Annotated in this window: 47 protein-coding genes; 27 read left to right on the plus strand and 20 right to left on the minus strand. The window is 48.6% G+C overall.

The genetic code is table 11. The features are described from left to right. Nucleotides 1-171: 171 nt before the first annotated feature. Together NOG12_RS10645 and NOG12_RS10650 are read left to right on the plus strand one after the other, a co-directional pair. Nucleotides 172-603 carry a YqaA family protein gene (locus NOG12_RS10645; RefSeq protein WP_110076762.1) on the plus strand — a complete coding sequence of 144 codons (432 nt, stop codon included), beginning with the start codon at nt 172-174 and terminating at the stop codon, nt 601-603. 107 nt (nt 604-710) lie between these two features. Next, a complete protein-coding gene (locus tag NOG12_RS10650; RefSeq protein ID WP_110076721.1) occupies nt 711-1,214 on the plus strand; it encodes a TIGR00645 family protein in 504 nt (167 codons plus the stop codon). Between the two features lie 102 nt (nt 1,215-1,316). Here the strand turns inward: NOG12_RS10650 and cydB are convergent, their stop codons facing one another. Next, on the minus strand, nt 1,317-2,318 hold the full coding sequence (gene cydB / locus NOG12_RS10655) for a cytochrome d ubiquinol oxidase subunit II (RefSeq protein WP_313933261.1): 1,002 nt from the start codon (nt 2,316-2,318) through the stop codon (nt 1,317-1,319). A 3-nt stretch (nt 2,319-2,321) separates the two neighbouring features. Continuing rightward, entirely contained in the window at nt 2,322-3,716 is a 1,395-nt protein-coding gene (locus NOG12_RS10660; protein ID WP_153827045.1) for a cytochrome ubiquinol oxidase subunit I, read from the minus strand. 226 nt (nt 3,717-3,942) lie between these two features. On the opposite strand from NOG12_RS10660, the gene NOG12_RS10665 reads away from it, so the two are divergent. Next, complete coding sequence (locus NOG12_RS10665; protein ID WP_313933262.1) at nt 3,943-6,015, plus strand: S9 family peptidase; 2,073 nt, start codon at nt 3,943-3,945, stop codon at nt 6,013-6,015. On the opposite strand, the gene alr is transcribed toward NOG12_RS10665, so the two are convergent. Both alr and NOG12_RS10675 read right to left on the minus strand, forming a co-directional pair. Continuing rightward, nucleotides 6,016-7,119 carry an alanine racemase gene (gene alr, locus NOG12_RS10670; RefSeq protein WP_153827046.1) on the minus strand — a complete coding sequence of 368 codons (1,104 nt, stop codon included), beginning with the start codon at nt 7,117-7,119 and terminating at the stop codon, nt 6,016-6,018. It lies immediately after the preceding gene. Between the two features lie 51 nt (nt 7,120-7,170). After that, the gene (locus NOG12_RS10675; RefSeq protein ID WP_153827047.1) at nt 7,171-8,544 is read right to left on the minus strand and encodes a Na+/H+ antiporter NhaC family protein; all 1,374 of its coding nucleotides are present in this window, start codon (nt 8,542-8,544) and stop codon (nt 7,171-7,173) included. Nucleotides 8,545-8,699: 155 nt separating this feature from the next. Here NOG12_RS10675 and NOG12_RS10680 point away from each other — a divergent pair, with 155 nt between their 5' ends. Continuing rightward, entirely contained in the window at nt 8,700-9,569 is an 870-nt protein-coding gene (locus NOG12_RS10680; protein ID WP_153827048.1) for a prephenate dehydratase, read from the plus strand. A gap of 10 nt (nt 9,570-9,579) precedes the next feature. Here NOG12_RS10680 and dinB read toward each other — a convergent pair whose 3' ends face one another. Then, the gene (dinB, locus tag NOG12_RS10685) at nt 9,580-10,662 is read right to left on the minus strand and encodes a DNA polymerase IV (protein WP_313933263.1); all 1,083 of its coding nucleotides are present in this window, start codon (nt 10,660-10,662) and stop codon (nt 9,580-9,582) included. A gap of 140 nt (nt 10,663-10,802) precedes the next feature. Here dinB and NOG12_RS10690 point away from each other — a divergent pair, with 140 nt between their 5' ends. Both NOG12_RS10690 and NOG12_RS10695 read left to right on the plus strand, forming a co-directional pair. Beyond that, the gene (locus NOG12_RS10690) at nt 10,803-11,180 is read left to right on the plus strand and encodes a c-type cytochrome (protein WP_313933282.1); all 378 of its coding nucleotides are present in this window, start codon (nt 10,803-10,805) and stop codon (nt 11,178-11,180) included. Between the two features lie 184 nt (nt 11,181-11,364). After that, entirely contained in the window at nt 11,365-13,995 is a 2,631-nt protein-coding gene (locus NOG12_RS10695) for a sensor domain-containing phosphodiesterase (RefSeq protein WP_313933264.1), read from the plus strand. Here the strand turns inward: NOG12_RS10695 and rep are convergent. After that, nucleotides 13,992-16,004 carry a DNA helicase Rep gene (rep, locus tag NOG12_RS10700; RefSeq protein WP_194928201.1) on the minus strand — a complete coding sequence of 671 codons (2,013 nt, stop codon included), beginning with the start codon at nt 16,002-16,004 and terminating at the stop codon, nt 13,992-13,994. The two genes, NOG12_RS10695 and rep, sit on opposite strands and share 4 nt — an antisense overlap. A gap of 134 nt (nt 16,005-16,138) precedes the next feature. On the opposite strand from rep, the gene NOG12_RS10705 reads away from it, so the two are divergent. From NOG12_RS10705 to NOG12_RS10715, 3 genes are all read left to right on the plus strand, one after another. Next, nucleotides 16,139-16,378, plus strand: a complete 240-nt coding sequence (locus tag NOG12_RS10705; protein WP_110076729.1) for an accessory factor UbiK family protein — start codon at nt 16,139-16,141, stop codon at nt 16,376-16,378. Nucleotides 16,379-16,384: 6 nt separating this feature from the next. Then, nucleotides 16,385-17,125, plus strand: coding sequence for a ferredoxin--NADP reductase (locus tag NOG12_RS10710; RefSeq protein WP_313933265.1), 741 nt, complete (start codon nt 16,385-16,387; stop codon nt 17,123-17,125). 119 nt (nt 17,126-17,244) lie between these two features. Beyond that, on the plus strand, nt 17,245-18,771 hold the full coding sequence (locus NOG12_RS10715; protein ID WP_313933283.1) for a YifB family Mg chelatase-like AAA ATPase: 1,527 nt from the start codon (nt 17,245-17,247) through the stop codon (nt 18,769-18,771). Here NOG12_RS10715 and ltaE read toward each other — a convergent pair. Beyond that, nucleotides 18,757-19,779: a low-specificity L-threonine aldolase gene (ltaE, locus tag NOG12_RS10720; RefSeq protein WP_313933266.1), complete on the minus strand. Its 1,023-nt coding sequence runs from the start codon at nt 19,777-19,779 to the stop codon at nt 18,757-18,759. The two genes, NOG12_RS10715 and ltaE, sit on opposite strands and share 15 nt — an antisense overlap. 4 nt (nt 19,780-19,783) lie before the next feature. Next, nucleotides 19,784-20,449 (minus strand): hypothetical protein, encoded by a 666-nt coding sequence (locus tag NOG12_RS10725; RefSeq protein WP_110076732.1) that lies wholly within the window; start codon nt 20,447-20,449, stop codon nt 19,784-19,786. 126 nt (nt 20,450-20,575) lie between these two features. Between NOG12_RS10725 and NOG12_RS10730 the strand changes: the two genes are divergently transcribed. The 4 genes from NOG12_RS10730 (at nt 20,576) to NOG12_RS10745 (ending at nt 23,468) form a co-directional block, all read left to right on the plus strand. Then, nucleotides 20,576-21,547, plus strand: a complete 972-nt coding sequence (locus NOG12_RS10730; RefSeq protein ID WP_110076733.1) for a PLP-dependent cysteine synthase family protein — start codon at nt 20,576-20,578, stop codon at nt 21,545-21,547. Nucleotides 21,548-21,549: 2 nt separating this feature from the next. Beyond that, the gene (locus tag NOG12_RS10735) at nt 21,550-22,713 is read left to right on the plus strand and encodes a cystathionine gamma-synthase (protein ID WP_313933267.1); all 1,164 of its coding nucleotides are present in this window, start codon (nt 21,550-21,552) and stop codon (nt 22,711-22,713) included. Nucleotides 22,714-22,802: 89 nt separating this feature from the next. Then, nucleotides 22,803-23,012 (plus strand): hypothetical protein, encoded by a 210-nt coding sequence (locus NOG12_RS10740; protein WP_313933268.1) that lies wholly within the window; start codon nt 22,803-22,805, stop codon nt 23,010-23,012. Between the two features lie 36 nt (nt 23,013-23,048). Next, entirely contained in the window at nt 23,049-23,468 is a 420-nt protein-coding gene (locus NOG12_RS10745; protein ID WP_110076736.1) for a VOC family protein, read from the plus strand. On the opposite strand, the gene NOG12_RS10750 is transcribed toward NOG12_RS10745, so the two are convergent. Then, nucleotides 23,450-24,391: a threonine ammonia-lyase gene (locus NOG12_RS10750; RefSeq protein ID WP_110076737.1), complete on the minus strand. Its 942-nt coding sequence runs from the start codon at nt 24,389-24,391 to the stop codon at nt 23,450-23,452. The two genes, NOG12_RS10745 and NOG12_RS10750, sit on opposite strands and share 19 nt — an antisense overlap. A 35-nt stretch (nt 24,392-24,426) precedes the next feature. Between NOG12_RS10750 and NOG12_RS10755 the strand changes: the two genes are divergently transcribed. Further along, on the plus strand, nt 24,427-25,041 hold the full coding sequence (locus NOG12_RS10755; protein ID WP_110076738.1) for a YjaG family protein: 615 nt from the start codon (nt 24,427-24,429) through the stop codon (nt 25,039-25,041). Between the two features lie 5 nt (nt 25,042-25,046). On the opposite strand, the gene NOG12_RS10760 is transcribed toward NOG12_RS10755, so the two are convergent. Then, nucleotides 25,047-25,325, minus strand: coding sequence for a DUF1145 domain-containing protein (locus NOG12_RS10760; protein ID WP_313933269.1), 279 nt, complete (start codon nt 25,323-25,325; stop codon nt 25,047-25,049). Nucleotides 25,326-25,346: 21 nt separating this feature from the next. Further along, the gene (gene rsmD / locus NOG12_RS10765) at nt 25,347-25,997 is read right to left on the minus strand and encodes a 16S rRNA (guanine(966)-N(2))-methyltransferase RsmD (protein ID WP_313933270.1); all 651 of its coding nucleotides are present in this window, start codon (nt 25,995-25,997) and stop codon (nt 25,347-25,349) included. 86 nt (nt 25,998-26,083) lie between these two features. On the opposite strand from rsmD, the gene ftsY reads away from it, so the two are divergent. The 4 genes from ftsY to rpoH all read left to right on the plus strand — a co-directional run bounded on the left by ftsY (nt 26,084) and on the right by rpoH (nt 30,094). Then, nucleotides 26,084-27,418 (plus strand): signal recognition particle-docking protein FtsY, encoded by a 1,335-nt coding sequence (ftsY, locus tag NOG12_RS10770; RefSeq protein ID WP_313933271.1) that lies wholly within the window; start codon nt 26,084-26,086, stop codon nt 27,416-27,418. Next, a complete protein-coding gene (gene ftsE, locus NOG12_RS10775; RefSeq protein WP_153827059.1) occupies nt 27,415-28,086 on the plus strand; it encodes a cell division ATP-binding protein FtsE in 672 nt (223 codons plus the stop codon). Before ftsY ends, ftsE begins: the two co-directional genes overlap by 4 nt. Nucleotides 28,087-28,089: 3 nt before the next feature. Next, nucleotides 28,090-29,070: a permease-like cell division protein FtsX gene (gene ftsX, locus NOG12_RS10780; RefSeq protein WP_153827060.1), complete on the plus strand. Its 981-nt coding sequence runs from the start codon at nt 28,090-28,092 to the stop codon at nt 29,068-29,070. A 157-nt stretch (nt 29,071-29,227) separates the two neighbouring features. Next, a complete protein-coding gene (gene rpoH, locus NOG12_RS10785) occupies nt 29,228-30,094 on the plus strand; it encodes an RNA polymerase sigma factor RpoH (RefSeq protein WP_313933272.1) in 867 nt (288 codons plus the stop codon). Here rpoH and NOG12_RS10790 read toward each other — a convergent pair. Genes NOG12_RS10790 through gpmM form a run of 3 tightly spaced genes read right to left on the minus strand, consistent with a single transcriptional unit; the run spans nt 30,091 to nt 33,548 of the window. After that, entirely contained in the window at nt 30,091-30,861 is a 771-nt protein-coding gene (locus NOG12_RS10790; protein WP_313933273.1) for a divergent polysaccharide deacetylase family protein, read from the minus strand. The two genes, rpoH and NOG12_RS10790, sit on opposite strands and share 4 nt — an antisense overlap. Then, entirely contained in the window at nt 30,862-32,007 is a 1,146-nt protein-coding gene (locus NOG12_RS10795; RefSeq protein WP_313933274.1) for a murein hydrolase activator EnvC family protein, read from the minus strand. After that, nucleotides 32,007-33,548 carry a 2,3-bisphosphoglycerate-independent phosphoglycerate mutase gene (gene gpmM / locus NOG12_RS10800; RefSeq protein WP_313933275.1) on the minus strand — a complete coding sequence of 514 codons (1,542 nt, stop codon included), beginning with the start codon at nt 33,546-33,548 and terminating at the stop codon, nt 32,007-32,009. Before gpmM ends, NOG12_RS10795 begins: the two co-directional genes overlap by 1 nt. Nucleotides 33,549-33,683: 135 nt before the next feature. Here gpmM and NOG12_RS10805 point away from each other — a divergent pair, with 135 nt between their 5' ends. From NOG12_RS10805 to gpsA, 3 genes are read left to right on the plus strand one after another with little or no spacing between them, the layout of a single operon-like run. After that, nucleotides 33,684-34,145, plus strand: coding sequence for a rhodanese-like domain-containing protein (locus NOG12_RS10805; RefSeq protein ID WP_313933276.1), 462 nt, complete (start codon nt 33,684-33,686; stop codon nt 34,143-34,145). A 30-nt stretch (nt 34,146-34,175) separates the two neighbouring features. Then, nucleotides 34,176-34,673, plus strand: a complete 498-nt coding sequence (gene secB, locus NOG12_RS10810) for a protein-export chaperone SecB (RefSeq protein WP_110076749.1) — start codon at nt 34,176-34,178, stop codon at nt 34,671-34,673. A gap of 17 nt (nt 34,674-34,690) precedes the next feature. Further along, nucleotides 34,691-35,725, plus strand: coding sequence for an NAD(P)H-dependent glycerol-3-phosphate dehydrogenase (gpsA, locus tag NOG12_RS10815; protein WP_110076750.1), 1,035 nt, complete (start codon nt 34,691-34,693; stop codon nt 35,723-35,725). 68 nt (nt 35,726-35,793) lie between these two features. On the opposite strand, the gene slmA is transcribed toward gpsA, so the two are convergent. Genes slmA through coaBC form a run of 3 tightly spaced genes read right to left on the minus strand, consistent with a single transcriptional unit; the run spans nt 35,794 to nt 38,200 of the window. After that, nucleotides 35,794-36,378: a nucleoid occlusion factor SlmA gene (slmA, locus tag NOG12_RS10820; protein ID WP_162014607.1), complete on the minus strand. Its 585-nt coding sequence runs from the start codon at nt 36,376-36,378 to the stop codon at nt 35,794-35,796. Between the two features lie 52 nt (nt 36,379-36,430). Beyond that, nucleotides 36,431-36,886, minus strand: coding sequence for a dUTP diphosphatase (dut, locus tag NOG12_RS10825; RefSeq protein WP_153827065.1), 456 nt, complete (start codon nt 36,884-36,886; stop codon nt 36,431-36,433). 21 nt (nt 36,887-36,907) lie between these two features. Beyond that, entirely contained in the window at nt 36,908-38,200 is a 1,293-nt protein-coding gene (gene coaBC / locus NOG12_RS10830) for a bifunctional phosphopantothenoylcysteine decarboxylase/phosphopantothenate--cysteine ligase CoaBC (protein WP_313933277.1), read from the minus strand. Between the two features lie 258 nt (nt 38,201-38,458). On the opposite strand from coaBC, the gene radC reads away from it, so the two are divergent. The 3 genes from radC to rpmG all read left to right on the plus strand — a co-directional run bounded on the left by radC (nt 38,459) and on the right by rpmG (nt 39,696). Continuing rightward, nucleotides 38,459-39,136, plus strand: a complete 678-nt coding sequence (gene radC / locus NOG12_RS10835; protein ID WP_110076754.1) for a RadC family protein — start codon at nt 38,459-38,461, stop codon at nt 39,134-39,136. A gap of 156 nt (nt 39,137-39,292) precedes the next feature. After that, nucleotides 39,293-39,529, plus strand: coding sequence for a 50S ribosomal protein L28 (rpmB, locus tag NOG12_RS10840; protein WP_110076755.1), 237 nt, complete (start codon nt 39,293-39,295; stop codon nt 39,527-39,529). An 11-nt stretch (nt 39,530-39,540) separates the two neighbouring features. Then, a complete protein-coding gene (gene rpmG, locus NOG12_RS10845) occupies nt 39,541-39,696 on the plus strand; it encodes a 50S ribosomal protein L33 (protein WP_092857736.1) in 156 nt (51 codons plus the stop codon). A 76-nt stretch (nt 39,697-39,772) separates the two neighbouring features. Here the strand turns inward: rpmG and NOG12_RS10850 are convergent, their stop codons facing one another. After that, the gene (locus NOG12_RS10850; RefSeq protein ID WP_313933278.1) at nt 39,773-40,426 is read right to left on the minus strand and encodes a 2OG-Fe(II) oxygenase; all 654 of its coding nucleotides are present in this window, start codon (nt 40,424-40,426) and stop codon (nt 39,773-39,775) included. A gap of 111 nt (nt 40,427-40,537) precedes the next feature. On the opposite strand from NOG12_RS10850, the gene mutM reads away from it, so the two are divergent. After that, nucleotides 40,538-41,353: a bifunctional DNA-formamidopyrimidine glycosylase/DNA-(apurinic or apyrimidinic site) lyase gene (gene mutM / locus NOG12_RS10855; RefSeq protein WP_153827068.1), complete on the plus strand. Its 816-nt coding sequence runs from the start codon at nt 40,538-40,540 to the stop codon at nt 41,351-41,353. Here mutM and bioH read toward each other — a convergent pair. Then, a complete protein-coding gene (gene bioH, locus NOG12_RS10860; RefSeq protein ID WP_313933279.1) occupies nt 41,350-42,147 on the minus strand; it encodes a pimeloyl-ACP methyl ester esterase BioH in 798 nt (265 codons plus the stop codon). The genes mutM and bioH overlap by 4 nt on opposite strands. Before the next feature lie 204 nt (nt 42,148-42,351). Between bioH and NOG12_RS10865 the strand changes: the two genes are divergently transcribed. After that, nucleotides 42,352-42,852, plus strand: a complete 501-nt coding sequence (locus NOG12_RS10865; protein ID WP_313933280.1) for a ComF family protein — start codon at nt 42,352-42,354, stop codon at nt 42,850-42,852. A gap of 16 nt (nt 42,853-42,868) precedes the next feature. Here the strand turns inward: NOG12_RS10865 and NOG12_RS10870 are convergent, their stop codons facing one another. Then, nucleotides 42,869-45,493 (minus strand): M14 family zinc carboxypeptidase, encoded by a 2,625-nt coding sequence (locus NOG12_RS10870; RefSeq protein WP_313933281.1) that lies wholly within the window; start codon nt 45,491-45,493, stop codon nt 42,869-42,871. A gap of 198 nt (nt 45,494-45,691) precedes the next feature. Between NOG12_RS10870 and nfuA the strand changes: the two genes are divergently transcribed. Further along, nucleotides 45,692-46,270, plus strand: a complete 579-nt coding sequence (gene nfuA / locus NOG12_RS10875) for a Fe-S biogenesis protein NfuA (protein WP_110076761.1) — start codon at nt 45,692-45,694, stop codon at nt 46,268-46,270. Nucleotides 46,271-46,358: the final 88 nt, after the last annotated feature.

Raw genomic sequence — 46,358 nt, forward strand, 5'->3', positions numbered from 1 at the left:
CGCTCTATCCAGCTGAGCTACGGGTGCGTATTGGAATGTACTGTTGGTAAAACAGCGAGCGTGGATTTTAGGGAATTATTACTCCCATGTCCAGTAACGTAACAGGTAAACTAGTTGCAATGATAGATTTTCGTGTCCACCTGTTTGAATTTTGTACAGGGAGGGTTGTGGATTGTGTTCTTGAGTCTTTTTATTTCAGCATTTCTATCAGCGACCTTATTGCCAGGTTCGTCAGAAGTGCTTCTGATGCTTTTGCTCAATCAGACAGACTCGATCGGAACACTGTGGGCAGTCGCTACTTTAGGGAATGTACTTGGGTCTTGTGTGAATTACAGCTTAGGCAGGTATTTTCTTCATTGGCAAAACCAGCGCTGGTTTCCGGTGAGTAAAATTCGTCTAGCACAGGGTCAGGCTTGGTTTAATCGCTATGGTAAGTGGAGTTTATTATTGTCTTGGCTACCTATTTTGGGCGATCCATTAACTATGTTTGCGGGAATGCTTAGGCTACGTTTCGGTTGGTTTTTATTGCTTGTAAGTCTGGGTAAAGGAGCGCGTTACGTTTTGATTATTGGCTTGAATTATACTTGGCTTCAGCTGGTCTAACGGCAGTCTTGATGGTCGAGGTCATCGGTAGATTAAAAAAATTGAGCGGTGAATGCTAACCTTGGTATGATGTTCCTCTTGTTGAACCCTTACTTTCTGAGATATTCATGGAACGTTTTTTAGAAAATTTAATGTATAGCTTACGTTGGTTGCTGGCACCTATTTATCTTGGTTTGAGCTTGGCGGTGTTGCTGCTGGGGATTAAGTTCTTTCAGGAGCTTATACATGTTTTTCCAGACATTCTAACGATCAAAGAAGTTGACCTTATTTTGTTAACGCTAACCTTAATCGATATTGCATTGGTTGGAGGATTGCTAGTGATGGTGATGTTGAGTGGTTACGAAAACTTCGTTTCGACACTCAATATTAATAACGACACTGAGAAGTTAGCCTGGTTAGGAAAAATTGATTCTGGTGGTTTAAAGAATAAAGTAGCTGCATCTATCGTTGCGATTTCCTCTATTCATTTATTGAAAGTGTTTATGAACGCGCAAAACATGGATGAGCCAACCATCAAGTGGTACGTGTTGATGCACTTAACTTTTGTTGGCTCTGCTTTTGCCATGGGTTATTTAGATAGATTAACTCGAAAAGAGAAAGACTCCGATTAAAGAATTGCCGCTCTAATCAGAAGACCTACCAGGGTGATAGTGATCACCCCGGCAGCCCAAAGACCAATAAACCAGAGCCACTGTCGTAACTTAGTTGGTGGTTTATTCATGATATCCAGAATCCTCACTGGTTTTTCCTCTGAATACCCAATAGGTATAACCAGTGTAGGCAAAAATAATAGGAATTAGAATGGCTGCGCCTACGAGCAGGAACGAGAGGCTATTATCTGGTCCTGCGGCTTCCCATAAGGTGATTTCAAAGGGGATAAGATAGGGGAAGATGCTCACCGCAAAACCAATAAAAGCAATTAAAAATACTCCTAAAGCCCAGAGGTATGGAGCTCCCTCACGTTTCTTGTTAAGTGCTGTTAGGAGTCCGCCGCCGACTATAGCTAAGGCAAAAGGTAACAACCACAAACCAGCGGAGGTCGGCCACGTTAACCATCTATCAGCGACTTGCCCATAAGTTGATACCAGATAAATACTTGCGGCTGCTATTGCAAGAATCATGAGTGACGATAAGTTACGAGCTAATGAAAAACTTCGGCCTTGTAATTGGCCATCGGTTTTCATAATTAACCAAGTGGCGCCAAGCAGCATATAGCCAATACATACCGCAATGCCTGCAAAAATAGTAAATGGGCTTAGCCAGTCAAACCATCCGCCTGAGTAGGCTCGATCGGTGACATCAATACCTTGTAGCATGGCGCCTAACATCACTCCTTGGCTAAACGCAGCAACTGCGGACCCAAGCATAAAAGAGCGGTCCCACCAATGTTTGTTATTGCGGCTCTTAAATCTAAACTCAAAGGCAACGCCACGAAAAATCAAGCCTAGGAGCATGGCAATAACGGGCATGTAAAGTGCTGGTAACAGCACCGAATAAGCCAGCGGGAAAACCGCGAGTAGGCCACCACCACCAAGGACCAGCCAAGTTTCATTGCCATCCCATACCGGCGCAACAGTATTGACCATACGGTCACGATGTTGCTCGTTTGTAAACCATGGAAACAAGAGCCCAATACCCAAATCAAAACCATCAAGAGCTACATATGCGAATACCGCGATCGAGATAAGTGCAGCCCAAATTAATGCGTAATCCATTGCTTATTTCTCCTCGTGGTAGAGACGTTCTGCAGCCATTGGGATACGAGCATAATCAGGTATGTGGGTATGCTCGGGATCGCCGGCCATCTTTCTTAAGATATAAACGGTACCAGCACCGAAGACTAAAAAGTACACGATAATAAAAGCTAGCAAGCTAGCGCCGACTCCAACCGCATCGACAGGAGAGACAGCCTCAGATGTTCTTAAGAGGCCTTGAATGACCCAAGGTTGTCGGCCTACTTCGGTGACAACCCAGCCGGCAATAACAGCTACAAACCCTAGTGGCCCCATCAAGACAGCACTGCGATGCAGCATTTTGCTCTGGTAAAGGCCGCCACGTAGACGCTGGAACCCAGACCAGAGACCGATAAGCATCATTAACACACCGATGCCGACCATGATTCTAAAGGCCCAAAACACGATTGCTACTGGTGGCCACTCGTCTCGAGGGAATTGGTCCAAACCGGTAACTTCAGCATTAATATCGTGCTGTAATATGAGGCTAGCTAGGCCCGGTATTTTTACCGCGTAATCCACTTCAGCTGTGGTCTGATTAGGAAGTCCAAACAGGTACAGAGGGGCGTTACTTTGGGTTTCAAAGTGGCCTTCCATAGCGGCTACTTTGGCCGGTTGGTGCTCTTGCGTATTAAGGCCGTGCAAGTCGCCAACAAACACTTGTAGTGGTGCCACAATTAATGCCATCCACATAGCCATCGAGAACATTTTTCTAGCGCTGGCCGAGGTACTATCTTTGAGTAAGTGCCAAGCACCAACTGCGCCTACCACAAAGGCTGTGGTTAAATAGGCGGCAAGTAACATGTGCGCTAAACGGTATGGAAATGAAGGATTAAAAATAGCTTCAAACCAACTTGTAACAATAAATTGGCCTTGTTCATTCATAGCAAATCCAGCAGGTGTTTGCATCCAGCTGTTTACTGACAAAATCCAGAATGCGCTAATGGCAGTTCCAACGGCTACCATCAAGGTGGCAAAAAAGTGCAGCCGCTCTCCTACTTTGTTCATGCCAAATAGCATCACCCCTAAAAACCCAGCTTCAAGGAAGAAAGCGGTGAGTACCTCGTAGCCCATGAGTGGGCCAATAACTGGTCCTGCTTTATCTGAGAATACGGCCCAGTTGGTACCAAATTGATAGCTCATCACAATGCCAGAAACCACGCCCATACCGAAGGCTACGGCAAAGATCTTCACCCAATATCGAAAGAGCTTCTGGTAGACCGGATTGCGAGTTTTAAGGTAAAGCCCTTCTAGCACGGCAAGAAAACTTGCAAGACCAATCGTAAAGGCGGGGAATATGATGTGGAATGCCACTGTAAAGGCAAACTGAAAGCGAGCTAATAAGACTGCATCAGCTTGCGAGAACCAACTTTCTAGCATGTTCTTGACCTCGTTATGTTTTCTGTTGAGTCAAACGCTACTCACATGGTGTTACAACAAGATGAGTATAGTATTAATTTAGGCATATGCGAAATAAAAACCCTGGATTTACTAGGACTATTTCTAATGCCAGCCATACAAAAAGTAGGCCAAAGACTAGGTTCTTGATAAAGAAAGGGGTACATTAATTACTAATAAAAACAAAACGTTTAGTTTGGAGAATGTCATGATTAAGAGCTTATTACGCTGGAGCGGACCGCTGGCGGTGCTACTAAATGTCGCAGTTGTAAGTGCAGAGCCAGCAGTTGAAACCTTCATGCCAGAAGATATCTTTGCACTTGAGCATGCAGCAGGTCCCCAAATTTCTCCTGACGGGAAGTGGGTAATCTATAGCCGTAACAGCTTTGACATGATTAAGGATAATAGCAAGCGCCACTTGTGGTTGATCAATACCCAAAGTGGCGAGCATACTCCATTGCTAACCATGGCTCATGGTTATGCGAATCCTACCTGGTCGCCGGATGGTAAACGCTTGGCTTTTACCACCAGTCATGAAGGCCGTAATCAGATTCATGTCTATTATGTAGCGCAGAAAACCATGTCAGTTGTGACTGCGGTAGACCAGAGTCCAAGTCAGTTGAGCTGGTCTCATGATGGACGCTGGCTAGCTTTTATGATGAACGTTGATGCGCCTAAATCGGAGTTTGCTCGCTCGGTTTACCGCCCGCAACAGCCCGCTTCTGCAAACTGGGCAAAAGCGCCTACCATCGTGGAGAGAACTTATTATCAGCGCGATGGTGCCGGCATTTTGGCCAATCAATACAGTCAAGTTTTTGTTGTTCCAGCTGAAGGAGGGCATGCACGCCAGCTAACGGAAGGTCCTTACAGCCATTCGGGCCCCCTAGTTTGGAGTGCAGATAATAGCCACCTTATTTTTTCAGCGAACCGTTCTACCGATTGGGAATATCAAGTGGCAGAAGCTGATTTATGGCAAGTAAGAGTGAAAGATAAGGAGCTGAGCCAGTTAACTACGTTGCCTGGACGTGAGTTTGCTCCAACCTTGTCACCGAATGGCAGGCTGTTGGCGTTCTTGCATCGAGGAAACGAACCCATTGCTTATCATCATAATCGACTCCAAGTTTTAGATTTAGGTAAGAATCAGCAGCAGGCGTTGTTAGCGGACTGGGACCGCTCGGTAGAAAACCCACAATGGATTAATAATAGTGCGTTGGCCATTCAATTTACCGACCGCGGCCTCGTTAAGTTGGGGCAAGTAAGATTAAATGGGCGGTTAACCGAGGGGGTCAGTGATGTTGGCGGTGAATATATTTCGCGACCTTACACCAGCGGTAGTTATTCTATTGCTACTAATACGGGGCAGGTCGTCTATACGCGAGCTAGTTCATACCGACCAGCAGATGTTGCTTTGTTAGACTCGGTAACTAGCACGAAGGCGCGCCAATTAACCAAGCTCAATGAAGATTTACTTGCGCATAAAACACTTGGAGAAGTGCACGAGATCACTTACAAATCGAGTTTTGACGACACGGAGATTCATGGTTGGTATATCACTCCACCCAATTTTGACCCCAATAAAAAGTACCCACTATTGCTAGAAATTCATGGTGGCCCGCATTTAGCCTACAGCCCCATGTTTGCAGCTGAACATCAGCGCTATGCTGCGGCTGGCTACGTAGTCTTCTACAACAACTATCGGGGTAGCACCAGTTACGGTGCTGAACATGCGTTAAAGCTTGACGGTTACTATGCGTCAGAACGTGACTTTGCAGACCACATGTCGGGTATCGATGCGCTGTTAGCAAAAGGCTTTGTTGACGGTAATAATTTATTCATTGCTGGTGGCTCTGCTGGTGGTATCGCAACCACCTATGCGGTGGGGTTAACCGATCGTTTTAACGCTGCCGCTGCAACCAACCCGGTCATTAACTGGATCAGCAAAACGCTTACGGCAGATAGCTACTTGGGTCAGATTGCGAATCAATTTCCGGCATTGCCATGGCAAGATGTGGATCACTACTGGCAGCGCTCACCACTTTCGTTGGTTGAAAATGTAACAACCCCAGTATTGCTCTTTAGCGGTGAAAACGACCGTCGAGTGCCGATGTCTGAAATAGAGCAATATTATCAAGCATTGCAATTGCGCAAGGTAGATACGGTGATGGTGAGGGTGCCAGACGCCTCTCATTCGGTCAGCGCAAGACCATCGAATATGATCGCAAAAATTGAACATACGCTAGCGTGGTTTAAGTTGTATCAGAAGCCCACGCCAGCCGAGTAATTAAACTTCGAGTCTAGGAACACGTTGACTAACCCCAGTAAACAAATCGTAACTGATGGTGTTGGCGTGTTCCGCAACGATATTAACACTTAGATTAGGCCCCCACAGCTCAACCTCATCGCCAATGGCGACCTGCTCTAGGTCGGTTACATCAAGCGTAATCATATCCATAGATACAGTACCGGCTAAGGGCACCTGTTTACCGTGAAGCCAAACTGGAGTGCCGTTGGCTGCACTGCGTGGGTAACCATCAGCATAGCCGATGGCAACGGTTGCAATTTTACTCGGACGCGTTGCTCGCCAAGTACCACCGTAACCGACCGTATCGCCCTGAGGAATATCACGTAAGGCGATGATCGGAGCGAGAAGGCGCATCACCGGTTGCAATGGAGGGAGTTCAACTCCTTCTAAAATAGGAGCGACACCGTACATGGCAATACCGCTGCGAACCCAATGAGCATAACCATTGCTGATATCCTTAGTGGCACTTAATAATGCTGGACTATTGATGACACTCATCTGAGCTGAGGGCTTGGTTTGGGCACAAAGATCAGTAAAGGCCTCTAGCTGTTGTTGGGTGAATTGATGGCGTGTATCTCCAATCGCTAGGTGCGACATCAGCGTGATAGAAGCAACTTGCGTAGACTGATCGAGTTGTTGATAAACGGCGGGTAATTGCTCTGGACGCCAGCCTAATCGGTGTAATCCTGTATCAGCCTTTAGCCAGACCCCAACAGGACGAGCCAAGCGTGTAGTGAGCACGGCATCGAGTTGGTGTTGCTGATGAATCACCGGGAGTAAATTGTAATGTGCACAGATAGGAAGCTCGGCAGCGCTGAAACAGCCTTCGAGTAATACAATGGGCTGGGTTAAGCCAGCTTCGCGTAAGGCTAGAGCTTCGTCAATGTAAGCCACTGCGTAAGCATCAACGTTAGCTGCTATAGCCTGTGCCGTGCTGATCATCCCGTGTCCATAAGCGTCAGCCTTAACTACGCCGATAAGGTAATTATTGCCCAACTTTTCTTTGATGAGTTGCACATTGTGGGTAAGCGCTTGGCGTGATATTTCGGCGCGAGTAGAGCGAAAGTGCAAACCGTGTGTCATGTTTGATGATTATCCAAATAGTTGGTAGCAAAAACAAATCAGCTGGCGAGCTTAAAGCATCAGCCAGCTTGCCACTGTATATAAAATTACCGTAAGCCCACCAGCAACCAGTGCATAAGGTAACTGGGTGCGAACATGGTCAAGCAAATCGCTGCCTGACGCCAGCGCAGATACAGCTGTGGTATCTGAAATGGGTGAGCAATGGTCACCGAAAACCCCTCCGCCAAGCACCGCGGCCAAAAGTAGGGGAGCTGGCAAATCTAGTGCTATTATTAAGGGTGCCGCAATCGGGATTAGAATAGCAAAAGTGCCCCACGAGGTGCCGGTGGTAAAGCTAATCAGGGCACCAGCAATAAATAGCATCGGGGCTATCAGTACCAACGGTAGATAGTCACCGACTAACCCGGCCAAAAAAGTTCCTGTGCCAAGTTCACGGACGCTAGCACCAAGCGCTAATGATAACAAAACGATAGTTACCAGCGGTAATAATTCGCTCATGCCTTTAAAGCCAATCGTCACTAATTGCTGATGGCTGTTACGACGGCTGACCAAGAGCATCAAGTAGGCGACCAAACAGGCTAACGCTGTAGCATAAAGCACTGATTTTGAGCCATCACCAGCGGTTAGATTACCGTCGCCCGTAATCACCATAAATGCGATCATTCCCACGACCATGACGGTTAAAGGTACCAGCATGTAACGCGCCTTGCTGTTGCTTGGGGCCTGCGGCTGGATATCTTGCGGTGGCTGGGGTTGTTGTTCATGTTTAGCTAATGCGCCATGTACTTTGCCACTAATGGCAGTATAAAACACCAGAGCTAAGGTAATGAGTGCGTAAAAGTTGAATGGAATGGTCGCCCAGAGGGTGGCAACCGAAGACCCCGGCAGTTGCTGTTGTTCTAACATACCGAGCACGTAGGCACCCCAGCCATTAAGCAGAATCAAAATACAGATGGGAGCGCTGGTACTATCAATCAAATAGGCCAATCGCGCTCTACTCATGCCTAGCTTCTCAAATAAGCCGCGAGATAATATACCCGCAGTGAGCACACTAAGGTTGGATTCAATAAATATAAAAACTCCGGTAAAAACGGTCATTAAGCTGGCACTGCGCTTCGTTTTGCCAAAACCACGTTTGAGTAAACTATTGACCATGGCAGTCACGCCACCAGACTCACGCACATAGGCAAGCAGCGCACCTACCAGCAAACTAAAAATGAGAATACGAGTGTTACCGGCCGAACTAAAGACGGCAATGATACGCTCTAGCATGGCAGCACCAGCGCTCCAAAGTGGCTGCTGATGGTGTAAAAGTAATAATAATTCTGAGGTAAAAATGCCAAGGAGTAGCGCAACAATCACTTCTTTGCGCCAAAAAACCACGATAATGGCTACCAAGGGGGGTAGCAATGTGAGCCAATCCATACGCATCTGCCTTGAGCGATAAAGTCAGCAGCCATACTGCCAATACCTAGATGCTAATTCAATACAATCTGTAACTTTTATCTGTGAATAAAAGCGTGTAAGTTAATCTCACTGCAACTCATACAAAGATATCGTTAAAGGATGTAAAGCATCTCGTGCCAGCCACTAGCAGTTCAGCCACTTTTCTCGCAACTTTGGGTCCTTCAGGTACGTTCTCAGAGTTAGCTGCGCGTGAGGTATTGCGCCTACCGCAATTTACCAAGGCGCCGCCTACGATAAGTTTCTACAGCTCTCTTTCCCGAACGCTGCAGGCCATCCCTGAGCAGGCGGGGATTGCGGTAGTGCCGTTAGAAAATATCGTTGAGGGGATTGTTTCACCAGTCGTTGATAGCTTTCTAAAGCAGCCTTTGCAAATTATTGCTGAGGTGGCTATTCCGGTGCGCTTTTCGGTAGTTGCAAATCACCCACAGCCGAACGTTATTTTCGCGCAGTTTGTTGCCCAAGGACAATGCAGCGATTGGTTATCGCAACATGATATTGAGGTGATTTCTACCGCCAGCAATACCGCAGCGTTGGCGCAGTTGCAAGCAACAACCCAGGCGGCGGCAGCAATCATTCCAGAGCACCTGTTGGCAGCGGTCGAGCCTAATACTAGCGCAGCGGACTGGGCTTGGGTGGAACATGATGTGACAGATTACGCCCACAATGTCACTCGATTTGTGGCGGTACAGCAGCCACAGCCTTTAGCCGCACCGGATCATTCGATCCGCTATAAATCTTCGATAGTTATTGTCGATGACGCAGACCATCCGGGGCTCTTACTCGAGCATTTACAAGCTTTTGCGGTTCATCAAATTAACCTATTGGCGTTGGTGTCGCGACCAACCGGGCAGCGCTTCGGGCACTACCACTTTTTTATCGAGTTTGAAGGGCACTTGCAGCATCCACGCGTACAGGCTGCGTTAAGTGCGATTGAGTTGCGTAACCAGGTGATTCAGTTAGGCAGCTATGAGTTTAGCTCCTAGTCGCAGTCGCTTACTCCAGCTCCAATTCCAATTGCAGGGCATCATCAGGGTCGGGTAGCGCCACGCTGATGCCAATGAGCCGGACTTGCCGTTGCTGGCGCCTATCCCAGGCATCTCGTAGCAGTTGATAAAATAAGCTGGGTGACGCTAAGTTAGCCGTTCGGGATACGGTTGTTTGTTGAAAATCTGAAAACTTTAACTTAATCGTCTGGCTTTTAATGAAGGCTTGCTGCCAGTTACTTACTTTCATCCGCTTCTGCAATTGCGGCAGTAGCACTTGTTCAAGGAACTGTTCGAGTTGGCGTAGGCTCGTGGCATCTTGGCTTAGGGTTTCTTCCACTCCAACACTTTTGCGCACACGCTCGGTAATCACAGCTCTTGGGTCGTTACCTAAACAACGTTGATAAACTAACCAGCCGGCCTTTTCGCCTAAAATGCGTTGTAAACTGGTTAACTCAGCTTGTTGGACATCTTTACCTAAAAATAAGCCAGCGTAATGCAATTTTTGTAAACTTTTCGGTCCAATTCCAGGGATTCGCTTTAGATCTAATTGCGCAAGATAAGCGCTCACTTGTTCTGGGGTTACTAAATACTGACCATCAGGCTTGTTTTCTTCGCTAGCTATTTTAGCTACCATCTTTTGATTAGAAATGCCCGCCGATGCGGTTAAACCTAGCGCTCGTAGTTGCTCTCGAATAGCACTAACCGTTAAGCTGGCACTCCCTTGATAGTGCTGGTTGTGGGTAAGGTCCAAATAGAATTCGTCGATAGAAGCAGGTTCAATCGTCTCGGTATACTGTTGTAGGACTTCGAAAACTTGATTGGACATAGCGCGATAGTAAGCATGATCAGGGCGCACAAAGATAAGTTGTGGACATAATCGTCGAGCCTGGCTGCCGGCCATTGCACTGCGCACGCCATATTGCCGCGCTAAATAATTAGCAGTAGCAACCACTCCGCGATCACCGCCACCACCCACAGCAAAAGGCTTATCACGCAGTTGTGGTTGGCGCAAGAGTTCAGCACTGGCAAAGAAAGCATCCAGATCCAAAAGGGCAATTTTACGCGTATCTAAGCTAGGATTGGTTGACATTGCACGGAAGTATTTAACCTTGAGTGGAATCTGGCTATAATCGCAACAACAAACCGAGCGTGCAAGCTCATTAGTTCAATCAGGAGTTTACTGTGAACGTATTATCTATTTTTAAATCTAGCCGTTTAATGGTTGCCGCAATGGCATTTGTCGTAGGTGGTGCAAGTGCTACTGTAGTACCACAACAAAGTACCGCAGATATTAAAGAGCGCATTGCACCGGTAGCGCAAGTACGGGTAGCTGGAGCTGCTCCAGCCGCAGCTGCAAGTTCTGGTGGCGCGCGTTCTGGTGAAGCAGTTTACAACAAGTTCTGTGTTGCTTGTCATACCTCTGGGGTGTTAGGTGCTCCTAAATTAAACAATGCAGCCGATTGGGAGCCACGCTTAGCTCAAGGCATGGATACAGTGCTGAAGCATGCTATTGAAGGTATCAATGCGATGCCACCTAAAGGTACCTGTAACGACTGTAGCGATGAAGAAATCCAAGCTGCTATCGATTTTATGATTGCTGAAATTTAATAGTTAGCATTCATACCATGAATAGAAAAAACCGCTTCGGCGGTTTTTTTGTGTCTATAATTTGAGCTGTTTTTTATAAATCTCTTTGTAATTTAGCAATGTAAATATATACTTTGAGGTTGGTTAGTTTTAAAACAATAAATAAAGCAAAAACAACAATTAAACAAAACGAAACAGCTAGCTTATGCCTACGTCAACAGGGATGCAGCCTGAAGCTCAAACTTCAGCAGTGCAGAACACCGAAAGCAAAGAAATTACGCGCCTGCGTAAGGCTGTTGCACGTCTGCAAAAACTAGCACTTAAATATCGCCAATCTGAAGTGGTGCAAAAAGCACTGTTTAAAATCTCTGAATTAGCCTCTTCTGTACAAAACATGCAAGATTTCTATGCATCGGTGCACGCCATTATTGGCGAGCTGATGGATGCTCGAAACTTTTACATTTGTTTGTATGACCAAGCTAAAGACACGGTTCAGTTTGTCTATTTTGTGGATGAATATGATGATTTTCCGGCCCTTGAGCAAGTGATTCCGGCTGAGATGCTAGGGCAAGGTTTAACCGGTTATGTGATGCGTACGGGTAAGCCATTTTTGTATGATATTGAGGTCTTTGAACGGTTAAAAGAGCGAGGTGAAATTCGCGACTTAGGGTCACCTCCAGTAGACTGGTTAGGGGTGCCTTTGCGCTCAAATGGTCAAGTGGTTGGTGCCATGGTGGTGCAGAGTTACTCTGAGCAGATTCGCTACACAGAGCAAGACCAAGAGTTATTGTTATTCGTTTCGCAACACATTGTAAATGCTTTAGATAGAGTTCGTCAGCGTGAATACATGCAGGCAGAAATTGCTCGTCAAACCGCAAAATTACGGCAGATTAATGATGATCTGATTAATGAAATTAGTGTCCGTGAGCGAGCTGAAAAATTAACCTCCGTGTTGTTTGCGATTTCGGAAATTACCAACACCTCTGAGTCCATGCAAACCTTCTATGAACAGCTTTATCGACAGATAGGGATGCTCATCAATAACGATAACTTCTTTGTTGCTCTGATTAATCAAGACCGAGGTGTGCTGGAGTTTCCCTACAGTGTTGATGCCTATGATGGCAATTTACAACGCGAACGTAAGTTAGCTAAAGGCATGACCGAGTATGTTATCCGTCATGCGCAACCGGTATTCATTGACCGAGCCAAGTATCAACAGCTGGTGCAGGCAGGTGAAGTGGAAGATGCGGTAAGCTATTACGGTACTCATCCAACGCAGTGGTTGGGCTCGCCTTTGGTGGTTGAAGACGAAGTGATTGGGGTGTTATCCGTGCAAACCTACGTGAATGACATCACCTATAAGCAGGACGATTTAGAGCTTCTTAACTTCGTATCACAACATGTTGCGGTAGCCATCGAGCGCCGTCGGAATGCCGATGAAGTTAAACGCGTTAATGCCTATCTTGAGCGTAAGGTAGCGGAGCGTACAGAAGAACTGGTTAGCGAAATTGAGCGCCGTAAAAAAGTAGAAGAAAAACTATTCTATGACGCGCACCATGATGCGTTAACGGGCTTACCGAATCGCTCCATGTTTACTGAGCGGTTACAGCAAACGCTGAAGCATAAAAAGCGTTTCCCGCACCATAATTTTGCGGTGCTGTTTGTTGATTTAGACCGCTTCAAAAATATTAATGACACGCTAGGCCATTCGGCGGGTGATGAGTTCTTGCTTGAAGCGAGTCGTCGGATTGGTGAGTGCATTCGCGATAATGACACAGTGGCACGATTAGGTGGCGATGAGTTTGTTATTTTACTAGATATGATTCGCCATATTGACGATGCTAGAGATGTTGCATCGCGCATTATTGAAAAAATGCGGTTGCCGTTTGTCTTTGGTGAGAGCGAACATTATTCGGGTGCCAGCGTGGGTATCGCCGAGTGTAAATCGCGCAATGATTCGGCAGAGCGTTTACTGCGCGATGCTGATGCTGCCATGTATCAAGCAAAAAGTATGGGCCGCGGTCGCTATGTGGTCTTTGATGAAAGTATTCACCAGGATTTGGTGGCCTCGTTGCATCGCGAAACCGAATTGCGGCATGCTCAATTTGACCAAGATTTTGTATTACAACAGTTTACCTTAGGCGATCTGCGCGATAACACAGAAGTTGCCCGTGAATTGCAACTAAGGTGGCAACGCGATGATAGCTTGCTTCCGGCAGATCGCTTTAATGCAGTAGCTGACAAAACCGGGATGACGCTGGCGCTGGATCATTGGATGCTGAAACGCTGTTGCGCTATTTTACAGGCTGAAGCTCAGCCGTTACCTATCTATGTGGGCCTGTCTAGTAAGCATCTTTATAAACTGGCAGATGTGAAGGTATTAATTGATATCATCACTAACTCTGGAGTTGCGCCAGAGTCGTTAATCCTAGAGTTTAGTGAGACTGAGCTTAATGATAACTCCAAACGCCAGCTGAGCTGTTTGCGTCAGTTAGCTGAGCTCGGGGTAGGTTTGGCGCTGAACGAGTTTGGCCGTAGTGCAGGAGCACTGCAATTTATTTTGAATTATCCCTTTACCCATGTGAAGTTAGACCCGCGCTTTGTGGCGGACATTGCGACCAGCGAAAGAGCACAAGTGATGGTACGAAATGTGGTGCATCTATGCCGCGATCTAGCCATCGAAATTGCCGCAGCGGGCGTTGATAATCACGATCAATTACAGGCGCTTATCCATAATGGCGTGAATATCGGGCAAGGCCAATTGTTTGGAGAGCCCCAGCAAGTAAAGTCACCATTCAATGCCCAGCCGACCAGTAAGTCGGCAACGCGAGCTTAATCTTCCATAGCTTTACGCAGTAGTGCGATCCCTGATAACCGTGTTTGCTCTTGCTGAGCTTCTGTGGCTATGGTTTGCTCTTCCCACTCTAAATCATCTTGGGGGAGTTCAAATAAAAATCTACTAGGCTCAGGGCGTAGGGTGTCACCATATTGTCGACGTTCTTTCGCCATGGTAAAGGTAAGCGACTGCTGTGCTCGAGTAATGCCTACGTAGGCAAGCCGGCGTTCTTCTTCCACCATGTTTTCATCAATACTGGATTGATGTGGGAGTAAACCTTCTTCCATGCCCACCATAAATACATGCGGGAACTCCAAGCCTTTGGATGCGTGCAAGGTCATCAACTGTACTTGATCGCCTTGTTCGGCTTCTTCTTGGCGCGACATCATGTCTCGTAAACACAATTTAGCTACCGTATCGGCAAGGCTAAGTGGCTCGTGTTCAGCATCACCCTTTAGCATATCTGACACCCACCGCATCAACTCATTGATGTTTTTCCAGCGCATTTCGGCGGCACTGACACTCGGGCTGGTTTCGTAAAGCCACTCTTCGTAGCCTATCGTTTTAAGCAAATCAAACAAGGCCGATGCAGCCTCTGGTTGATGGTCGCAACGTCGAGCACAGCGTTGTATCAGCTGACAAAAATATTGCACCGACTGAAACTCGCGTGCGCCCAAACGAGTTTTGAGTGCTTGATGGTTTGCTGCCTCAAGGAGCCCTGTATGCAGCTCGTGCGCTAACTCGCCGATCCGCTCCACGGTATTCGGACCGATGCCACGTTTGGGGCAGTTAATGATGCGAATAAAGGCGGTATCATCGGTTGGATTAACTAATAGCCTTAGATAGGCCATCATGTCTTTGATTTCGGCCCGCGCAAAAAAGCTTTGGCCGCCAGTCATACGATAGGGAATTCGGTTGGCAATCAAAGCTTTCTCGAAAATCCGTGCTTGATGATTGCCCCGATAAAGCAAGGCAAATTGCGAATAAGGAGTACGCTCTAGAAAGCGTCGACGCACAATTTCTGCGATCACGCGTTCTGCCTCGTGTTCTTCATTACGCCCGTAAATAACCCGCAGTGGCACTCCGTATTCCATTTCTGAAAAGAGCTTCTTTTCAAAAACGTGGGGGTTATTCTCGATAAGAATATTCGCCGCTTTTAGAATCCGCCCATGGGAGCGATAATTCTGCTCGAGTTTAATCACCTGCAACTGCGGAAAATCACGCTGTAACAAAGCCAAGTTTTGGGGCTGGGCCCCACGCCAAGAATAAATCGACTGATCGTCGTCACCTACCACCGTAAAGTTTGCTTGATCCCCCACCAGTAACCGAACGAGCTCGTACTGACTGGTATTGGTATCTTGATACTCGTCAACCAAAAGGTACTGAAACTTCTGCTGCCAGCGCTGACGAACCGCCTCGTTAGTGCGCAGCAAGAGCGTTGGCAGTAAAATCAGATCGTCAAAGTCGAGTGCGTTGCAGGCTCTCATGTTTTGTTGATAGCGCCGATAAAACTCAGCAAATAACTTATCATCATCGGTTTGCGCTTGGGCTAGAGCCTGATCGGGCAGGAGCATGGCATTTTTCCATTGCCCAATCTTGTGTTGTAAGCGTTTCAGGAGCTCTTTGTCTCCATCTAATTCAGGTTCAGTTAAGGCATTTAAGAGTGCCAAGCTGTCTTGATCATCAAATAAAGAGAAGCCCGCTTTCATGTTGAGCTGAGTGACTTCTTTTTTGATAATCGTTAAGCCCAAGGTGTGAAAAGTAGAAACCGTTAATCCACGGGTATACTCACGACCGAGAGTTTGCCCAACCCGCTCTTTCATTTCTTTGGCTGCTTTATTGGTAAAGGTCACCGCCGCAATATGTTTCGCTGGGTAACCACACCGAGTAATTAAATGGGCAATTTTTTCTGTAATGACTCGTGTTTTGCCACTACCTGCGCCAGCTAATACCAGTACCGGTCCAGTAATGGCCCGCACGGCCTCTTGTTGACGAGGGTTCAACAGCATGACGAATAAACAACCTTCTTGTTGGAGGTGACAAAAGCTGGGTTAAGCGTATGAAAAGCAGATTTTACCGCAACTTCTTGCTAAGCTAAACGTTAATGATGTCAGCCACCACCAGATAAAGATAAGGGGTTGTTATGGATGCGAAAAAAATAGAAGACATAGCCCGCCAGATTAATGACAGCATTCCTGCGGGGATCAAAGATTTAGCGGGTAGTTTTGAGCAGCGCGTAAAAACTATTTTGCAGCAGCAGTTAGGCAAACTAGATGTGGTTACGCGTGAAGAATTAGATGTGCAGCAGCAGTTATTATTGCGTCTACGGCAGCGAGTAGAGCAGTTAGAGCGTGATTTAGCAGCAATGCAAAAACCAGAGTAGATCATCATGGCACAATGGCTAACGGGCGAAATAGTTGAAAACTACGCCTGGAATCAAGATTTATTCACCTTAAAGGTGCGTACTCCTAAGTTTGATTTTATTGCGGGGCAATTTGTGCGTCTGGGTTTAGAAGTAGACGGGCAACGGGTACAACGCGCGTATTCATTGGTTAACGCGCCCACCGCAGATGAATTGGAGTTTTTGGTCAATCGTATTCAAGATGGCTTGTTATCGCCGTTATTACATGGCTTACAGGCAGGGCAAAGAATTGAAGTATCACAGCCACCAAGTGGCTTTTTTACCCTGAACGAAGTGCCGGATGGTGAGAGCTTGTGGCTTATTGCGACCGGTACCGGGGTGGGGCCGTATTTTTCGATGCTAGGTACGGCAGAGCCTTGGCAACGGTTCAAACGGATTCATCTAGTTCATGCGGTGCGTTATGCCAGCGATTTAGCCTATCAGAACCTAGCGCAACAGTGGTTACAGCAGTATCCACAACAATTCAGCTATCAGCCGATAGTGAGTCGTGAGCAGGTTACCGGGGCTTTGTCGGGTCGGGTGCCGGCTTTGATTGAATCAGGAGCTTTGCAAGCGGCGCTAGCAGACCAGTTAGATAGCAGTGCACAAGTTATGCTTTGTGGTAATCCGGACATGATTCGTGATGCCAAACAAGTGCTCGCAGATCTCGGGTTACCGAAAAATCTCCGGCGCAAGCCTGGTAATGTCACCATGGAGCATTACTGGTAAGTCATTTGCCGAGCAAGGTTGCGTAAAATCCGCAGCCGCAATCCGCTATTGCGATAGCAACAAGTGCTTCTTACCGCGCTAAACTGAGGTCTTTTCACCACGGAGTGGTTATGAGCTCAATCAGTTTAGCGCAAGTCTATACGCGCGCCTTGTATGGTATGGACGCCCCTTTAGTTACGGTAGAAGTTTGCCTAGCGGCGGGTCTGCCTGGTTTCAATATGGTCGGTTTACCTCAGGCTGGTGTGCGCGAAGCCAAGGATCGGGTTAGATCAGCGATTATGGCCAGCGGGTATTTATTCCCCAAAGCAAAAAAAATCACCATCAATTTGGCTCCAGCAGATTTACCTAAGCACGGTGCGCGCTATGATCTTGCTATAGCTATCGGCATATTAGTGGCCGATAAGCAGTTGTCGTCTGCAAAAGTTGAAAGCCGTGAATTTTTTGGTGAGTTAACGCTTAACGGTGATTTACGTTCGGTATTAGGTATTTTGCCGGCGGTATTGGCCTGTCGAGATGAGGGCCGAGAAGCTGTTATTCCCCTTGATAATGCCCCCGAAGCCAGCATCTTAAAGCAACAACAGTGTGTTGCGGCCATCAGCCTGCGCGATGTGGTGAGCCATTTGCAGGGCCCGCATGGGCTTCCTTATATCAAGTATCAAGAGCCCCGTGTCGATTTGGAACCCTTTGGCGATGTTGCCGATGTCATTGGACAAGAGCAAGCGAAGCGGGCGCTATTGTTGGCGGCCATGGGAGGTCATCACTTACTTTTTGTAGGCCCCCCGGGCACTGGCAAAACCATGCTCGCCCAACGCCTGCTGGGGCTCTTGCCTCATTTGGCTGAACAAGAAGGCTTAGAAGTAGCCGCAGTACGGAGTATTTCAAACGCAACGGAGCAGCCCCAACATTGGCAGCAACGCTGTGTTCGAGCGCCGCACCATTCCTGCTCTGCGGCAGCCCTGGTGGGCGGAGGTTCACCGCCGCGGCCAGGTGAAATTTCTCTAGCCCATCGCTCAATTTTGTTTTTAGATGAGTTGCCAGAATTTCAGCGTCATGTGTTAGATTCACTGCGCGAACCCTTGGAGTCAGGTCACGTCACCATAAGCCGGGCGGGTTACCAAGCGCAGTTTCCAGCAAAGTTTCAACTGGTTTGTGCTCTTAATCCATCACCGTGCGGACAATTTGATGGCACCTTGGCAAGTGCGCGCTCGAGCCCAGAGCAAATCATGCGCTATCTTGGCAAGCTTTCTGGCCCCTTGCTTGATCGCATCGATATGCAAGTGGATGTGCCGCGACAGCCGGAGGTGCTCGCCCAGCGTGAGGTTGCTCAGCCACCGCTAACTGCGCTTTGGCGTCAGCAAGTGGCCAGCGCACGCGAGGTACAATTGGCGCGACAGGGCTGTTTAAATGTTGAACTTAAACCGAGTCAACTCGCAGAGCATTGCTGCTTGAGTGATGCGGATCATCAGTTTTTGGTGCAAGCCATCGAGCGCTTGCAGTTATCTCACCGGGCCTATCACCGCACCTTGCGGCTAGCGCGAACCATTGCCGACGCTGCACAAGCTTCGGAGATTCAGCGTAGCCATCTTGCCGAAAGTTTAAGTTATCGGGCTTTAGACCGGTTACTTCAACAATTACAACAACTTTAAGGCCTGATCAAAAGCAATGATCACGCGTTCAATATCCTGGCTGCTGATATCTAAATGAGTGACTAGTCGTAGCCGTTGGCCTGCTCCAACAATAATGCCCTGCTCACGTAAGTGTGTACTCACTTTTTGCGCGTCGTCGGTGCTGTTGTAGTTGAGGTAAACCATGTTAGTTTGCGCTGGCTCTACGGTAATAGCAGCGCCGTTCTGGCTTAACTGCATTAATCCGTCGTGTAGTTGCTGTGCATGTCGATGATCGTCGGCAAGCCGCTCAAGATGATGGTCAAGGGCATAATCCATTGCGGCCGCTACGATCCCAGCTTGGCGCATGCCGCCACCGAGCATTTTGCGCCAGCGCCGGGCACGTTCGATGAGTTTGTGCGAACCTACCAAGACAGAGCCAATGGGCGTGCCTAGCCCTTTAGAAAAACAGATAGAGACACTATCGAAGGGTTCAACAAGGGTGGCCAGTGATTGTTCACTAGCTACACAGGCGTTAAAAATGCGGGCACCATCTAAATGCAGCTTAAGGCCATGTTTATTGCAGAGTTTACGTGCCTTGAGCATAAAGTCTTGGCTAATCACTTTACCCGTATGAGTATTCTCCAAAGATAGTAAGCGAGTGATTGGAAAATGCGGGTCATCGGGCTTAATTCGTTTTTCGACTTGAGTTAAGTTAAGCGTACCATCCGCTTCCAATTCAAACGGTTGCGGTACGATGCCACCTAGCACTGCGGCGCCACCAGCTTCATAGCGATAGGTGTGATATTCCTGACCAACTAAGTACTCATCGCCACGTTGACAGTGACTGAGGAGAGCTAATAAATTGGTTTGGGTACCACTACTAGCAATGAGCGCGGCTTCTTTACCAGCCAATTTGGCAATGCGTTGTTGCAATGCATTGATGGTAGGATCATCCCCAAAAACATCATCGCCAACGGGCGCTGCTGCCATTGCGGCACGCATGGCCGCTGTTGGTTTGGTGACCGTATCGCTCCGTAAATCTAGCATGGCTCTACTCCTGATAACCCCAAGCTGGTGGTGGAACTGGTATGGGTTGACTGAGATCAATGTGAACTTCAAATAAACGACCCGGCCGGCTCAATTGATAGCTTAGGGTATTGGCGTCAACAAACTCAAACGTCCAAGTATTGGTGGTAGACACATCCAATCCATTCGCGACAAACAAAGCTTTACTGGCCTCATCGACAGGAAATGCCTGCTTACTAGCGCTGCCAGCTTGTACAGTTTGGCCACCGTATGGTGAGACGGCATCCGCGCTACCATCTTCATGCAAATGATAATGTTGAAAATCAATAACTTCTTGTTGTTGAGTTTGTTGTCTGGTTAGTACCCATGTACGTGAACGATCGTCACCAACATGCAACGGCATCCGAATGGTATTAGCTTCACAATCGCGAATATGCACCACTAACGGATGATCCCAGGCTGGGCTCGGCTGATTATCGGCCACGATAGTGGCGCTGAAGGCTTGTCCGCAATAAGGTTTAAAAGCCGCCATGAACTGTTGTTGAGGGCTTTCGACCGAGGCTGTTGGTTGGCCGCAGGCACTTAACAGCAAGCCACTGGCAGCAATGGTGCTAAGGTACCAAGCTGGTTTCGCTCGGGTTAACAATGTACGCCTAACTTGCTGATACTGAGGTTGCGGTTGATTAGCCATGATTATCCTTTATTGTTATGTAGCTCAGGTGCTATTACTCTGCCACACCGGCTTTTGCTATGGAACACTGCACCGTGCGATAATGCCATTATATTTTAAGCGAACCTAGTAGCGGAATTCATTCATATGCATGTTTATCAGAACGTTTTAGAAATGATTGGCAACACGCCGATGGTCAAAGTTAGTAATATTGATACCGGCCCCTGTGAGTTGTATTTAAAATTAGAACTGCTGAATCCAGGCGGCTCTATTAAAGACCGTATTGCGGTAAGCATGATTGAAGCCGCTGAGCAACAGGGTAAATTACGCCCTGGAATGACGATTATTGAAGCTACCGCAGGCAATACCGGTTTAGGCTTAGCCTTGGTTGCTGCCAGTAAAGGCTACCCGCTAAAAATTGTGATGCCAGACAAAATGTCGGCAGAAAAAGTGAATAACTTAAAAGCCATGGGTGCTGAAGTGATTCGTACTCGTTCAGACGTGGGTAAAGGCCACCCTGAATACTACCAAGATATGGCTGAGCGCTTGGCTGCTGAACATGGTTGGTTCTATGTGAATCAATTTACTAACCCAGCCAACGTGGCAGCTCATTATCGCACGACCGGACCTGAAATTTGGCAACAGATGCAAGGCCAGCTGGATGCCTTTGTGTGCGGCGTAGGTTCAGGCGGAACGCTATCCGGTATTGGTAGCTATTTACGCGAACAAAACCCACAGGTTGATTTGGTTCTCGCTGACCCAGAGGGCTCTATTTTAGAACCTTTGATTAATCGCAATGAAGAAGTAACTGCAGGTAGTTGGTTAGTAGAGGGCATAGGAGAAGATTTCGTGCCAGATATTTGTCAGATCAACTTAGCTAACAAAGCTTATGCTATCAGTGACAAAGAAGCCTTTCATACGGCCCGTGAGCTGTTGGTGAAAGAAGGCGTGATGGTAGGGTCATCAAGCGGTACTTTGATTGCTGCCGCGCTTCGCTATTGCCGTGAGCAAACCAGCCCTAAACGCGTGGTTACCTTGGCTTGTGACACTGGTAATCGCTATTTATCAAAACTTTATAATGACGATTGGATGGCCGAGAAAGGCCTGCTGGAGAAGTAATTATGGCTGACCAAAAGACACTAAAATTTGCAACTCGTGCTATTCATGGCGGACAAGCACCTGAACCGGCGACTGGCGCGGTCATGCCGCCTATTTTTACCAGCTCTACGTATATTCAAGAGAGCCCCGGTGTACACAAGGGGTTTGAGTATTCACGCTCGCACAACCCAACACGTTTTGCTTGGGAGCGCGCGGTAGCGAATCTTGAGGGCGGCCAGCATGGTTATGCGTTCGCTTCAGGGATGGCCGCAACCTCAACCATCATGGAACTGCTGAACAGCGGGGACCATGTGATCGCGATGGACGACTTGTACGGCGGTACCTTCCGTCTATTTGATAAGGTTCGTGGACGTTCAGCAGGACTGAAGTTCTCGTACGTCGATTTAACCGATTTAGCAGCAGTCGCTGCCGCTATTACTGGCAGTACCAAGATGATTTGGATTGAAACGCCAAGTAATCCGATGTTGAAGTTGGTTGATATTGCCGCCGTGTGCAAGCTAGCAAAGCAGCATAATATTTGGGTTGTGGTGGACAACACCTTTGCGACACCTTTTAATCAACGTCCGTTAGAGCTCGGCGCAGACGTGGTGATGCACTCGGCTACTAAATATTTGAACGGTCACTCAGATATGGTTGGTGGTATTGCGGTGGTTGGCGATAACGCCGAGATAGCTGAGCAAATGACCTTTTTACAAAATGCTGTAGGTGCTATTGCCGGGCCATTCGACAGTTATCTAGCATTGCGCGGGGTGAAAACTCTGGCGTTGCGTATGCAGCACCATAATGCTGCTGCACTGAAGATTGCACAATGGTTAGATCAGCATCCGCAAGTAGAAAAAGTCATTTACCCGGGCTTACCAAGTCACCCGCAACACCAGCTCGCTAAGCAACAAATGACCGGCTTTGGCGGCATGATTTCTATTTTATTGAAAGGCGACCTCGATAAAGCACGCCGCTTTTTAGAAGCTGTAGAAATTTTCGCTCTAGCGGAAAGCTTGGGCGGAGTGGAGAGCTTGATTGAGCATCCGGCGATCATGACCCATGCATCTATTCCTGCCGAAAATCGTGCCAAGTTGGGCATTCTTGACAACTTTGTAAGGATTTCAGTGGGGATTGAAGACGTTGAAGATCTTATTGCAGATTTAGATCGTGCTCTAAGCGCTTAATATGTCAGAAAATTTAAACATCTTTTACAATTCAATGAAGATAAGGTAGGCTTATTTCCACAATAATAACGAGACATTAAGGAACATCTATGCCTATTAGCCTGTTTTTATTGCAGGGTTTACTTGCGGCGTTGTTGTTTTATAGATTGGTAGGGCAGCACTATCGCCAGCCGTTGTGGAATACCTTAGCGGTACTAACTTTAGGGTTAGTACCGCCAGTGAATTGGTTGGTACTTATGTTGGCAGTCGGTTACCGACTCTGGCACAAGCCAGCCGCAGCCATGCCGATTAAACATTAATTAAGACGATTAACGAGCCACGAGGCAGTAGGGTCAATGCAGTTACAACCTTTTCATTTGGCTATTCCAGTAAGCTCTATTGAGCAAGCGCGAGCCTTTTACGGTAACGTATTGGGCTTAGCTGAAGGGCGCAGCGCGGCACAATGGGTTGACTGGGATTTCTTTGGGCACCAATTAGTGACTCATTTAGCACCCGAGCGTGCCGGCGTGGCTCACCATAATCCGGTTGATGGGCATGAGGTTCCGGTACCTCACTTTGGCGTGGTGCTAACTATGCCGCAATGGCAGCAATTAGCTGAGCAAGTGACCGCGGCAGGCATCAAGTTTGTGATAGAGCCACATATTCGCTTCGCTGGCCAGCCGGGCGAACAAGCCACCATGTTCTTCTACGATTACTGTGGCAATGCGCTTGAGTTTAAGGCCTTCCAAGACTTAGGTCAGTTATTTGCTCGCTGACAATTACCACCACTAATAATCACGCCAATGCGCTTGCCCTGAAATAGCTCAGGGTAGCGCGTTATGGCTGCGATAACCGTTGCTGACGATGGCTCTATCCATTGTTGGGTGTGCTCCCATACCAGTGCTTGGGCTTGCAGCACTTGGTCATCATTCACCAGTAAAATCTTATCTACCCACGCTTTAATACGGGCAAAGGTATGCTCTCCGACGCGGGTGAGCAAGCCATCACAAATGCTCAACGGTGGCATTGCTGGTTGCAACACACCGGTTTTAAAACTGGCATAGCCATCGGCAGCTAATTCAGGTTCAATCCCATACACGTTGGCTACTTGGTGCTGCTTACCCACGATCGCAGTCCCGCTTAACAGACCGCCGCCACCAAGCGGGGCGAGTAACACCTCTAACTCTGGATACTCTTGTAATAATTCTAGCGCCGCCGTGCCTTGGCCTTGCAGAATGTGAGGATGGTCGTAGGGTGGCACAAAGATGCCACCACTAGGTTCGCGAGCTGCGACAAAAGCTTCACGGGCAGCCATGCCAGGCTCTATATCGATCAATTCGGCGCCATAGCGCTGCATGTTCGCGCGTTTTATCGGTGAGGCATTGGTGGCGACCCCAACGGTTACTGCAATACCCAGCTGTTGCCCAGCCGCAGCTAAAGCGGCACCATGATTGCCTGAAGAAACCGTATACACCCCCGCTTGACGTTGCGCTGGGGTAAGCTGCAAAAGGGCATTACAAGCGCCTCGAAATTTAAAGGCCCCCGTGTGCTGAGTATGTTCACATTTGAGCATCAAGGTAGCACCTAAAGCGTCATTAAGGTGCTGATTGACGATGACATTGGTACGCCGAGTGCGCCCCGCCAGTCGTTTTGCTGCTGCAACAACCTCAGAGTATTCGGTGTTTAGTGATAAATGCATGTATACTCCTGTGACTAAATAAATATGAGGACATTATGGCGGTACTCAATACTTTTGAGCGCATTCGTGCGCTACCTATGCCTTATCAAACGCTGCTGGCGCTCTATTTGTGTCAGCGCATGCTACCTAACTATGAACTCTTTCATCAGGTCACCGGCTTTGGTGATCCAAAACCCTTGCAAGGTGCACTTAATGCCTGTTGGGAATGGGTCTGGCAACCTAAGAAAGTTAAAGTGAACTTTGCTCGCTGGCAAGAGAAAGTCGATGACGAGACGCCTAGCGAACATGGCCACGATATGCTTGGTGTTTATCCGGCGATGGATGCTTGCACCGCAATCAGTACTTTATTGCAAGGACTGATGGATAACAACAGCGCTGATTTTGTTAGCGTCGCAAAAGTATCTCAAGCTGGCGTAGCGAAATTCCTTGAGCTAACCGAAGGTGCTGAGATGTCTGCCGAGCAGCGCCGCAAACTATTACGCGAGCATGAGTTGGCGGTGTACGAAGTTGAAGTGCAACAAGCCATGTTAAACTTTTTGGAGACCCTTGCCGCCAGCCAGCCTCAACCAAGTCAGGCACTGGTGCAACAGGTGCGCCAAATGGTAGCAGACGAAGGCGTCTCCAATATTGGGGTTAGCTTAGCTGATTAACGACTCTACTTTGGTTGGCGTTGCGGTTGTGATTGGACAATGGCAAGCCAACCAATAATGCCAAAAATGACTATTTGCCAATAGTCACCTCGTCGCCACAAAATATGCTCTTTGTAGACGGTGACAAACATCAGTAATTGCAACAAATGCACCGCAATCAGTACCATCATTAAGATGAGAAAAAGAGCAAAACCTTTACCAGGAAACGGCCAGATTAAATTGGCCAACATTGCGCCCCAAACCAAAGCAAATAATAAACGTCCTGCCCAAACTGCCATACTCATTATTGTTATCCTAATTAACTGTTACTCTGGTATCGGAGTCACGTTGGTGCTAGTTACTTTATATAAGCGAAAGGCGACTTGACCAGCTCGCTTCTCTCGATACAAATGCCAGTGAGGTGGCACTTGCGCAATCCAATTCGCCTCTGTTTCTACATAGACCCAACTGTCTGGTGCTAGCCATTGCTGCTGCTCAAGTGCCGCAATGCATTTATCAGCAAGGCCTTGTTGAAACGGCGGGTCGATAAAGACCACATCAAACTGCTGCGGCGCTGGTTGCGCTAAATAGGTTAAAGCATCCGTTGCTAGTGCCTCGGCCTGACAAGGCTCTGCTAGGTCTCTGGCCTGCATGGCTTGGTTGAGTACCTTTGCATGTTGTTGCAATAAGGTCGCGGCTTGCTTATTGCGCTCTAACAGGGTCACGCTCGCTGCCCCCCGTGAGAGCGCCTCGAAACCTAGCGCTCCGCTGCCAGCAAAGGCGTCTAGCACGCGTTGTTGGGCCAGCTCAAACTGCAGCCAGTTGAATAGGGTTTCGCGAATTCTATCGGTGGTTGGTCGTAGCCCTGGTAAATCAGCGATGCTTAATTTGCGGCCACGCAAAAAACCACCAATAAGGCGGAGTTCGCCAGCACCTTTGTGGCTGGCTTTTTTCTGCTTGTTTGAGCGGTTTGGCATGCTAAAGTACGCCTTCTAGGGTTTGACATGGTAAACTGTTGGGCATTGTAACCGAGCAGCACAGAACTTCCAAAGGTAAAGCAAGCATGGCCAAAGGATCGTTATTTTCGTTTTTTCGTAAAAAAGACAAGCCCAAAGAGGCGTCCGAGGTAACCTCAACTCCAGCAACCACTGATTCTGCCACTGATCCAAGCATAGATTCGAACAGTGATTCAGTGAGTGACCAAGCCACGATAGCGGAGACTGGCGAACCAGCCGAGCGCGAAGAAGCAGTTGTAGTTGGCGAACTAACTGAAAGTACAGAACCAGCCGAAAGCGCCGAACCAGTTGAACCAGTTGAACCAGTTGAGCCAGTTGAGTCAGTTGAGCCAGCCGAACCAGCCGAGCCGGCAACAGTGGCGGCGGTAGCAGCACCTGATGCGGCCGAAGTGTGCGCCCAAGTCACTGCAGAGGTAGCCGCTAAAAAGGCAGCTAAACCGGCCAAACAAGGTTTATGGGCTCGCCTGACCCAAGGCCTCAAAAAAACATCAAGTGCTATTGGCGATGGCTTGTGGGGCTTGTTCAAAGACAAAAAAATTGATGATGAATTGTTTGAGGAATTAGAAACGCAGTTGCTTACGGCTGATATTGGGGTCCCCACCACGCAGCGTATTGTCGACCGTTTAACGCAGCATGCGAACCGCCATCAGTTGAAAGATGCCAATGCCTTGTATGACCTGTTGCAACAAGATTTAACCGAGATCCTTAAGCCCGTTGAACAACCGTTACAAGTGAATCAAGATGGCCCTTTTGTGATCTTGATGGTAGGTGTGAACGGAGTAGGTAAAACCACCACTATTGGTAAGTTAGCCCAGCAATTTAAACGCCAAGGCAAATCGGTGATGCTAGCTGCTGGCGATACCTTTAGGGCTGCAGCGGTCGAGCAATTGCAAGTATGGGGTGAGCGCAATGATATCCCTGTTATTGCGCAGCATACGGGCGCTGATAGTGCTAGCGTGATTTTTGATGCGGTAGAAGCCGCCAAAGCGCGCGGGGTTGATGTATTGATTGCTGACACGGCCGGGCGCTTGCAAAATAAAGCCCATTTGATGGAAGAACTGAAAAAAGTGGTACGGGTGATGCGCAAGCTAGACGAAACCGCACCGCATGAAGTGATGCTGACGCTAGATGCTGGCACAGGGCAAAATGCCATCAGCCAAGCCAAGCTTTTCACTGAAGCTGTGGGGGTATCTGGCATCACTTTAACCAAGCTTGATGGCACCGCCAAAGGTGGGGTTATTTTCGCTATCGCCGACCAATTTAACATTCCTATTCGTTATATTGGGGTAGGCGAAGGTATTGACGATTTGCGCCCGTTTGTCGCGGACGAGTTTGTTGCAGCGCTGTTTCAGCGCGAGTTAACCCACAGTGATAACGCATGATTAAATTTGAGCAAGTAAGCAAAACTTACCCTGGTGGCTTTCAGGCATTAAACAACGTGAGCTTTCATCTGGAACCAGGTGAAATGGCGTTTCTAACGGGTCATTCGGGGGCAGGTAAAAGTACCTTGCTCAAATTAATAAGTATCCTTGAGCGTCCAAGTGCTGGCCGTGTGCTCATTAATGGTCACGATTTAAAACGGATCTCGGCACGGCAAGTACCTTATGTGCGGCGTGATATTGGGATGATTTTTCAAGACCACCGCCTGCTGATGGATAAAACCGTGTTAGACAATGTCGCACTGCCCTTACTCATTGAAGGCTACAGTATGGCCGAAGCGAAAAAGCGGGTTCATGCAGCACTAGAGAAAGTAGGTCTGTTGGACAAAGTTCGGCACTACCCCTATATGCTATCGGGCGGCGAGCAGCAGCGCGTTGGGATAGCTCGCGCCGTGGTCAATAAACCGCCGTTATTGTTGGCGGACGAGCCTACCGGCAACTTAGATCCTAAGCTATCTATGGATATTATTCGGTTATTTGAAGAATTTAATCGGGTAGGGGTCTCTGTATTGATTGCAACGCACGATTTAGGCCTGATTGCGCGGTTACGCTACCGCACCCTAACCTTGCGTGATGGGCGTATGATCAACGATGGCTTACAGGAGAATTAAGCCATGAGTTTATTATTCCGATCACGCCAACAAGGGGCAAGCCAAGTCAATATTTCAAAGCTTCAACGTTTTGTCATGTTTTGGGTGCACAATGTGCAACAAGCCTTGGCGAGTCTTGGCGAATTGTTACGTTATCCGTTGGCTAGCATGATGACGATGGCGGTGCTGGGGTTAAGTTTAACGCTACCAGCAACGCTATACGTGGTGGTTAAAAATACGGAAAGCTTGGGTGCGGATTGGCAAAATGCAGCAGAAATCACGCTGTTTTTGCGCAAAGACTTAACCCAGCAAGAAGTAGACACTGTGCATAAGCGTTTGAGCTTGTCTAGTGCCATAGAATCCGTACGTTGGATTGATAAACAACAAGCTTTGAGCGAGTTTAAAGAACAGTCGGGCTTTGGTGATGCGTTGGCGGCATTGCAACAGAACCCTTTGCCGGATGTGCTTATTGTAACCCCGGTAGCAGCACAGCGCAGTGCGGCTGCAGCACGGCAATTGCTTAGCCAGTTACAACAAGAGCGTGAAGTAGCTGAAGCGCGCTTAGATTTAGATTGGCTGACGAGGCTGGAGGCTATTTTAGCGGTGATACGCCATGGCTTATCAGCGTTAGCTTTGTTGTTATGTGTGGCGGTGGTGTTAATCGTAGGCAATACCATCCGTTTAAATATCAATAGCAAACGCGATGAAATCATGGTGATGAAATTGGTGGGTGCTACCGATGCCTATATTCAGCGGCCTTTTTTGTATACGGGTATTTGGTATGGCCTGGTGGGTGGCGTGATTGCTTGGGTAGCAACGGCATTGATCATTTGGTGGATCAGCGGTACCGTTGCTCACGTCAGTGAACTGTATCAAAGCCAATTTCGTATTGAAGGCTTAAACTTTAGTGAAATGATGGTGTTATGGTTAGTGGCAATTGGGTTGGGGCTGCTTGGATCGTACCTTGCTGTAAGAAAACATGTACGAACCATTGAAATGACCTAGCTTAGCCCTTAAGTTAAACCTGAGATTAAAGATCTCACAACCATTGTCAGCAGCGTCGTTTTTGCTAGAATGAGGGAACTTTCAGGCTTAAAAAGAGTCTGAGTAGGTGCCTGCAGAACTTAGTACAGGCACCCAAATTTAAAGAGGATGTTGTTGCATGAGCACTGAAATTACGAGTATGGCATTAACGGTACCGCAATCGAGCGGTAGCTTAGAGGCGTATATTTCGTCAGTGAATCGCATTCCTATGCTGTCAGCAGAAGAAGAACGCGAGTTGGCGGAGCGCCTACAAGAACAGGACGATTTAGAGGCTGCACGTCAGCTCATCATGTCGCACCTGCGCTTTGTCGTACATGTGGCCCGCAGCTACTCAGGTTATGGCTTGCCTCAGGCCGATTTAATTCAAGAAGGCAACATTGGCTTGATGAAAGCTGTACGCCGGTTTGACCCGACCGTGGGGGTACGCTTGGTATCTTTCGCGGTGCATTGGATTAAAGCTGAAATTCATGAATACGTGCTGAAGAACTGGCGTTTGGTCAAAATCGCTACCACCAAAGCACAACGTAAATTGTTCTTTAACCTGCGCAAAATGAAAAAGCGTTTGGGTTGGTTTACTCAAGATGAAGTAAATACGGTAGCTGAAACTTTAGGTGTTAGTACTTCTGAAGTATTGGAAATGGAAGCTCGAATGAGTGCCCATGACCAAGCCTTTGAGTTGAGCTCAGACGATGATGATGCGCGCGAAGGTAGCAATTACTCACCGGCTCAATATCTAGAAGATAAGCGCTCAGACCTCGCTGAAGAAGTTGAGCAAGAGCAGTGGGAAGCTCACACTCAGCAGCGTTTATTATCGGCAATTAATACTCTGGATGAGCGTAGCCAAGATATTGTTAGGGCGCGTTGGTTAGATGAAGAGAATAAAACGACCCTACAAGAGCTGGCAGAAAAATATCAAGTGTCAGCCGAGCGAGTACGTCAGTTAGAAGTGAATGCAATGAAGAAATTGCGGTTAGCGATGGCTTAATTTAAGAGCTCAGAAACGTACACAAACTGAAAAGATTCCGTTGGTAACAACGGAATCTTTTCTTTTAGAAAGGCCAACGTTTCCGGATGAGGGTGCGCAATCACCACCGCCTGCGACTGCTTCTGCGCCAGCTCTAGGAGCCCCTGCCAAGCTTGTTCTAGCGCCACCTGCTGCAATTGATTATCAAGGAATACATGCCGCCTTATGGTGGGTACTCCATGAGTAAGGGCCTGTTGTTCTGCCACGGTAGCTGCGCTAGTACGGCTATCTAAAAAATACAGCTGACGCTGCTTTAAGGCTTGCATCAACCACGCCATACTTTGCTTTTGTTCGGTTAAATAGCTGCCTTGATGATTGTTTACCCCTTGTGCATGGGGCACCTGCTGCAATGCATAATCAAGCAAGAGTTCAATATGTGCTAATGAGTCGCTCGCGCTTAGCATGCCAGCTTCTGTGGCGGACTGCTGTCCTTGGGCTTGCATCGGTAAGTGCAGCATCACCTGATGACCAGCCTGATGCGCAGTGGTCGCTAGTTTAGCGGCATGCGGCGAGCTTGGTAAGATAGCTAAGGTAATCGGAATTGCTAAATCGAGAAACTCTTGATGGCGAAGGTGGTGGCCCACATCGTCAATCACCAGAGCAATCTTGGCTGGCTTTGGCGCTTCGCTGAATGGCGGGGTTAGTAGCTGAGGAGGCTGGGCTAAGGCTTTGCTTGCGATCAAGCTCAAGATTAACAGGCAAGCACCCCCTAGCAACGGGCGCAACATTTAACGACACCACAGGGTAGGGTTAACAGCGTCGCCTTTAACCCGGATTTCAAAATACAAGGCTGGGCTCTCACGGCCACCGCTTTGTCCCACTAAGGCGATGGTTTCATTACGGCGCACTATGTCACCCTCGGCGGGTAAAATGGTTTGGTTGTGGCCATACAGGCTCATATAGCCATCGCCATGGTCCAATACCAGTAATAGGCCGTAGCCACGTAGCCAATTGGCAAATAAGACGCGGCCATCAGCGATAGCCGTAACAGGGGTGCCATCTGCCGCGTCAATGATCACGCCTTTCCACTGTAAGCCGCCACTTCGCGCCGTACCAAACACTCGTTGCACTTTGCCTTCGGCAGGCCACTGTAACTGTCGCTTGAGCTCCGCTAATCCATTTAATTGCGGCTCATTGCGCATTGCTGCGATGATTGCCGCCAACACCTGCTCTAGGGCTTCTTGGTTCTGGCGGAGTTGGCTAATGGCTTGCTGATCCGCTTGTTGCTCGCGATTTAAGCGTGCGATAAGTTGTTGTTGTTGCTGCTGTTGTTGCTGCAACACGCCTTGTTGCTGGCGCTGCTCAGCCAATTGCTGTTGCTGCTTAGCTTGTTGCTCATCAACGTCGGCCCGTACTTGTTCTAGTTGCGCATAGGTAGCTTGCAGTTGCTCTAACTGCTGCATCCGAGCTTCATTAAAGTAGCGATAGTAGCCCAGTACCCGCTCAATTTTACTGGGCTCTTGTTGTTGCAATAACAGCTTTAAATAATCGTGTTTGCCTAACCGATAGGCGGTATCAATTTGTTCAGCCAAAAGCTCCAGTTGTTGTTGCTGTTGCTGTTCTAGTTGCTGCTGCTGTTGTTGTAAATCCTTGATACGAGCGACCGTCGCCGCTAGCTCTGTAGCGGTATGATTCAGTTCGTTCGCAATACTGGCTATTTGCCGTTCTAACTGTTGTAACTCGCGCTCAGTTAAGCTGAGTTGTTCAGAACGTTGGTCTAAGGCTTGCTGCCGGCGCTTAAGCTCAGTCGCAATTTGCTGCAACTGGGCTTCAGTTGCAGCTTGTTCTGCTTGACTGTCCGTCTGCGCTACGGCCGCAGCACTACTTAAGAGCCAGAATGTCAGCGCCAGCCAGCGACCCCAAGTAGCTACCATTAGCTGCTTTGAGTTAAGGTAACAATGGGTTTGCCCGTCATCTCTGGCGGAGTTGGTAGCCCTAATAAATGCAGCATCGTAGGAGCTACATCAGACAAGGTGCCACCCGCACGAGCTGTGGCATCACGACCCACATAAATAAACGGCACCAGCTCACTGGTGTGGGCAGTGTGTGATTGGCCCGTATGATGGTCTTGCATTTGCTCAGCATTGCCGTGATCTGCGGTAATTAGACACTCACCGCCAACCTCGCGTAGCGCTTCAACCACCCGCGCGATACAACGATCGACAGCTTCACAAGCTTTTACGGCAGCAGCAAAATTGCCCGTATGACCGACCATGTCGCCGTTCGGGTAGTTACAGATAATCACGTCATGTTGGCCGGCGCGAATGGCGGCAACCAACTCATCAGTGAGTAGCTCGGAGTTCATCTCTGGCTGCAAATCGTAGGTTGCTACATTGGGAGATGGGATCAACACTCGCTGTTCACCAGCAAACTCTTGTTCCCGTCCACCGCTGAAGAAAAAAGTAACATGCGCATACTTTTCGGTTTCAGAAATACGCAACTGGGTGTAGTCATGCTTGGCGAGCCATTCGCCTAAAACGTTATTCAGTGACTCAGGCGGATAGGCAACGGGGCCATTCAGCTCTGCTGCATATTCTGTGAGCATAACGAAGGCTCCTAACTGGGGCCGCTGACCACGGTCAAATCCATTAAAGTCTTCATCTAAAAAGGCGTGGCTCAGTTGACGCGCGCGGTCGGCGCGGAAGTTCATGAAGATCACTGCATCACCCTCTTGCATCGGCGCTTTATCGCCAATCCGGGTGGCTTGCACAAACTCGTCATTTTCGTCACGTTCGTAGGCATCAGCAAGTGCTACTAAGGCACTATCTGCTTGATAAGAAGCCTTGCCATGGACGATTAAATCCCAAGCTTGCGCGACTCGATCCCAGCGCTTATCTCGGTCCATCGCAAAGTAGCGTCCGCAAAGACTTGCAAATCGCCCCACGCCAAGCTGACTAAACAAGGCATCAAAGCGCTCCAGAGAAGCTTTGGCAGAACGTGGTGGGGTGTCACGACCGTCTAGAAAACCATGCACATAAATTTTTTGTGCCCCGCGCTGGGCGGCTAGTTCAACCATGGCTAACAGATGGTCTTCGTGACTATGCACGCCACCTGGTGATAACAGCCCCATGATGTGAACCGCTTGGTCGGCCCGCACCGCCTTGTCTACCGCCTCAGTTAAAGCAGGATTAGCAAAGAAATCGCCATCGCTGATAGCTTTGCTGATGCGGGTAAAGTCTTGATACACCACGCGCCCTGCACCAAGGTTTACATGGCCCACCTCAGAGTTACCCATTTGCCCGTCTGGTAGGCCTACTGCCATCCCTGAGCCGTCAATCAATGTATGTGGGCATTGTTGCCACAGGGCATCCATAGTCGGAGTATGTGCTGCCGCTATCGCATTATCGGCAACTGCCTCGCGATGGCCCCAACCGTCTAAAATAATTAACGCCAATGGTGTATGCGCTTTACCCATAACATCCTCGGTGGTTTTTTAGTAAATTCATCAAATTGAATCTATTTTATGCGATTTTAGCTTGCTCCGCACCCTTTCTAGACATTCATTAACACCAAATTTTACTGGCAACGGGCAAATCAGTAGGTATACTCTGTGGCTTGTTTTTCAACTGGAGTTACGTTCACCATGGAGCAAATCCTTGCCTTCGCTGCAGACCACCTATTTATGAGTCTGCTTTGGGTTATTCTTTTAATTGCCATTGTGGTTACTTATGTTCAAGCCGCAACTTCCAAAATAAAAAGTTTGACCCCGCAGCAAGCAACCTTATTAATTAATAGAAATGATGGGGTGTATGTTGATATTCGCTCGGTGGATGAGTACCGTAAAGGGCACATTCAGGATTCTCTGCATTTAACTGCCGATAAAATCCGGAAAAATGAACTGGCACCACTTGAGAAATTCAAATCTGCCCCCATCGTGGTGGTATGCGCAACGGGAATGACCGCAAAAGGGGCTGCAGCTACGTTAGCTAAAGCTGGGTTTGAACAGGTTGCAATACTCCAAGGTGGAATTTCTGCCTGGCAGGGCGCCAGTTTCCCACTGGTAAAAAAATAATCGTTTGATCAAGCAATAGGAAGTAGAACAATGGCTGATGAACAGCAAGTAAATGGCGCCGCACAGGACGACGCACCACAACAACAAGCATTCCAAATTCAACGCGTCTATGTCAAAGATGTTTCGTTTGAAGCGCCAAACTCGCCGGCAGTTTTCCGTCAAGAGTGGAAGCCAGAGTTGAGCTTAGACTTAAATGTGAATAACACTAAGTTAGAAGACAACACCTACGAAGTTGTGTTGAAAATTACTGCAACCAACAAAGTAAATGGCGAAGTAGCGTTCTTGGCTGAAGTTCACCAAGCAGGTATTTTCACCATCGCTGATTCACTCGAAGATGGTCAACGTGCACACTTATTAGGCGCGTTCTGCCCGAATATCTTGTTCCCATACGCACGCGAGACTTTGTCTAGCTTAGTTAGCCGCGCAACCTTCCCACAATTGAACTTAGCGCCAGTTAACTTCGACGCGGTATTTGCTCAGCATATCCAGCGTCAGCAGCAAGAAGCTGCCGAAGCTACTCAGCAATAAGTTAGATTGCAAAACGAATGCGTAATGCACAAGTAACAGTGCTAGGAGCCGGTTCTTATGGAACCGCCCTAGCACTTTGTTTTGCCCGTAAGGGTACGGCGACCTGTTTATGGGGTCGCGATGCCGAGCAAGTTGCAGCTATGGCTGCTGAGCGCGAGAACAAACGCTATCTGCCAGGCATTACCTTACCTGATAATCTCCAAGTTACTGCAGACTTAGCTGAAGCAGTAGCTGCGTGCCATAATATAGTGGTGGTTGTGCCCAGTGGCGGCTTTAAGCAAGTACTACAAGATATTGCGCCGCAATTATTGCCTGATGCCCGAGTGGCTTGGGCGACCAAAGGTTTAGAGCCCGAAACAGGCCGGTTATTATTTGAAGTAGCAGAAGATATTTTGGGTGACGAGCACGCCTTAGCGGTGCTTTCTGGCCCAACCTTTGCGATGGAAATGGCTAAAGGTTTACCTACCGCTATCTCGATGTCTTCTACGGATCCGCAATTTGTTGAAGATCTGTCTGAACTGCTGCACTGCGATCGCAGTTTTCGCGTTTATACCAACGACGACTTTATTGGCGTGCAGTTAGGTGGCGCCGTTAAAAATGTGATCGCTATTGGTGCGGGGATGGCGGATGGTGTGGGTTTTGGCGCTAATGCTCGCACTGCCCTCATTACACGCGGCTTAGCTGAGCTCACCCGATTAGGATTAAAGCTTGGCGCTAAACCAGAAACCTTTACTGGCATGGCAGGATTAGGCGACTTAATTCTAACTTGTACCGACAACCAATCACGTAATCGGCGTTTTGGTTTGGCCTTAGGCCAAGGTAAATCCGTTGACCAAGCTATGGCTGAAATCGGCCAAGCGGTGGAAGGCTATCGCAACACGCGCGAAGTGGTGACCCTAGCACGACGCCATGGTGTAGAAATGCCGATTTGTGAGCAGTTGTATGATGTTCTGTACGGAGATACTACGCCACAGCAAGCTGCAATCAACTTGCTAAGCCGCGCTCGGACGTCTGAATCGGTGGCGACTGATACAGCCAGTGAGAACAATTAAGCGATGCATTGATATGACCAGAAGCAGACCAGTCTAAGCTGCTCATGCTTCTGGTGCTAGTTGCCTGACTAGCGTAGCAATTGTTCCGCAATGGTTTGCCACTGCTGCTCAAAATGAGTGGTTGGTTTATGGGTAAACCCTGACCGCACAAACTGCGCGATTTTACCATCGGTATAAGCCATAAGTAGATTGGCGAGCATCCCTTCATCTAGCCCAGCGACCACTTTCTCACGTAATCGACGCTCCCGTAAGACCTGTTTGAAGTTAGCTTCTAGCTTATCAAAAATGCCAGTCACTCGATCTCGTAAACGTTCGTGCTCACCGAGTAGGGCATCTCCGGTAATCACCCGCGTGATGCCAGGGTTACGCTCAACAAAAGTAAGCACCAGTCGCACCATCATTTCACAGCGCGCTAACGTGTCTTTTTCATTTTCTAAGATTTGGTTGATGCGCGACAAAATGGCATCTTCAGTAAAATCAATCAGGCCTTCAAACATTTTCGCTTTCGAGGCGAAATGACGGTATAAAGCGGCCTCAGAGACACCCACTTCAGCAGCCAAACGGGCTGTGGTGATGCGTTGTCCTGGGCTGGTTTCTAACATGGCGGCGAGAGCGGCTAAAATATCCTGTTTACGATTCTGTTTTGCGGTCACGTGGTTGCTTCCTTGGTTATGATTCTTAGTAGCAGAGCCTATTTAGCACGGCTTAGCGGGTACCCGAATGACCGAAGCCACCGGCGCCTCTGTCGGACTCAGAAAAATCTTCAACGAGATTAAATTGTACTTGCACCACCGGCACGATAACCATCTGCGCAATGCGCTCGCCAGGCTCAATGGTATAAGCATTAGTGCTGCGGTTCCAAACCGACACTTTCAGTTCACCTTGATAATCTGAATCGATTAAACCCACTAAATTACCTAGCACCAAGCCATGTTTATGTCCCAATCCAGAACGTGGCAGCAGGGTAGCGGCAAGGTTAGGGTCGGCGATATGAATCGCTAGCCCCGTTCCTACCAGATGGGTCTCGCCTGGCTCCACCGTAAGTGGTTGGTCAAGACAAGCACGCAAATCTAGGCCGGCTGAACCTGGGGTTGCGTAAGTTGGCAAGGGGATGCTTTGGCCAATTTTAGGGTCAAGAATTTTAAGGTCGATAGCAGTCATGCTGGGTTCCTGGTTCTAAACTTAAGAGGTTGCTGAATCTGCGCCACTTTGATAAGAAAAGTCATGGCTATTTTTTAGTTTAACGGCATGCTGTAACAACTGGGTAGCAATACTCAGTTTATCTGCCTCCGGCAGATCTAAGTGCTTAAGTAGCCCCTGTTGGTCGTGCCAGTAGAGTGTCATGGCATTGACGTCGCTGTTAAAGCCGATAGCGCTGCTACTAACATCGTTAGCGGCGATCATCGCGAGTTTCTTTCGTACCAATTTACTTTGGGCATACCGGGCAACGTCATTGGTTTCAGCGGCGAAGCCAATAGTAAAAGGTGGTTTGGTTAAGTTACTTACCGTAGCTAAAATATCAGGGTTTTTAATTAGGGTTAGAGCTAACTCATCTTGCTCCGCGGTCTTTTTCATTTTATGGCTAGCGACGGTGGCCGGGCGATAATCGGCGACCGCTGCACATCCAATAAAAATATCGGCGCTGGGAACCGCTGTTAACACTGCCGCTAACATGTCCTCAGCACTAGTCACATCGATGCGCGTCACCCCTACTGGAGTGGGGAGCTGACAAGGGCCGGCAATTAAAGTCACAGTAGCGCCTAGTTGTTGCGCCGCCGTAGCTAAAGCGAACCCCATTTTACCCGAGCTATGGTTGGACAAATAGCGCACCGGATCGATGGCCTCGCGGGTGGGACCTGCGGTAATCACCAAGTGTTGATTCGCCAGAAGAGCAGCCACAGATTGTCTATCCGCTGCTAACGCCCGTACTACCAGCTCTCGCAGCTCTAGCGGTTCTGGCATACGCCCACTACCAACATCACCGCAAGCTTGAGCACCGCTATTAGGTTCTATCAGCTGCATGCCGTACTGCTGAATCCGTTGCAAGTTGGCTTGTACTGCTGGTGCTGCCCACATCTGCTGGTTCATGGCAGGTGCCACCCAGATAGGAGCGGCAGTAGCTAAGCACAGGGTGCTAAGTAAGTCATCAGCGCTGCCGTTAGCAAGCCTTGCCAGCATATTTGCACTCGCAGGAGCTAGCAGCACTAAATCAGCCCATTTAGCCAATTCTATATGGCCCATGGCAGCTTCGGCCGCAGGGTCAAGCAAGTCATGATGCACAGGATGTCCCGATACCGCTTGGAGCGTTAGTGGCGTGATAAAGGCTTGGGCACCTTGGGTCATCACCACGCGCACAGAGGCGCCGTAATCACGCAGGCGACGCACCAATTCGGGAATTTTATAAGCGGCAATACCACCGCTTACACCCACCAGTATGTTGCGGTTGGCTAGCGGTTGCTCGGGGCTATAAGTCATAGTAAGTCCTTACCTTTACAAGGTCTTTACCTTAGCACATTGGGATAGCTTTAGGCGATATCTGACGTGGTACTTTTCAATCACGCAATCTAGCTTAGGTAAGGACGCACGCCTGCTGCGCAAGCCCTTAGTCTAGCGCCTTAGCGCATGAATTTGTGACCACCTTGCTTTGGTTACCTAACCAATGGCAGCCGATCGTCGGTCAAAATTAGCTACATTAGGCGCTCTGACCCATCTGAGCAAACAAGGAAAGTAACCATGCCCACTGTAAAAGACTGGCCTGTCGCCGAGCGTCCGCGCGAAAAAATGGCTGAACTAGGAGTCGCCACCTTAACCGATGCTGAATTATTGGCTATCTTGCTCGGCACCGGAGTGAAGGGCAAAGATGTGGTCACCTACTCACGCGACCTGTTGAGCCATTACGAGGGTATTGGCGGTTTGCTCGCGGCGCCCGCCGAGAGCCTCCTGCAACAGACAGGGATTGGCCCGGCCCGGGTAATGCAATTGCAAGTGGTGATGGAAATTTCACGGCGCTATTTAGCGTGGCAATTACGGCGTGACGATGGCTTTACCCAACCCTCCATGGTGCGTGACTATCTTACCGCACAGTTGCGTCATCAAGAACGCGAAGTGTTTGTGGTGCTGCTACTTGATAGTCAGCACCGGCTGTTAAAATACGTTGAATTATTTCAGGGCACCATCAATGCGGCTCCAGTTTATCCGCGTGAGGTGGTTAAGTTAGTACTGCAATGTAATGCGGCAGCGGTTATACTAGCGCACAATCATCCGTCAGGGGTGGCTGAACCTAGCCAAGCCGACCAGCGCGTCACTGAGCGCTTGAAGCGAGCCCTAGCGATGATCGACGTCGCGCTACTCGATCACTTTATAATTGGTGCTGGATCACCAGTTTCATTTGCTGAACGAGGGTTGTTGTAGTAAAGTAGCGCCGCCGTTTATAGGATCAGAAAGATCAAAAAATATCTGCGATCACTTGATTGCCGGGCCAATTTGCTGTATAAAATGCGCCCTCGGATTCAAGGCAAGGCCGCGATGGGCGACAGGCGAGCTTGAAGCAATTTTGGAGTAAATAGAATGTCACGAGTATGTCAAGTTACAGGAAAGCGTCCGGTTACCGGTAATAACCGTTCTCACGCGCGCAATGCGACCAAGCGTCGTTTCCTGCCGAACCTGCAATCACACCGCTTCTGGGTAGAATCAGAAAAGCGTTGGGTTAAATTGCGTATCTCTACCAAAGGTATGCGTATTGTTGATAAAAATGGTATCGACGCGGTGCTCGCAGATTTGCGCGCTCGTGGCGAAGCTGTGTAAGGAGATAAACCATGCGTGATAAGATTCGTTTAGTTTCTTCTGCCGGTACTGGTTATTTCTACACTACCGACAAGAACAAGCGCAACATGCCAGAAAAAATGGAAATCAAAAAATACGATCCAGTGGTTCGTAAGCACGTGGTTTTCAAAGAAGCTAAAATTAAGTAAGCTTCTTCTGAGCATAAAAAAACCCAGCCTAGCTGGGTTTTTTTATGGGCGCTATTTAGTGTGCTCAAGCACTGGGTTAGCGGGTAGGATCAATAACACCATTGATACTATTATTATGCCGATACCAGCCGGTAATGCTATAACGGTCGCGTTGCCCGGCAAGTACTTCATGCACAAACACATCGCTTAAAAACAGCACCAATTTGCCCGCTTCGGGGAGCACCGTCTCGAGCACCTCACCACGTTTACCATAAATAATGAGTTGCCCACCATCGGCGTCTTGCCAATCTGGATTTAAGTAGAACACGCTGGTTAAGATACGATTACTACGACCTTTAAAAGCATCTAGGTGTTTGCGATAAAAAGCGCCAGGCGGATAGTGAGCAAGATGGCACTCGTAATCAAATAACCCCATAAAGAGTTCGCGATTTACTTCTAAGCGCAAGTTATCCATCATGGTTAAATAAGCGTTTTCAAGTGCAAATTCGCGTTGTAACCAGCGGATCTTATCCTGGCGCACGGCCGTATTGGTGGTGTACTGATCAGCTCGACCGATGCCGGCCTGTTGCCAGCAGTCGCTACTCAATTGTTGGGCATACTGGTACAATTGCAGGCAGTAAGGCGCAGCTAGATACTGCGGTACAATAACATACCCGTGCGCAGCAAGCTGGTCATAATCAATAGCTTGAGTACGAAATTGTTGTTCGCTTAAACTAATTTCGGCGGTCATGTGGTGCATGCCTCAACATACTGCAAATATGTGGTGTAGAACAAGAGCGGGAATATAGAATAGCGTAGCTATAAACACAAGCTGCGCGGTATTTTTTGATGAGGTCTAGCCATGCCAGAATTACCCGAAGTTGAAGTCAGTCGTCTAGGTATCAGCCCCCATCTTACAGGGCAACAGATTACCCAGGTGATTGTCCGTGATCGACGCTTACGCTGGCCGGTTCCAGCTTCTTTAGAGACGGTTGCTGGGGCCACCATCGAAGGCGTCGAACGCCGCGCCAAATATTTGATTATTAGCACCACAAAGGGCTACCTGATTGTGCACTTGGGGATGTCCGGAGCTTTGCGGGTGGTACCCGCAGATAGTCTGGTTGTTAAGCATGACCATATTGATCTGGTGCTAGGATCCGGCCTTTGCTTACGTTTTAACGACCCCCGGCGCTTCGGTTGTTGGTTGTATAGCGCAACTCATCCTAGTGCCGACCACCCCTTACTGCGCGAGCTGGGGCCAGAACCCTTAACCGATGCCTTTACGCTAGATTATCTGTTCAACGCCTCGCGTGGTCGTCAGCAAGCCATTAAAACTTTCATTATGGATAATCATGTGGTGGTTGGGGTAGGGAACATCTACGCCAATGAGTCTTTGTTTAAAGCGGGAATTCATCCTAAACGTGCCGCTGGTAAAGTCAGTAAAGCACGTTATCAGCGACTGGTGCCCATTATTAAAGAAACCCTTGCTAGAGCCATTGAACAAGGCGGCACTACCTTGCAAGATTTCACTCAAGCCGATGGTCAGCCTGGTTACTTCAAGCAAGAACTGATGGTGTACGGGCGCGGCGGTAAAGCTTGCATGCAGTGCAAGAGCACCTTGAAAGAAATCCGCTTAGGCCAGCGTAGTACCGTGTATTGCCCACAATGTCAGCGTTAACTGGGCGCGTATTGCTGCAAAAAGGGTTGTAGGGCGGCCATAAAGCCGTTCGGGTCGCTGATGAAAGGCGCATGACTACAGCGTGGCGCCAGATACTGATGCTGTGCGCTCGCAGTGCTTGGCAGGAGCTGGCTCACGTGGTCAGCTACTGCGGCCGGCACTAACGCATCTAGTTTGCCATACACCCGCAATAAAGGTACCGCCAGTTGTGCCAACTGCGGGCGCAAATCCACACTGGCCAGCATATCTAAACCGGCATCGAGCACCGCAGGGGTCGCCATCGGTTTGGCAAATAGCCATGCTTTAATCTGTTTAATATCTTCTTTGGCGTGCGGCGCGCCTAACGACTGGAGCGCCAGGAAGCGTTCCACCGTACGTTTGAAATCTTTGCTCAGTTGTTTCGCAAAGGTATGCAAGATATGCGGTTCGATACCTGGCCATTCAGGTGTTGCAGGAAAATAAGGCGATGAAGCTACGGTGGTTAGGCTATGCAGGCGTTCTGGAGCTTGCAATGCGATCTGGGTTGCTACTAAGCCGCCAAGAGACCAGCCGATTAAATGACAGCGTGAAGGCAAGGCTGCTAAGGTGAGTTCACACAGATTAGCAAACGTCAGTTCGCGGTCCGCAGGCCAAGGTGACTCGCCATAGCCGGGTAGGTCTAGGCGATGGACACGGCCTAATTTGGCTAAATCAGCGACAATCGGCGTCCAGATATTCGCATTCAAACCCCAGCCATGGAGTACCACAATATCCGTCCCTGTGCCCCTGACGGCGCGCCAAACTGAGTCTACCATGAGTGTCCTTGCTACCTTAAACCACTTGAAAAAAGGGCCTCTATGTTAGGTTATTGCTGGCTATGTAATCAATCTTTAACTGGTCGAACAGGTGGCGGACTCTGTTTGGTATGTTTGTATGACTTACCGCGGTTGCCGCCGAGCTGCCTAAAATGGCGTTGTCAGCAACCCGAACGAGCGCAAGGGCGATACTGGTATGCGGCGATGAGCTGGCAAGCAGATACGCGCTCACTCGTGCATCGTTTTAAATTCCACAGTTGTCCCGAGTTAGCTCAGGTGCTAGCACCCTTGATGGTGGCCCAGGTACTGCATTGCTATCAGGATAAGCCCCGGCCAGATGCGATTATGGCGATGCCGATGAGTTATTCGCGTTGGGTTAAGCGTGGTTATAATCAAGCAGGATTGCTGGCGCGGGCGGTCGCCGAACAGTTGCAGTTGCCGATTATTAGTGGTGGTTTACGACGACTCTACGATACCGGTACCCAACAACATCATAGCAGCGCCTCACAACGTTGGGATAGTATGCAGCGCAGTCTGTATTGCACTGGTAATATGACCGGGCTAACGATAGCGGTGGTGGATGATGTGCTGACTACGGGCGCATCAATATCGGCCGCCGCTGCTGCAATTGAGCAGCGCGGCGCCAAGGCGGTGGATGCATGGACGTTCGCTTTTGCTGAACCTCATCCACCGCTCAATGAATAACTGCTAAGAGAGGTGCTTAGTGAGCACTCTCAGCCGCTTCAGCGGCAGCCTCGGCAGCATTTTCTTCGTCGCTCAGGCTAGGAGTGACCTGATCTGCTAAGAAGATAGCATTACTGAGTAACTTAGCGGTGCCCCAGAAGAAGGCACGGAAGTTAATGTCATCGGTAAAGGCAATCACGCGGCCACGACCGTGACGATGGGCGATGATTGCTGCTTTACCTGCCAATACTTCACGGTTCTGAGAGGCGGCAAAACCGGCTAACAGTGGATCGTTAGCACGGTATGTTGCCACGGTAACAAACGGCTGCTCAGGCACCACCATCGCATTTAAGCTGTCTTTAAAGACCGGCAAGGTAGCGCGAGGATAGCCAAACGTAAGCGGATGGGTAGCATCTAATTCAAGTTCAAAGATAGCTCCAGCTACGCGGCGCTGACCGTAAAAATGATCTTGGTCGGCAAAGGTCAGTCCCGCGGTTGGAAACTTCTTCGAAAACTCATCTGAATTCACAAATTCGGCCGCCAAAATATCATGCTGACTTAACCAACGTGCACCGTTTTGTTGGCCAATTACCACACCGCCGTCGCGCACCCATTGCTGTAGTCGCTCTGCGTCTCGTTTAGACAGGTTAGAATAACGACCGTCGACCATTAAAATGTGCGTATAGCGGCTTAAATCAAAGCCACCAAAACGGTCCGTATCAACCATCGAAAGGGGTACACCAACATGGCGATCGAGGTAATACCAAGCTTCGCCGCCTTCGTACATGTTGGCATCGTTACCTACTAGCATCATCACTTGGATAGGTTTCACCGGTGCCAAATTACGGCTACCAAGGTCCATACCGCGCGGGGTTAAACCCGAGCTGATGGCATGCACTGTTACACCGGTTTCTGCGGTAATGGCGGCAAGCTGCTGTTGTACTTTGGCCCAGTCTTGTTGTTGATAGGCTTTAGTCACCACCACGGTACCAGCCGTGAAGTTATAATCGCCAGCGCTAGTCGATGCAGTAAAAGCTTGGTTTGCTTGACGCACATGAATGCCCGCTTGCAATAACCGGTTCAGAGTTTTCGGGGCAAAATAATGGTGCCATTCAAACGCATAAGCGTAGGCATCAGCAGCCAAGTCATGGTTAGGGGTGGTGGTGGGTTGCCATGCTTGGTCGGCAATTTTGATGCGGCGACCATCGTAGGTTGCCCAGTTCAGGTTAAACGCATGGGGTAGGGTCCATGCCGAAACATCATAGAAAGTATTATCTTTAAAGCTCTTCTGATTCATGAACATCGCACGAATCAATAAATACTGAGGTTGTTCTAGCGGGATGTAAGCAGCATGATCTGCTTGGTAAGTGACCCCGTTTAGCTTTAGATCATCGGTTAACACATAACTCTGAACGCCGTGCTGACGCAAAATGTTAAGCATCTCGTGTAGCCGCGCGGGGTCGGTTTCATCACCTACCACATAGCCGTTAAAGTCAGCTTTTTTAGCTGCCGCCATCGAGTCATCGTAAAAACGTTGTTGGTAATCCAAGAACCACTTTTTATTGGCGTGAGCGCCATACATGCTGGTTAACGACGTGGTAAATTGGTTTTGAATGGTAAAAGGAAACTCTAATAAGCCATTAATAGAGTCTTGGGCATGACCACGGCTAGAAGCCTGCTCAAAAAGGATACCGATAGCACCTTGCACATCAGGATAAGTTGAACCTTTCCCAACATAGAAATCATCAAAGGCTTCTTCAGTAAAATACAACCGGCCTTGTTCATCCAGTGCCGCCGCATGACCCTCCGCCAGAGTTTGGGTTAGACGTACGTTTTCGTCTGGCGTATTCGGGTTTTTTCGTGATGGAATACCCGGCTGGAAGAAAAAGGTGCTATCTGTGCCCATCTCATGAAAATCGGTAAGGACGTTAGGCTTCCATTTTTGGAAATTGGCAATACGAGCGCGTGACTCAGGATGCTGTAACAACAACCAATCGCGGTTTAAGTCAAACCAATAGTGGTTAACTCGGCCACGAGGCGTAGGCTGCACGTGCTCACGATGTTGAGTATCGCTGACTAAGTTGATGCTTTTATGCTGATTAGCCCACTGTGCAAAACGAGCTAAGCCATCAGGGTTGTAGGCCGGATCAAGCAAGATAATGGTATCTTTTAACACGCGCTCGATTTTCTCGCCTTCAGCTGCGGCCAAATAATAGGCATACAGCAAGGCTGAGTTACTGCCGCTAGGTTCATCACCATGAATGCTGTAGCCCATGTAGAGGACTAACGGTGCAGTATCCGGGTTACCTTTGCGTTTAGGATCAGCCAAGGCGAGGTGTTGATCACGTAACTGCTCAATATTGCTGTGGTTTTCTGGGGCGGTCACAGTTAATAATAAAAGTGGGCGTCGCTCATGGGTATACCCTGTGACTTCAAGGGTGAACCGGTCGGACTTTTCCGCAAGAATTTCCATGTAACGAACCAACTGTTCAGGCCTTACGTGCCATTCGCCCACTTCGTAGCCGAGTACCTGCTGTGGCGTTGGAATATCAGGGTTGTAAGTTACATCGTCGGGAAGATAATCATCTAAGCTGGTAGCATTGCTAGCAAAACTAGCTACTGCAATAAAGCAAAGCACACATAGAGTAAGCAAACGTTGCATGAAATTTTCCTGCTGAAACCAAAAGTAGTCTTGTAAACTAGCAAACTCTTAACCGAATGCCCACAGTGGTTACTATGCAATGCCCAAAAATTGCGATAAGATATACCCTACTAATTTAGTCAAGTATAGCTTGGTAGCGACTAGCTTATAGCTACCTACCAACGACGAGTAATTCAAAAGTATTGAGGTGATTTGCCCATGATTCGTATTACCGAAAGCGCACAAGCTCATTTTCGTAAACTGCTTGCTGAGCAACCGGATAACACCAATATCCGCGTATTTGTTGTTAACCCGGGCACGCCTTCAGCAGAATGTGGCGTATCTTATTGCCCACCAGACTCGGTAGAAGCTGACGACGAAGTATTACCATTTAGCGGTTTTGATGCGGTGGTTGACTCAGGTAGTGCGCCTTTCTTAACCGATGCCGTGATTGATTTTGAAGAGCAAGATTTAGGCTCGCAACTGACCCTAAAAGCACCGAATGCGAAAGCCAAGAAAGTTTCTGACGATGCGCCTCTGATTGAGCGCGTTGAGTATGTGATTCAATCTGAAGTTAACCCACAGTTGGCTAACCATGGCGGTAAAGTGGCAGTCAGCCAAATAACCGACGACGGCATTGCCGTGTTGCAGTTTGGCGGCGGTTGCAATGGCTGCAGTATGGTTGATGTCACTTTAAAAGAAGGCATTGAAAAAGAACTGCTGCAACGTTTTCCTGGTGAACTTACCGGCGTGAAAGATGCGACCGAGCACCAAGCGGGTGAACACTCGTACTACTAAGAAAAACGGGTCTTTACCTTATCTTTGCGTTCTTTTTGAACAATTAGCAAAACCCGCGTAAACCCTCGCCCAATCGGGCGGGGATATA

It is taken from the genome of Pseudidiomarina fusca (assembly GCF_032227045.1).
GTDB classification, from domain to species: Bacteria; Pseudomonadota; Gammaproteobacteria; order Enterobacterales; family Alteromonadaceae; genus Pseudidiomarina; species Pseudidiomarina fusca.

Excerpts from the sequence above, each read along its gene's own strand:
- gpmM (WP_313933275.1), bottom strand. The coding sequence starts at position 33,548 with ATGGGTAAAGCGCATACACCATTGGCGTTAATTATTTTAGACGGTTGG.
- NOG12_RS10850 (WP_313933278.1), bottom strand. The coding sequence starts at position 40,426 with ATGACCGCCGAAATTAGTTTAAGCGAACAACAATTTCGTACTCAAGCT.
- NOG12_RS10675 (WP_153827047.1), bottom strand. The coding sequence starts at position 8,544 with ATGGATTGGCTCACATTGCTACCCCCCTTGGTAGCCATTATCGTGGTT.
- NOG12_RS10710 (WP_313933265.1), top strand. The coding sequence starts at position 16,385 with ATGGCACAATGGCTAACGGGCGAAATAGTTGAAAACTACGCCTGGAAT.
- rpmG (WP_092857736.1), top strand. The coding sequence starts at position 39,541 with ATGCGTGATAAGATTCGTTTAGTTTCTTCTGCCGGTACTGGTTATTTC.
- NOG12_RS10870 (WP_313933281.1), bottom strand. The coding sequence starts at position 45,493 with ATGCAACGTTTGCTTACTCTATGTGTGCTTTGCTTTATTGCAGTAGCT.
- NOG12_RS10865 (WP_313933280.1), top strand. The coding sequence starts at position 42,352 with ATGAGCTGGCAAGCAGATACGCGCTCACTCGTGCATCGTTTTAAATTC.
- cydB (WP_313933261.1), bottom strand. The coding sequence starts at position 2,318 with ATGGATTACGCATTAATTTGGGCTGCACTTATCTCGATCGCGGTATTC.
- NOG12_RS10665 (WP_313933262.1), top strand. The coding sequence starts at position 3,943 with ATGATTAAGAGCTTATTACGCTGGAGCGGACCGCTGGCGGTGCTACTA.
- rpoH (WP_313933272.1), top strand. The coding sequence starts at position 29,228 with ATGAGCACTGAAATTACGAGTATGGCATTAACGGTACCGCAATCGAGC.
- nfuA (WP_110076761.1), top strand. The coding sequence starts at position 45,692 with ATGATTCGTATTACCGAAAGCGCACAAGCTCATTTTCGTAAACTGCTT.
- NOG12_RS10650 (WP_110076721.1), top strand. The coding sequence starts at position 711 with ATGGAACGTTTTTTAGAAAATTTAATGTATAGCTTACGTTGGTTGCTG.
- NOG12_RS10725 (WP_110076732.1), bottom strand. The coding sequence starts at position 20,449 with ATGGCTAATCAACCGCAACCTCAGTATCAGCAAGTTAGGCGTACATTG.
- NOG12_RS10790 (WP_313933273.1), bottom strand. The coding sequence starts at position 30,861 with ATGTTGCGCCCGTTGCTAGGGGGTGCTTGCCTGTTAATCTTGAGCTTG.
- dinB (WP_313933263.1), bottom strand. The coding sequence starts at position 10,662 with ATGTCAACCAATCCTAGCTTAGATACGCGTAAAATTGCCCTTTTGGAT.
- NOG12_RS10695 (WP_313933264.1), top strand. The coding sequence starts at position 11,365 with ATGCCTACGTCAACAGGGATGCAGCCTGAAGCTCAAACTTCAGCAGTG.
- coaBC (WP_313933277.1), bottom strand. The coding sequence starts at position 38,200 with ATGACTTATAGCCCCGAGCAACCGCTAGCCAACCGCAACATACTGGTG.
- NOG12_RS10660 (WP_153827045.1), bottom strand. The coding sequence starts at position 3,716 with ATGCTAGAAAGTTGGTTCTCGCAAGCTGATGCAGTCTTATTAGCTCGC.
- gpsA (WP_110076750.1), top strand. The coding sequence starts at position 34,691 with ATGCGTAATGCACAAGTAACAGTGCTAGGAGCCGGTTCTTATGGAACC.
- bioH (WP_313933279.1), bottom strand. The coding sequence starts at position 42,147 with ATGGTAGACTCAGTTTGGCGCGCCGTCAGGGGCACAGGGACGGATATT.
- NOG12_RS10745 (WP_110076736.1), top strand. The coding sequence starts at position 23,049 with ATGCAGTTACAACCTTTTCATTTGGCTATTCCAGTAAGCTCTATTGAG.
- rep (WP_194928201.1), bottom strand. The coding sequence starts at position 16,004 with ATGCTGTTGAACCCTCGTCAACAAGAGGCCGTGCGGGCCATTACTGGA.
- NOG12_RS10740 (WP_313933268.1), top strand. The coding sequence starts at position 22,803 with ATGCCTATTAGCCTGTTTTTATTGCAGGGTTTACTTGCGGCGTTGTTG.
- NOG12_RS10760 (WP_313933269.1), bottom strand. The coding sequence starts at position 25,325 with ATGAGTATGGCAGTTTGGGCAGGACGTTTATTATTTGCTTTGGTTTGG.
- NOG12_RS10705 (WP_110076729.1), top strand. The coding sequence starts at position 16,139 with ATGGATGCGAAAAAAATAGAAGACATAGCCCGCCAGATTAATGACAGC.
- secB (WP_110076749.1), top strand. The coding sequence starts at position 34,176 with ATGGCTGATGAACAGCAAGTAAATGGCGCCGCACAGGACGACGCACCA.
- alr (WP_153827046.1), bottom strand. The coding sequence starts at position 7,119 with ATGACACACGGTTTGCACTTTCGCTCTACTCGCGCCGAAATATCACGC.
- rsmD (WP_313933270.1), bottom strand. The coding sequence starts at position 25,997 with ATGCCAAACCGCTCAAACAAGCAGAAAAAAGCCAGCCACAAAGGTGCT.
- ltaE (WP_313933266.1), bottom strand. The coding sequence starts at position 19,779 with ATGCTAGATTTACGGAGCGATACGGTCACCAAACCAACAGCGGCCATG.
- mutM (WP_153827068.1), top strand. The coding sequence starts at position 40,538 with ATGCCAGAATTACCCGAAGTTGAAGTCAGTCGTCTAGGTATCAGCCCC.
- radC (WP_110076754.1), top strand. The coding sequence starts at position 38,459 with ATGCCCACTGTAAAAGACTGGCCTGTCGCCGAGCGTCCGCGCGAAAAA.
- rpmB (WP_110076755.1), top strand. The coding sequence starts at position 39,293 with ATGTCACGAGTATGTCAAGTTACAGGAAAGCGTCCGGTTACCGGTAAT.
- NOG12_RS10690 (WP_313933282.1), top strand. The coding sequence starts at position 10,803 with ATGGCATTTGTCGTAGGTGGTGCAAGTGCTACTGTAGTACCACAACAA.
- dut (WP_153827065.1), bottom strand. The coding sequence starts at position 36,886 with ATGACTGCTATCGACCTTAAAATTCTTGACCCTAAAATTGGCCAAAGC.
- ftsX (WP_153827060.1), top strand. The coding sequence starts at position 28,090 with ATGAGTTTATTATTCCGATCACGCCAACAAGGGGCAAGCCAAGTCAAT.
- ftsY (WP_313933271.1), top strand. The coding sequence starts at position 26,084 with ATGGCCAAAGGATCGTTATTTTCGTTTTTTCGTAAAAAAGACAAGCCC.
- NOG12_RS10750 (WP_110076737.1), bottom strand. The coding sequence starts at position 24,391 with ATGCATTTATCACTAAACACCGAATACTCTGAGGTTGTTGCAGCAGCA.
- ftsE (WP_153827059.1), top strand. The coding sequence starts at position 27,415 with ATGATTAAATTTGAGCAAGTAAGCAAAACTTACCCTGGTGGCTTTCAG.
- NOG12_RS10795 (WP_313933274.1), bottom strand. The coding sequence starts at position 32,007 with ATGGTAGCTACTTGGGGTCGCTGGCTGGCGCTGACATTCTGGCTCTTA.
- NOG12_RS10755 (WP_110076738.1), top strand. The coding sequence starts at position 24,427 with ATGGCGGTACTCAATACTTTTGAGCGCATTCGTGCGCTACCTATGCCT.
- NOG12_RS10735 (WP_313933267.1), top strand. The coding sequence starts at position 21,550 with ATGGCTGACCAAAAGACACTAAAATTTGCAACTCGTGCTATTCATGGC.
- NOG12_RS10730 (WP_110076733.1), top strand. The coding sequence starts at position 20,576 with ATGCATGTTTATCAGAACGTTTTAGAAATGATTGGCAACACGCCGATG.